We start from the raw sequence: 57,671 nt of genomic DNA on the forward strand, positions 1-57,671 counted from the left end.
CCTATTAATCCAGGAATTAAAGGAATAAATATGCTTGCAATCCTTCTTAAGAGAAGTTTAAACGGCGTTCTATTTTTTTCACTGATTGCAGCCTTAATTTCCTTTGCATCTCCAAGTTTTACGCCAATTTTTTTAGATGCTTCACCTGCAACTTTAGATACAAGTCCAGGCCCTAAAATAACCTGTAGTTCTCCTCCTTCTTCGTTAACTTTAATAACACCGTCAATTTTCCTAAGTGATTCCATATTAATCTTATCATAATCCTTTACAAGCACTCTTAACCTCGTCATGCAATTTGTAATTGATATGATGTTTTCTTTACCGCCTAATTCCCTGATGATGCTTTCAGCTATGTCTTTTTCTCTTGACATTTTCCATCCTCCTTTTCTATATTTTGTAAAAAATTGATTGTTGATCAGCTATCCCCCTTTCATGTTATATTATTTCATAAATATATCATATTTATGAAAATTTATTTCAAGTTTAAGTAATTAAATAACTGCCTCAATAATATCTGTTTTTCCAGCAGTTGCTTTGCCAATAATTTTTTTGTATTCTTTAATTTTTCCCATGTTCGTTATAATTATAGGCGATATAAGTGATTTGGCTTTTGACTTAACAATCGTCATATTTATCTGTAACAATTTATCTCCGATTTTTACTTTATCACCTTCATTTATAAATGTAGTAAATCCTTCGCCATTTAGCTTTACTGTATCTACACCAACATGAATCATTATCTCTATTCCATCTAAAGTTTTAATACCTATTGCATGTTTAGTCGGAAACACAGTTGTTATAACGCCATTAACAGGAGATACAAAAATATCTGATTTAGGATTTACTGCCACACCATCACCCACAAGCTTTTGGGCAAATACTTCATCTGGAACTTCTACTATATCTACTATGTCACCATCAACTGGAGCCTTTATTAATAGTTTCTTGCAATTCTTTTTGAATATATTAAACATATGGTCCTCCTTCAATATTTTCTTGATGAAACGGCTTCGCTTGTATTTTCTAAATATTTTATTATATCTTCATATTTTCTACATGCTATTATAGAAAATAATATATCTATAACATTTAATTGTGCTATCCGTGATGCCATCGCACCACTTCTAAAAATTGCTTCTGTAGAATATACAAAGAGCTTTATATCCGAAACCTCTGTTATAGGCGAATTGCCGAATCTTGTTATACAAATTGTTGTAGCTCCCGAATTTTTTGCTATCCTTAGAGCATCGACAGTATCAGCTGTTTGTCCGGAATATGAAATACCTATTGCGACATCACCATCACTAATGTTGGCTGCAGATGCAAGCTGCATATGCGAATCACTGTATGCTGTACATGATTTATTTATCCTCATAAATTTCTGTAGCATATCTTGTGCTACAATTGCAGATGCCCCAACACCATAAATATCTATTTTATTCGCATTTAATATAGCATTAGCAGCTTTTTCCATTTCATTTCTATCAAGCATATCCATTGTTTTTTCTATCGATTGCATATTGTTTTTGGATATTTTCACTATTATTGTATTTGCATCATCTTCTATATTTACAAAGCCTTGAATGCTTTTCGTCTTATAAGTGTAATCTGCAGAAACTTTTATTTTTAAATCTTGATATCCTCTGTATCCGAGACTTTTGCAGAACCTTACAACACTGGCCTCACTTGTATTGCTCTTTTTTGCAAGTTCTCCTATAGACAAATCAGAAATCTTATCAGCATTTTTAATTATATACCCTGCAACTTTTTTCTCGGATGGTTTTAAATTATTTATAACTGCTTTGATCTTTTCTATATCTCCCGGCATGTCAATGTTTTCACCCTCTCTATGTATTATTATATAACAGATGAAACTGTTTTTCAAGTATTTTGTGATGTTTTGTAATTTTATTTCACGGGATATTTAACAATATATGCTTTTCTTAAAAAAATGCATGGCTAAAAATGCAAAAGAGCCGGATGTCCGGCTCTTTAATTCATTTATATTGAGGCAAATATTCTTTGTTCTGATTAATTATATCATCGAGTATTTTTTTAGCTACGGTTGATGATGGAACTAAAGGATGTATTGTTAAAGCTTGAAGTGCTGTATAGTAATCGCCTCTTACACCTGCTTCTATTGTTAACTCCTCATATGCTTTAACAGATTGCATCAATCCTCTTATTTTTGTCGATACATGTCCTATATTTATTGGATGTGCACCATTTCTGTCTACTATTGCGTTTGTTTCTATTACCACATCATCCGGAAGGTCTGCAATCGTTCCATTGTTTTTTACATTAACAACATGCATATCTTTTTTATTATTGTATATCGAATTTATCAATGAACATGCAGCATCAGAATAGTGTGCACCGCCTCTTTTCTCAAGTTGTGGTGGTTTTATATTGAGAATTGGGTCTTTATATAATTCGAATAATTCTTTTTCAAGTTTCTTTACCTGCTCACCTCTTGTACCCACTGTTGCCGCTTCTTTCTTTTCTTCCTCAAGCATTTTATCGGTAAGATAATAATACCTGTGATATGGACACGGAAACATACCAAGTGATTTGATAAACTCAGGCTCCCATGGTAAGTCAGGCACGTTTTTCATTGACATAGATTTGCCACCTGCGAAACTGTCTATTAGCCTTTCTGTTATGTCTTCACCATCTAAATATATATGTGTTCCCCATACAAGATGATTAAGCCCTGCAAAATCTATCGATACTCTTTCTACATCTACATCTAACATTTCTGCAACGCCATATACCATACCTATTGGAACATTGCAAAGTCCAATTGTTTTTACATTTGTATGTTTTAAAACCGTTTCTGTTATTATGCCTGATGGATTTGTAAAGTTTATAAGCCACGCATTCGGAGATAATTCTTCTATGTCTTTACATATATCGAGTATCACAGGTATTGTCCTTTGAGCCTTTGCAAATCCTCCAGGTCCTGTCGTCTCCTGTCCTATTACATCATATTTCAAAGGTATTTTCTCATCCCTGATTCGTGCATCCAAGAGTCCTACTCTAAACTGTGTAGTTACAAAATCTGCATCTTTTATCGCTTCACGTCTATCTAGAGTTAAATGAATATTTATACCCACACCTGCTTTTTCAACCATTCGCTTTGCAAGATTTCCTACTATCTCTAGCTTCTCTTTTCCTTCTTCTATATCAACAAGATATAAATCTTTTACAGGCAGCTCATCATACCTTTTTATAAAGCCTTCCACCAATTCAGGTGTATAGCTGGAGCCACCTCCTATTGTAGCTATTTTTAAACCTCTTTTAGACATTCAAAGAGTCTCCTTCCCGTATTATGTATATTCGACAAGAATGCTTATTTTCCTTTGATGAATTAATAAAACTTCAACCATAGAGAAAACTTGAAATGATTTTGTCGCAGCTTGGTTTCTTAAATTTTCAAAGTTCATAAGTTATCCACAGGCATTGATATGCTTAACTTTGCTATTGTCTTTTTAGTTTCAAAAATTAAAGTTTAATTGTGCAATTTCCTCATTTAAAAAAGGCTGCTGACATGATCAGTAAAAATATGTTTATCAACAGCCTAATGTATTAAACTATCTTACAGTATCAAATTTTTTTACCACCAAGTTGCTGTAGTAAAATCGAAATATAATATTATCGTAATTATTATATTATCTATTTTTAATTACTGTAATTGCCAGAGTGCTGGAACATTTGGCGGTTCCCAGCCTACAAGAGAAGTATGAGCCTGAATACATTTATATGTTATTCCATTATAAGTTACAAGATCACCTATTTTATAGTAAGTATTTGAAGCCCATTCAGGGATAGTGCCACTGCTAATCGTATAAGTTGCACTTGCTATTTCAGAATTGGTCATACCAGGAGCCACTGCTAAAGCCTTTATTGTTGTCGTTGTTGATATATTAATTGGTCCACTGTAAACCAATGAGTTAGTTGTTGGATCTGTTCCATCAGTAGTATAATAAATTGTTGCACCACTAGTTGCACATGATATTGTTACATTCTGAGCTGATGTATATGTCCCTCCAGTAGGGCTAAAAACTGGCGTTGCTACCTGACTAGCTGTTCCCCCTCCAATTCCAAACTTATTAGCAATTGTTGTAGTTAAAGGAAATCCATTAGGATCATCGTTTGAAATTTCCCAAGCAACTATTCCGCCAAACCCATTGTTAATAACATAATCACATCTTGCGGCAGCTGATATCGTATCCTCATAAGTATACATAGTTCCTTCCGAAACATTGTATAACCATGGAACAAGTGAATATTCATCTCTATATTTAACATATCCAGATGTTTTCTCTAAAATTTCCATTCGAGAATATGAGTTTTGTCCTCCTGGAGATTGTTGATTATCAAGATTACCTATAGGTGCACCATTTGCATTAGCAAACAAACCATTAATACCAGTAGTCACATCAACATTTTTCCATCCACGCGAATAAAAAGGTGAACCTACATTAAGTTTATTAGAAGGTACATTGTATCTATCTCTGTAATATTTCATAATAAAATCGGTATTATATTTATTTTTTATATCTATTGGTGAAGTAGGCGAAGGATCTAATGGATTTAAATAAATTGGAGATTGGTGATTTGTAATCGAATCCCATGCACCATGCATATCATATGTCATAACATTTAACCAATCTACATACTGACTGTATATATCAGGTTGTGTCAAATCAACTTTATCATATCCTCCAGGAGCAGCGACTGTTAAAAGCTTATTTGACATACCATTTGCATTATAAGCTTCACGTATTTCTTTCAATAATAATGTAAAATTCTCTTTATCTTCTGACCCGCCAGGACAACCACGATCATATTGATCATTTGGATCCGGAGCTCTATTTATGCCAGGATACTCCCAATCAATGTCAATACCATCTATAAATGGATATTCTTTTAAAAAAGAAATGACACTATCTATAAATATCTTCCTATTATCATAGCTGCTTGCCATCGCATGAAAGTTTTCGCCCCTTGTCCATCCTCCAACAGATACGAGCACTTTTACATTAGGATAGATCGTTTTATAGTACTTGTATTCACCGAAATGTCCCCTAATCATTCCAGGATCCCAACCTTCCGAATGAGGAAACGATGCCTGAAAATCTGCATAATCATCTGTAGATACTAGCTTGTAATTACTATCAACAGTGAAAAATGCATGATTTATAACCGTCACTTTATCCCACGGAATCATATCTACAGACATATTATTATGTGCCGCATTATACATACCCCAATTAGGAAAATACACAACAAAGTTTTTCACAGACGTTGCAGCTAATACAGGACTCCATGATAGAAGAGACACTAAAATAACCAACGTTAAAATAATAAGTAAATGCTTCTTAGAAATTTTTCTCATAAATATTCTCCTTTCTTTTTTATATTTTTAGATTTTTGTAAAACCCAAAAATTGTTAAATCTATTTGCTTTTACATATATATTCAAGTAGGATTTCTTCCACTTTTAATGAATTTTATAATGTTAAATTTAAATTTTAAAACTATTGGAATCACCCTACATGAATGAACATTTCTAATTTTTTGTTAAATTTTAACATTTAATTGCTTTTTCACTTTTTGTGAAGTCGAGATTTTACTACCATAAATTGTAACCAATATCTTTTCTGCCAGATTCAATATACAATAGAAAAATATTGAATTCTCTATTTACTTGTTAACACTATTTACCTATCTATTGCAAACTTAGGTGTTTTTTTGAGAAATTCGTTATAGACATCATAAATTTATATAGTTAATTACAAAATTAAATATTTATTAAAGAAAACAATTTCAAATTCTCATCTCCTTATTAAATTAGCTTGATACCTAAAAAAAGATAATACTAAAAAAACATATACGATTATTAATAGTTAAAAACTTTAAGCATATAAAGTAAATAATTTTATGACGATTTTTCTAACTCACTAATTTCACAAAAGATGAAATGCAACGTTACACTCTCTTTATACTTATGTATTTTCCTCTACTTTTTAATATGTTCTGAATTGAAAGCTCAGTATTGACATTTACTTTCGACATAAATCACACAGATTTCTGTTTTTATTTCATCTACTTCTATTTTACGTTTTGATAGTATACCAAAAAGAACTTTGTAATAAGTACTTCTAAATTTTAAGGTTTTGTATATAAATTTGACTATATATTTCGCTTTATACCTTTAAATGAAAGCAAAAATTTCATCTGTCATTTTCTTGTGAATATGGCAGTAGCTTATTAAGATTTTACACTCCATCTCAAGTTTGCAATACGTTTCTTCATAGGCATGATACTCCTTAGTACTTTCTGATACCTTAACTATAGTCGAACTTCATTCTATTTATATATAGTTACACTTGCTATGCCATATTCACGACTGAGATTTAATACTTTAATACTAACTGGCCAAAGTAATATGGATCAATAATCTGTTGTTTAAATTCATCTGAATATCGAATACCATTTTTGGACATTGTTTAACACATTTTTTATAAATAAATATATTTTAATGTGCTAAATTTTAGTTTCCACACTTATATACTAACACCAAGGTAAAACGACTCTAGTATCCTTTATTAATTCAACATTATACCTTTAGTTTGATAAATAAATTTATATAATTCAATCATCTCAGTAATTAAATCTCTGGCCAAAATTGCAGACATCATATGATCTTCAGCATGCATCAATAAAAGTGTCACATTTTGATGGTCACCATTGGCCTCTTTTTGTAACATACTGGATTGTATATTATGTGCTTTAATAATTTCTTCTTCAGCATTATTTAAATACTTTTCTGCTGATTTAAAATCGCCTTCTTTTGCATTTTTTAGCGCCTCAAAACAACTGCTTTTAGCATTACCTGCATTTAATATTATTTGAAATACAATCTCTTCTAGATCCATTGTTTAGCCTCCCTGTATAGTTAATGCCTATTTATTTTCTACAAAACCAAACTTTGTCCAAGGTTTTAAATAATCTAATAAAAATATTTCCTTTTCATCAATTCTACCCACAACATTTGTCTTGCCTGTATTCTTCATATCTTTTAAAGCTATTTGTAATTCTCCCGCATAATTTTGATATAAATAAGTATCTATTAAGATATCCCCTCTTTTTATATCAATAACATTATATGGCAAAAATTTATAATCTTTGTATTTAATTCTGCTCTGTGTAGATCTTAATAAATATTCTGAAACATCTCCTCTTACATAGTGAAACTCTTCCAAAACTATTTTCTTATCAATATCCGTTATATTATCTACTAAATTAACTTTAAATTCTAACTTATATTTATTTAAAAGGCTTAGTTTTTTCAATTCATCTTCAGATGCATATGCATTAGCAATAATTACATCATCTATAAGTTCCGTTGCAAATAAATGTTTGGCTTGAGTTTCTATGGGAAGGTCTCTATGCATTTCTAAAGTACATAAACCTTCTGAAACAGGCCAAGGTCCAAACATCGCCTCACTAGAACTAATAAAAGCGGCCGTTCTTATACCAAAATCTTTGAATTGGCGACTGCATTTACTAAAGTGTTCATAACTCAACCCTGTATATTTATGGGGATAAAAATTGTGACATCCAATAATGTTGTCGATATTTGGTTTATAAGACAAAATATTCTCTATATATTTCGATCCATTGCTCATATTTACAACAATCTTTAAACCAAAATCATTAAACGACATAATTGATTCCTCTATACCACTATAACCCAAGTCAAGTCTTATCCCATAGAGTCCGATATCAGATAGTTTATATAAATTATCATAAGATATATTAAGTTTGCTAAGTATATGAGGTTCCACGTCCACAATTACTTTCATACCAATATTATTAGCATGTTTTACTAAATAAACAAAATTATCGAAATATTTATCAAAATTTAAATCTTTTATAGAAATTAAAGTCGTAAATACTATCTCAAATCCATATCTTGATGCCAAATTGATATATTCTAAATTTTTTTCTAGATCATTATTATTTAGATATACTGATATTCCTAATCTTTTCAACTTAAAACACCCCAAAATCTTTAGAATTTGCAATACATATAATATATATCAATAGCTGGCATGATAAACAACCGTAAAATTCCGATACTCCTCATTATTGCTTATAATTGCTTATCACGCCATTTAAATTTTCTAATACTTTTCATAAACACATTTCTTCATTTATTTTACTTTTTCTTTTGCTAATATTCTATCATCATCAGCATTTGCATCAGATTTTTGTTCAATTTTTTCTGCAACTAATACAAACGGTAAATAAATAATAATGCTGATGATCAAATTAAGCAATGCAAGTAATGCCCCTCTTATAGAGCCCGTAACCAAAAATCCTCCTATTATCGGCGGTGTTGTCCATGGCATCATCGCAATAGTTCTCGGTACAATACCCAATGCAATCGCAAAATAGCTTATAATTGTTAAAACAATTGGCGTCAATATAAATGGAATAAAAAATACAGGATTCAAAACCAAAGGCATACCAAATATCATAGGTTCATTTATATTAAATATTCCAGGGGCAATAGCCAAATTTGCAATATTTTGCAACTCGCTTCTCTTCTTTTTCCTTCTTGAAGCTATATAAATGGCTATAATTAATCCAATCGTTGTTCCAGCTCCGCCAAGATGAACAAATGCATCAAAAAATGGCATAGTAACAATATGTGGAATAGCTTTTCCAGCTTTTAACGCCGCTATATTATCATTTATAGCAGGTAAATATACTGCATTTAAAACTGGCCCTAATATGTTTGTGCCATGTAATCCAAAAAACCATAAAAAATGTATAAGAAACGCAACTACAATTGCGGAACCTAAAGTATCAGCTAATCCAGTCAGTGGAGCCTGAATTGCGTTGAATATCGCCTGATGTATATCTGACAGCCCTAGAGCTACAGTTATTGATTTAAATAATGCCCATAGTGATAATACTATTAATGATGGCAATAATGCTGCAAAAGACTTCGCAACAGCAGGTGGAACACCTTCAGGCATTTTTATTATTAATTTTGGATTCCCTAATAGCCGCACGAATAATTCAGTTGAAATAAGAGCTACTATTATTGATACAAATAAACCTTGTGCTCCCAAAAAAGTATAAGGAATTGCCCAATCCTTTGCTGACGGCGTATATAGCATCAATAGCGAAGCAAAGGACACTAATCCAGCACCAATCCCATTAGAGTTATAAGATAATGCCAAATTATAGCTGATTGACACAACTAGTATAATAGACATAACTGCAAAAGTACCATTCCATAGATTGCCTCCAAAGCTAGTCCATGATTTTCCAAATATCCCAACCATAAAATTTTGATACACTTGAATTGGTAAATTATTTATCAAAACTGCAAATGCACCAGCTAGTATAAGAGGCATTATCATAGCGAATCCATCACGAATAGCAACTAAATGCCTTTCTGAACCAAATTTTGCTGCAACAGGCACGAAATACTTTTCCAAAAAACTCATTATTTTTTTCATAACATATCCCTCCTACCAATAAAATCCTATTAAATCTTTATTTTTTTAACATGTCTAGTGCCTTATTTAAAACACCTTCTCCGTCAACTTTCCCATAAAGCCTTGACTCAATTACGTCTACAGCAATTCCTCTTGGTTCGGCAATCTGTTTAATTTTGCTTAATAAATACCTAACCTGAGGTCCAATCAAAATTGCATCTACATTTTCTAAATTCCTTTTTAAATCAGCTTCAGCGAATGCTTCAATTTCTACTTTAAGTCCTTTTTTAATGGCAGCATCATTCATTTTTTTAACTAATAAGCTCGTAGACATTCCAGCCGAACATACCAAAACAATTTTCATCTACTTTAATTTCACCTCCATTTTTAATAATTTAATAATTTATCTATGCAAATCTCATGCCACTTAAATGAGTATTTTCATATTGCTGATTTATTTTGTATATGAACTATGATTAATTTAACAGTATCAATCTGTATCGCTTGTAACCGTAATCAATACACATATGTGTATTAAAGTGAATAGATTATCATCATTATGCTGACATATTCGTCATCTGATAAAGTCACATTAAAGGCTTCGTTTACTGGTTTTACGGCGGTTTTTATCATTTCGTATTTTGATGTGTTTTTTTCTATGATGGATTTGCAATTTTTAATCCGTATTAATTCTCCACCTTTTAATACACGTTCTATTGCACAAGCCAGATGCAGTATTAGCCCGATTATTTTGTCGTTGTCGAGGCTTACTTTGTTTTCCGCGATGTTTAGGTAAAATTCTTTAAAAGCTTTGATGTATTTATCTGCATCAATATCTACGTTTTCTGCGATTATCTCTTTCATGTTGTTTATGGTGTCCAGTGCGTCTCTTGAATCAATCATAGCCTTTAAAGAGCTTAATTTTCGATTGTCAAATATATCAGTAGTTGAAATGTATTTAAGTGTATCATCGCCTGGGTCAAAAGCGCTTACTACAGCTAATATGTTTTTCTCTGTTTTTATATTTTGCAGCTTTCTCTTAAATTCTCTTTTATCCTCTATATTTAGAGGTATGATATCAATTCCTGCTGATTTTAAATCAAGTTTTTTTTCTAAAATGGATTTTAATTTTAATGCCGTACCTTCACCTGTAATGCATGCAGTTATTATGACGTCATTTTTAAAACCATTTTGTATCTCAAAATTGTCTTTATATATTCTTCCAATATAAGGACTTAAATTCAATGCAGAATCGTACACTTCATCAAGTGATGCATTTAATAAGGCTTTTCTTCCAGCCTCTAATACCATAGGCGTAGATGCCATTTCAACTGTCTTAACTGGAATACCTGTTTCCTCGTAGATCATATCACCAAAGAATACCAATGAGCCCATGTCTACTAATAACAGCACGCCTTTTCCTTTATTTGTCTTCTTAATTAAATCACATAGGTTATTAAGTGCAATTTCAGGTTTCTGGTCAAGTGGCATATTGTACCCTACAACAAAATTTTCTCCCAACAATCTATTTGAAACATCTGCTATAGACGTAGCTGTCGATTCACCGTGCATTGCCACTATTACACTTACTTTTTCGTCGTCTTTCTCTTGTTTAATATCAAGACACAAGAACATGGTTATGAAGCCTACTTCATCTTCAGGAACATCTATATCAAATTCTCTCTCTATCAATTTTTTAAGCTCTTTAGAAACTTCAAACTCATCTTTGTATATCCTTTTTATATCATCTAATTGATGATTTTCTATTTTCTTTCCACTTAATATCCTCTCAATAGAGCTTGCAACATGCATAGAAAGTCCGTACAGTGTCTTTTCACTGAAATCCCTCTTTAATATTTTTCTTGCATGATTCAGAAAATTATCCACAATATCGACAATTCTCTTGTCGACAACTTTATAAAGCTCTTCCAAATTATATCTTTTGGCTTCGTTAATATATCTTTTTAAATATGTTTCAATATCGAGACTCATAATAAGTTTTATATCATTCTCACTTATGCCCTTTTCTTCTAAAGACCTTCTTTTCTCTTCCAACGCCTCATAAAAATTAAACGCCTTATTATCTTCTGATGGAATGATTGCTTTTTGTTCTGTAGAAAACCTTATTTTGTCGTCCTTTATAAATTTATCAATTTTATCTTTCTCTTCTTTATACTTAAAAAGTCCTCTTTTTATATACTGTGGAAGATCCTCTGTGTGTATTACAACTTCTTTATCCCTATTCATCATAAACCCTAGATATGCCTTCGCTGCGCAAAGCTTAATGTCGCTCTTCAGCTGACCGATGTTGTTGGGACAATCGTAAAGCAAAAATGCTTTTAATGCATTTGATGTGATAAAAATGTCATTTTTGATAACGGATGCTTCATCTATCATAAAATTTTTTATTATTTCGAATCTTTCTTCGTAAGTTCTTTCTTTTAAAGATGGTAAATTTATCATCATAGGAATGCGCCTGGTAAAAGTTTTAAGAAGTATTGATTCTACATTTTCGGTTGTAGCACATATTATAAGCACATCTACTTTATGCTGTATATCGGTTTCGCCTAAGCGTCTAAACATCCCTTTGTCGATTAAGTAAAACAACATTTCTTGCCCTTCTGGTGGCAGCCTATGGACTTCATCAAGAAATAATATCCCCTTATCCGCTTTTTCTACTATTCCTATCTTATCTTTATCTGCACCGGTGTACGCCCCTTTTTTCACTCCAAATAGCTGCGCCATGAGAAGCTGCGGATTGTTGGCATAATCAGCGCAATTAAACGTTATAAACGGTGCATTTGTCTTAAGCCTTCCTATCTCTTTAGCGTATTCATACATTGTCTCTGCAAGCATTGATTTGCCTGTCCCTGTTTCTCCTAATAAAAGAGTATGAAGGCCATGTGGCGGATACATAATTGCTGCTTTTGCCTGTTGTACTGCATTTTTTAAGCTTAAATTTGAGCCTATGACTCTACTAAAAGCATCTGTCTCAATTGGATTAATATTTTTATTTAACTCATCTGATTTTATGCAGTATAAGACAGGTTTCCCTTCAATTTTACTGACTTTCCCGTCTTTAAATAATTTGTTTAAATCGCTGGAAGCATTTGACCTGTGAATGCTTAGTTCTTTTGCTAAATCTATTGCCGAGCATCCTGATATCTTACCGTCATTTTTTAACTGTTTTAAGCAGATATCCCTTAGTTTCTCGTAAACTTTATCAATCCTTTTCATAAAAAATACCTCCTACGAGGTTATTATATCATATTACAATACACATCAAAACACTTTAATTTTTATATTCTTCAAATAATGCATTTTGTACGCCACTTATATCCCTCCAGTTTAAAGTATGGATTCATTCTGATTGAATATTTCATATTCCTTTGGATATCATTGTATTTCTAATCTAAACATTACCTTAACTGAAGTACAAATTAAAATTTTAAATATGTTGATTTTATAAAATTCTTTTTTATGCAAAACATATACATAGATGCTTTTGTATGATAAAATAATTTTGCTAATTAAAAAATTTTAAGGAGGCAAATCTGTGGAAAAACAAAAGATACTTAAAGTGCGTGATATTGTCCTTATGAATGTAGTCGCAATTATCGGTTTGAGATGGCTTCCACTTGCTGCGAAATACGGTCCATCATCGATAATATTATGGCTTTTAGCTTCAATTTTATTTTTCATACCGCAAGGTCTCACAGTTTCAGAGTTGTCTACAGGATGGCCTTATGAAGGCGGTTTATATGTCTGGGCAAAAGAAGCGTTTGGTGAAAAATACGGCTTTTTAACATCATGGTCCTATTGGCTTACTAACGTAGTATACTATCCATCTATGCTAATTTATATAGCCAGCACCGCTGCATATATGGTTAATCCAAAGCTTGCAGAAAATGACCGTTTTGTTTCGATATTTATATTCATACTTTTCTGGATAATTACATTGATAAATGTAAATGGCCTTAATATAAGTAAATGGCTCTCAAATGCCGGCGGTCTTTTCGGGACAATAATACCCGGTATACTGCTTATTGGTTTTTCAATATACTGGGTTACAGGATTGCATCAAAAAATTCAGACAGTTTATACTGCTCCATCGCTGCTTCCTAACCTATCAAGTCTAAGCAATATTGTCTTTTTCTCATCCATGATATTTGCGTTCGCTGGACTTGAACTGGCGCCGACATTAGCTGAGAGGACAGAAAATCCTGAAAGGGCGTTTCCTCGCGCTATACTTTTGTCTGCAATGATCATACCAGCCCTTTACATCCTTGGCACTATTTCAATAACTTTTATAGTTCCTCCAAAGGAAATAGGTTTAGCCACAGGAATCATGCAAGCAATACAAATAATATTTAATAAGATGGGTTTAAAATACATGATTGGCATTGCAGCATTTTTGATATTTATAGGAGGGATAGGCGGAATAAATGCATGGATAATAGGACCGATAAACATGATTTTCACTAGTTCAAAAGGCATAATGCCGCCATTTTTTACGAAATCTCATGATAAATACGGCACACCTGTAAATGCCATGATAACACAAGCCGTCATTGTAAGTTTACTGATACTGATGGCTTTTTCAACACCGACTGTAGAATCTGCTTACTGGCTGCTGTCTGCCATGACATCAATACTATATTTTATACCATACCTTGTAATGTTTTCTGCATTAATTGTTCTAAGATACAAAAGACCGGATGTAAAAAGATTGTATAAAATACCTTTTGGAAATTTTGGTGCATGGCTAGTAGGAGGCATTGGATTGTTAGTCGTATCATTTTCAATCGTCTTAGCAATAATTCCTCCTGCAGGGATGGAATTAGGAAATCTCTTGTGGTACGAAGTTAAATTAGTTGGCGGAACGCTTTTGTTTTTGATAATAGGCTATCTAATATATAGAAATTATGAAAAAAGAAACGTAAACATTAAAGGCATTCCATAATATGGAATGCCTTTAATGCTTTAATGATTTTCTATATAGGTCCACTTCCAATCGCTGTCAACACCGACAGAATGCCTTACCCATCCTTTTACATAGTCTCTCTGAACATAAGCTGTTGCAGAATAGAATAAAGGTCCAACAGGCATATCATCCATCAAAATTTTCTCAGCTTCTTTCATTTTCTCCATGCGGACCGCATTATCATTTGTAGATTTTGCCTCTTTTATCAGCTCATCGTATTTCGGATTTGAGTACTTTACATTGTTATTGCCTGCATTTGTAGTCCATAAATCTAAAAATGTCATAGGATCGTTGTAGTCAGCGCCCCATCTTGTCAAGCAGACATCGTACTGCTGTTTAGAAAACATCTGAAGCCTTATCTTGTATGACACGTTCTGGATAGTTACATCTACGCCAAGATTATTTTTCCAAAATTGCTGAATTGCCTGGGCTTCCTTCTTTGCAACATCTGTATCATCTGCCAGTAAAGTTATCTTAGGAAGTTTTGTTATGTTGAGCTCTTTCATTCCCTTTTTAAGAAGGCTTTTCGCCTCATTTACATCTTCTTTAAATAAAGCTTCACCGGCTTCCTTCCTAAAGTCTCCATTCAATCCTGTGATGCCATTAGGCACAAAAGCATATGCAGGGATAGAACCATCCTTCAAAACATTCTCCGTAAAAGACTTCCTATCTATAGCAAGTGTAAATGCCTTCCTGATATTTGCATTTTTGAAAACCGGATTCAAAGTGTTAAACCCAAGAAAATACGTAAAACCGTTTGGATGCACTTTAACCTGATCTTTGTACTTTGGCACGAAATCACCACTTATATTGATTTCATCATATTGGCCTGAATCATAACCCTGTGCTACTGTATTCAAATCTTTTACCATGCCAAAATCGATCTCACTTAATTTCACATTATTTTTATCCCAGTAATTGTCATTTTTGACAAGAACTATATTTTGCTCATGATTCCATGTTTTAAGAACAAACGGACCACTGTACACTAAATCAGAAGGGCTTGATGCTAATTTATCTCCTTCCTTTTCTACAAATGATTTTTCAAGCGGTAAATAGGTAATAAACGAAGTCAAACTCAAAAAATACGGCGTCGGCTCCTGAAGCTCAACCTTAAGAGTCTTATCATCTAATGCCTTTACACCAACTGAGTCGGCACTTGCCTTACCTGAATTATACGCTTCTGCATTCTTTATAGGATACATTATGTATGCATATTGAGATGCAGTTTTAGGATCCAATGCCCTCTTCCATGAATATTCAAAATCATATGCTGTTATAGGATTTCCATCGCTCCATTTTATATTGTCCTTCAAATGAAAAATATAAGTCAATCCATCATTAGATACTTCCCAGCTTTTAGCAAGACCTGAACCCTCCTTAGGCTTTTCATCAGCTCCAAGCCTCACCAGACCTTCTAACACTGAATTTAGTATCTGAAAAGACACACCATCAGTTGATTTTGCAGGATCAAGCAACGGTGGCTCATCACCAAGATTTAGATGCAAAACCTGCTTAGTTGAATTTGACTTACTCTGGGCAGTTGATGAATTGCTTCCATTGTTGCCGCAGCCAGTCAAAACGCTTGCCGCTAAAAAAGTAAGCACAAGAAAATAAATCAAAAATTTCCTCACATGTATTCCCCCCATTTAAAATTTATAAAAATTATACCATCACATGAATAATAATTTAAAATAAATTATTAATATTATTAATTTATTTTAATAATTAAACATTTATTGCACTTAACGCATTAGTACGCTGAATTGAACTAAAAATGCAGTTATAAATGAACTTTTAATACTCATAGATTATATTGCGCTTAAGTGAAGCATAATGCTAATGTAGCATTGACTACTGAATATATTTAAAAAATACCATAAATATTATTCCATAGACGCACTTATGCTAAATACAGTTTTTAGATCCTCACCAGGCTTTAAAATTTTAATATCTTCTTTTGTGTTCATGGAGTCGGGCTTAGCCATCCAAGGCTCAATGCATATAAACTCCTTATCATGTAATGACCATACAACTACGTATTTAAACACTTCATCGTATTTAAGAGTAATCTTCATATTCCTTTTTTTATCAACTGCATGACACTCATTTGATTTCGACTCAAAAATAAGATTTACTTCAGGCTTTTTAGAGTCAATCTTACCATTGAAAATAAGCTGTTTTTTATCTATTGCATCGTAGCATACATCTGAATCAACAAATATTAAAGCATCGTCCTTATTCTCAATATAAAAATACGGGTGAAATCCAGAGTAAAATATCATATTCTTCTCTGACATATTTATATATTGTTGTTCTATTGTCAGCATTCCGTTTTTGAGAATATATGTAAAAATAAGCTCAAAATCGAAAGGATATATTTCCCTTGTCTCGCTGCTGCTTGTAAACTTTAATGTTATTGACGCAGAATCATCAACACTTGTCTTAACTACGCACCATTTATAAAGCCTTGCAATACCATGCTGTTTCATATTGTACTCTCTGCCATCTATTGTATATTTCTCATCTTTTAGGTACCCACAAATAGGAAAAAGGATTGGTATTCCTCCTCTTAAATTTTTCGTCGTATCATACAGTGTTTCTTTGTCAAGATATAAAATCTCATTTCCACTATATACAAATCTAGTTATAACTCCTCCACGATCTGGCACGACTTCAAAAAACGAATTGTTTTTTAAATCGTAAAGCCTATACGTTTCAAATTTATCCATATACTTCTCCACTCTATACATTTTCAGCACCTCTTTTATCATTTTGTCTATAACTTATTATACTATAATCGTCATCATCTTTTCTAATTATTTCAATACATATAATCAACATAAAAGTTAAAAATAATTTTGAAAAATACTTTTTAGGAGTGTGATAATAATGGCAGATGAAAAAGATCGTTACAAAAATCCTCCAAAGCCGGACGATCGTTCTGATAATGTCGGTAAATTACAGGATATGATTCATGATACAATAGAAAATTATAGAGAAGCAGAAGACTACTTAAAACTGCATGCTGAAGAGCTTTCATCGGAAGAAATAGCGAGAATTAAAGAAAAAAATCGCCACAGGCTTGAAAGCATCCACGGCATGAGAGATGAAATTATAGATGAAGTTGACGCTGGAAACGGTGTGGACAAAAAAGACTAAAAAATAGGCAGTTCTTTACTGCCTATTTTACAACTATATTCACAAGCCTGTTTTTTACAACAACCACCTTTTTAATCTCTTTACCTTCTATAAATTGCTTAATGCTTTCAACTACTAGAGCTTTATCTTGAATTTCTTTTTCAGTTGCACCTGACGGAATTTCAAGGCGCCCTCTTACTTTGCCGTTAACCTGAATTGCAATCTCAATAGTATCCTTTACCAAAGCCTTATCATCATACTCTGGCCACTTTTGATTGAACACTGAGTAGCTGTATCCCATTCTCTCCCACATTTCTTCTGAGAAATGAGGAGCAAATGGTGCTAAAACCCTTATAAGATCTGCAATGGTTTCTTCATATAGTTTCATATTCTTATTCTCAACTTCTCCATCGTATTTATAAAGGGCATTTACAAGTTCCATTATCCTTGCTATAGCAGTATTAAACTGAAACTTCTCAGCATCGTCTGTCACGCTTTTTATTGTATAATTTCTTACATAATTAAGTTCTTTTTCATCTTTAGAAATTTCATTCTTACCTGATTTACCTTTGTCTTCTGTGAATTTATCTATAAGCCTTTCAATTCTCGATATGAAACGCGACATCGCCTTTATACCGTCATCATTCCATGGACCACCTTCCGTAAAGGCAAATCCAAACATCAAGTACATTCTAAATACATCTGAGCCGTATTCATTGATGTATTCATCAGGGGATATTGTATTGCCTCTTGATTTGCTCATTTTATTTCCATCAGGCCCTAAAATTATTCCCTGATGTATCAGCGATTTAAAAGGCTCATCAAAATCAAGATACCCTAAGTCTCTCAACGCCTTAGTAACAAATCTGGCGTATAAAAGATGCATGCATGCGTGCTCGGCACCGCCGATATACTTATCTACAGGCAACATTTTGTCTATTAATTCTTTATTGAAAGGCTCTTTGTCATTTTTGTTGTCAGGATACCTTAGGAAATACCACGATGAATCAACAAATGTGTCAAGTGTATCAGGATCTCTCAATGCCTTGCCGCCGCATTTAGGGCATGTGGTATTCATAAATTCCTCAGATTTTTTAAGCGGCGACTCACCGTCTGGAGAAAATTCAACATTATACGGCAAAAGAACCGGAAGGTCTTCTTCAGGCACAGGTACCAAACCGCATTTCTCGCAATGAATTATTGGAATTGGAGCACCCCAATACCTTTGTCTTGATACAAGCCAGTCCCTAAGCCTGTAATTTACTTTAAGGCTTCCCTTGCCTTCCTTCTCTAGCATCTTCACTATTTCTATCCTTGCATCTTCAGATTTGCTTCCTGTAAAATCTCCGCTATCTACGAGAATGCCGTATTCAACAAATGGCAAAGAATCGTCTACTCCATCTCTTCCCTTTATAACCCTCTTCATCGGTAAATCGTACTTTTTTGCAAACATGTAGTCCCTCTCGTCATGGGCTGGAACCGCCATAACACAGCCTGTCCCGTATGTAGCAAGTACGTAATCAGATATCCATATAGGAAGTTTTTCTCCAGTTATAGGATGAATAGCATACGCTCCCGTAAATACGCCTGTCTTCTCTTTTTCCGTCGAAAGCCTCTCTATCTCGCTTTGCTTTCTTGCATACTCCTTATATTCCTCTACATTTCTTCTGTACTTATCAGTTGTAATTTGATCTACAATTTCATTCTCTGGAGCCAAAACAACATACGTAACACCATAAAGGGTATCTGCCCTTGTTGTAAAAACTTTAAACGATATGTCTTTGCCGTCAACTTTAAACTCTATTTCAGCGCCGTCTGATTTTCCTATCCAATTTCTCTGCATCATCTTTGTCTTTTCAGGCCAATCAAGCTCGTCAAGCTTCTCTAAAAGCTCCTCTGCATAATCAGTTATCTTTAAAAACCACTGCGTCAAGTCTTTCTTAGTTACTTCACTCCCGCATCTTTCACAAGTTCCTTCCACAACCTGCTCATTTGCAAGGACTGTCTTGCAACTGGGGCACCAATTTACAGGCGCTTTCTTTCTATATGCAAGTCCTTTTTTGTACAGTTGGAGAAATACCCACTGTGTCCACTTGTAGTAGTCTGGCAAACAAGTTATAACCTCATAATCCCAGTCAAATGTGGCACCCATCTCTTTAAGCTGTCTTTCCATCGTCTTTATGTTTTGAAGCGTCGAATCTTGAGGATGTATGCCTGTCTTTATGGCATAGTTTTCTGCAGGTAGTCCAAATGCATCAAATCCCATAGGGTGAAAAACTTCATAACCCTGCATCCTTTTCATCCTAGCCCATGAATCGGCAGGCCCGTAGTTATACCAGTGTCCTGCATGAAGCTTTGCACCAGATGGATACGAAAACATCTCAAGACAGTAAAGCTTTTTATCCATATTCTGAGGATTGAACTTGTATAACTCCGTCTCCTCCCACTTCTTTTGCCACTTTCTATCAATGTCTCTTGAATACGTCATTATCTCACTCCTATCAAATTTTTAAGTATTAAAAAAACCTTTCATCTAAAAGAGACGAAAGGCCATACCTTCCGTGGTACCACTCTTATTGACATAAGCCCACTTATACTATATAACGGTCTTCCCGTGCATACTTTTGATATGCATGCTCAATGGCGAGTTCAGAATCGATGGTACCTTTTCACACCTTACAAAGGCTCTCTTTTACACATCTTATCCTAATACTCCATATCATTGCATTTACTATATACACTTACATAGTATTTTATTACAAATATCGTATAAATGCAATAATCAATAAGCAATTTACCACTGGCGTACAGGGTCATCTGCCATAAGATTTGCTGTAGCCCGTGTATACAGCACATTTACATGATCTACAAGATTCATCTTATTTGATATTACAAACTCCAATTGATATTTGCTTAACAAAATTAATTTTCAATGGTAAAATATAGTTGATAAATGAATGATAGGAGGTGTTACAATGGCAAACAATGCTACATCATTTAAGTTTGATGCAAAATTCATAACACGGACAGCTATCTTGTTGGCAATTACAATCATAGTGCAGTTTATCAAGATGCCGCAGCTTATAACGGGCTCAATCGTAAATGCGATGCTTATAATCTCTGCATACTTTGTCGGAAATTGGTCAGGTGTATCAATAGGCCTTTTGACACCAATCATCGCTTTCCTAGTCGGACTCATGAATTTTCCTATACTTATACCTTTTATAATGATGGGAAATGCACTGTACGTAATACTATTCTCAGCCGTTAAAAACAACATAATAGGTATGATGATAGGTGCAGTTGTAAAATACTTGTGGCTGGCAGCTTCAGTAAAATATATTCTGACTTGGTTTAATGTCAACGTACCGCAAAAGATCGTTGCAGCTTTTACACTTCCGCAGCTTATAACAGCTATATTAGGCGGTATTATAGGCATATTACTCATATTCATACTGAAAAACTACTTTAATAAAGCAAAGGAGTAGGAGTGAATTCTCCTACTCTACTTTTAATGCTTCCTCCTTGATTTGGCTGCTTATCCTCTTTGAAACTCTTAAAACATATTCTATCAAAAAGCTCTCTTCATATCTCAATAATTTAGAATCTATGTTGTCTATAGTATCTGTGAACCAGTGATAATTTTTTATCCTGCCATTGTCATCCATAGATATAAACGTTATACCGCAAAAACCATTAGCCAGTACAGGCAGTGCGTCAGTGGGCAAAAGGAGATTTTTCATCTTCTGCACTACTCCATTAGGATATTCTTTCCTCATCTCATCAGCTACATCTATGAGCATTTCACCTGCTTTTTTATAGAATATCATTCCTTCTCCCTCAAGGTACGTCAACTTGCCAGCTCCAAGATTATCCAACACAATAAACTGTGTATCTTTGTTTAGTAACTTCTTATATCTTTTTAAGAAATATTTCATCCCCCTTTCTCCTGTCTCCTCGCTTCCAGTAAAGAGAAAAATCACTTCAACATCATCTGGAAAATTTTCTTTATTATTGATGTAATAATCTGCTATTGCCAAAGCCAGGGATGTTCCTGAACCATTGTCATTGGCACCATTTGTGTATTTCCCACCTATTTCGCATGTCAGCAAAAATACGATCATGGCAAACGTTATTAAAAGGCCAATTCCAAGAACGATATATGAAATTAGATAAAGATGAAGCAGCCCAAAGACTATGCCGACAGGTATCAGTGCAAATCCCAAATAGCCGATATTATATATCATTTTCAGTTTGTCAACGATTTTAGGGCTAAACATCAAGCTTCCTTTTTGAGTATCTATATGTGCAGATACAATTATCTTCTTTTTATCGCTTTTTTCAAATTTAGTGATGACGTTTTTTGAGCTATGTTTAGGCATTATGCTTGTCTCAAAAGATTTTCCACTTAGTTCTAAAATCAAGAATCCTATCGAAATTAAGGAGATAATCAATTCTAATGCGTTTAGAAATTTATCATAGAAAAATGATGCAGCGCCCATTATAAATAGGAGGATACCAAACTGAAGAGGCAAAATATACAGATTGTCACGAGTTGTTTTAAATTCCTGCTTAACCACCTCGTATCCCATACCTTCAAGCTCATTAGCAATGTAGTCAGCAGCCTTTCTCTCATTTTTTGTTGCCGAGCCACGATGCTCAAATTTTGAAAGCTTTTTTAGATAATCAATACTTTTCATTATTAACGCCCCCTGCTTATATATTTCTACAAGAATGCCAATATTCCTTCAATAATTTTTCCCTCATTTCATATCTATATGCATGTCTGGATGAATTTAAACATATACACAAGATAAAATTAAAAAAAGACGGCTACATCTTAGTTATAGCCATCTTTTTTTAATCCTAATTGCCAATTATTGAGTTTATTATATTTCCTATTCCCTTTTGGCTAGGGGTGGAATTGGTTTGCCCACTAATGCTCTTTTGATTTCCATTCATTCCGCTGTTTGTACTTTGTCCATCGGTGCTGCTAGAACCGTTGCTTTGTCCTCCATTATCAGTTGTCGTTCCGGGCTCTGTACCATTTGCTGGTGCAGTATTGCTGCTGTCACTATTTGTTGTATCGCCGTTTTGATCAGTATTTCCACTCTGATTATCCCCTGGCTGAATTTGATTTTCTGTATCTACTTCTGTCGGCAAAACATATTTTCCATCAGCAGCGTACGCATTTTGCCTTGCTGTTCTGCCTGGAGGATCTATAAACACTTTTTCTTTTACAAGGAATGGCAGTGTCCATTCAGATGCCAATTTGCCAGTCAGAGTATTTATCTTTGCAGACACATGTACAGTGCAATAATTCGTTGGCTGTGTACCGACAGCAAACATTTCTGTATAAGTTCTGTCTCCTCTTGGATCTTGTCTGCATAAATTTGTCGGTAAATCGCCAGAGTCTTTGCATACTGTCTCATACACTATACCAGATGGTTTATCAGTAAAGCGCTTGGCTGGAAGATTCTGATGTATCTCAGTCATTACTGTTTTCCACATCTTTGCCGGAAATGTTCCGCCAACCTGTGGCACACCATAATTTTTTACAGCTCTATTTGATGATGGATACCCCATCCAAACTGTTCCAACATAATATGGTGTGAAACCTGAGAACCATATATTACCTGAATTTTCAGATGTACCAGTCTTTCCAGCCACGTCCATGTTTGACAACCTTGCTGCTGTACCTGTACCGTGATTTACTACATCCATCATCATACTTCTCAATATATATGCATTCTGCTCACTCAGCACCACATGTTCCTCAGGTTTATTGTTAACCAATATTTTCCCAGTTGAATCTTCAATCTTTGTAAATGTGATAGGGCTTATATACATGCCTTTGTTTGCAATAGCACCATAAGCAGCAGCTTCCTGAATAGGTGTTATCCCCTGGCTTAAACCACCTAACGCCAGTGCCGGAAGGTACATATCATTTTTCGTTATGTCAAGTCCGAATTTCTTTCCATAGCTTGCTGAAACATTAATGCCTATTTTATTGACAACCTGTACGGCAGGCACATTCAAAGAATCTGTTATTGCTTCTCTAAGCGTAACTAAACCGTGATAATAGTTGCTTTCATAATTGTGAGGTGTATACGGCTTTGCACCTGGAAGTGTAAATGTCGTAGGAACATCGTCTACAACTGTCGCAGCAGTAAGACCACTTTGTAAAGCAGGCCCATAAACCGTCAAGGGCTTTATAGATGAGCCAGGCTGCCTTTTTGAATCAGCGAAACTTATGCCACGGGTCACGTACTTAAAATCATTTGTATTTCTGCCACCTACAATGCCCTTTATTTCACCTGTCTTCCAGTCTATTACCACCATTGCTCCCTGCACAGCCTCTTTTGTAGTTGGATCAACAGGGAACAACTTAGGATTTTTAAATGCATTTTCCATTATTGTCTGAATGTTTGGATCCATTGTAGAATATATCCTAAGCCCACCATTGTATATTTTATTCAAGGCTTCAGACTTAGTTATGCCAAGTTTCTTGACAAGAGCGTCAGTAGCATCATTTATGACCTGATCTATAAAGTAGCCATGGCTATACGTCGACAAATTGAGGTTTTTGAAAACGAAATTAAGCTTTTCATTAATGGCACTATTATATTGCTCTTGTGTGATAAATCCCTGTTTTAGCATCTCACTTAAGACAAGATGCTGCCTCTCTGTAGCTTTTTCCACATTTGAATCAGGTGAATACATGGATGGATTATTAGTAATGCCGGCAATCATAGCCGATTCAGCAAGGTCCAGTTGGCTTACATCTTTGCCAAAATACTGTAGTGCTGCCGCTTGAACACCATATGCATTTATATGCGGTCCACCTAAATATATTGTATTAAGGTATGCTTCAAGTATCTGTTTTTTAGTATACTTCTGTTCAAGTTGCCAAGCCAGTACGGCTTCTTGTATTTTTCTTGTCAATGTCTTCTCATCTGTCAGCATCGTATTTTTTACAAGCTGCTGTGTTATAGTACTTGCACCTTCTATTGGCTTGCCTCCTGCTTTTAAGTCAACCAAAAGTGCACCTATTATCCTCTTAGGATCAATGCCTAAATTATTTTTGTAGAATCTCTGATCTTCTATTGCAACAACAGCATTTTGCAAATTCTCTGGTATTTTATCTATCGATACCCAAAGTCTATTGTCAGAGCCATGTAAAATAGCTGCTTGGCTCCAACTTCCATCACTGTTTTTCACGTATACTATTGATGACTGTTTTATCTTTGTCAATGCATCTTGCGATAATGGCGGCGTATTTTTAATTATTGCTAAAACCTTGCCACCTGCAGCGCCAATACCTGCCAGAATTAATATCAATACACCCCACAACACAACATTGAGAGTCTTCCTTAAAGCGCTCTTATTTTTTTTCTTTTTATTTCTATCACTTCGCCTAAGTTGTGTATTATTCTCCATAACATATCCCCTCAAAAAATAGTTATACTAATATTATACCACATCATATTATACCATAAATGAAATGCAGGCAAATGACGAAATTAGTGAAAAATAATTAAAATATATTAAAAAAACATGGAACTTATGTTTAATGTTCCATGTTCGCCAACTATTTAAAATTTCGCAAAAATTTTTCTATCCTTTTTACTGCCTCTTTCAGATTGTCCAATGATGTGGCATATGCCATCCTTACATGACCTTCTCCATGCTCTCCAAAGGCGCTGCCAGGAACAACTGCAACTTTTGCCTCGTATAAAAGCCGTTTTGCAAATTCTGCCGATGTAAGTCCTGTCTTCTTGATTGATGGAAATATGTAAAATGCGCCTTTAGGTTCGAAACATTCAAACCCCATATCAATTAAGCTATCGTATAAAAACTTCCTTCTTTCATCATATTTTTCCCTCATAAATTTGATGTCATTCTCACCATTTTTCATGGCTTCTAATCCTGCATACTGTGACTGTGTCGATGCCGATGTCACATCGTACTGATGTATCTTCGTCATGTGCTTTACAAAATACTCTGGTGCCGCGATATAACCAAGCCTCCAGCCTGTCATAGCATATGATTTAGAAAAGCCGTTTATTAAAACAGTTCTCTCCCACATATTTGGCAACGATGCGAAGCTGACATGCTTAAAACCATCGTATACAAGTTCTGAATATATCTCATCTGTTACAACAAGTAAATCATATTTTTTCACTATATCTGCTAATTTAACCATTTCTTCATATGGCAACACCGCTCCTGTTGGATTGTTTGGATACGGCAATACCAAGACCTTTGACTTATCAGTAATATATTTTTCCAGTGTCTCAGCTTTTAAGACAAAATTATCTTCTTCATACGTAGGCACAAAAACTGACTTGCCGCCTGCCAGTTTTGTACACGGATCGTATGCCACAAATGAAGGCTCCGGTATTAATACTTCGTCGCCATCTTCTACAAGCGTGTTTAATGCAATGTAAATAGCTTCTGTTGCACCTATTGTTACAAGTATCTCTCCATCAGGCTTGTAACCTACATTGTAATTCCTTTTCAAGTACTTCGATATCTCTTCTCTAAGCTCTATAAGTCCCGCATTCACCGTATAGCCTGTCTTGCCTTCCAAAAGGGATTCATACGCTGCATCGATTATGTGCCTTGGAGTGACGAAATCAGGCTCTCCGATAGTCAGCGATATGGCACCAGGCACATCCTTTACCATATTAAAAAAATACCTTATGGTTGATATCTCTATAGATTTTGCACGCTTTGCCACTCTATCCTCGTAGTTCACCTTGCTCCCCCATTTCTTTTTATTCGTGTAAATCTTGCAAAAATCAACTGTGCGATTGCAACATCTACATTAAACTGTTAACTTTATTATAATATAATATTCTGACAGATTAAAGCAGCAAAATGCAGGTATTTTATAAACTCCTCATTAAAAGAAATTGGTAAAAGTAAAAAGCGGGATGAACCCGCTTAATACATATATTGTTTTATCCTCTTTTCTTTGTAGATATATCAACCCATACAGCAATAACAAGAACTAATCCTTTTACTATTGTAAGTATTGAATAGTCAATGTTCATAAGGCTCATACCATTGTCAATACTGGCCATGATGAGAGCACCAAGTATTGCCCCCGGAACTGTACCTTCTCCTCCTAAAGTGCTTGCACCACCAATTATAGCAGAAGCAATTGCATCCAGCTCAAACAAATTGCCGGCACTAGTTGTTGCTGCATTCAATCTTGACGTCAAAACAATACCAGCGATAGCTGACAATATTCCCATTATCAAGAATATAGTCATATTTGTCTTCACAACATTTATTCCTGAATATATTGCTGCCTCTTTATTGCCACCAATTGCGTAAACATACCTTCCAAAAGTGGTGTTGTTTGCCACAAAAGTCAAAACTAATACCAGCACAAGGACAATAAGGACTGGAACAGGTATACCTTCGTATGAAATCATAACGCCAGTAAATAGAGCAATCAATGCAATCACGCCAATAATTTTAGAAATCTCTATGCTTAAACTTGGGACGCTTAGACCGTATTTTATGCGCGATTTGCGATTATTTATGTCTATTATTATATACGCCAAAGATGCAATTACTCCTAAAGCTATGCTTAGGGATGGCGGAATATATCCCTGTCCAATAATACCAAAATCTTGATGTAGTGGAGAAATAGTCACACCTTTTGTAATTAGCAATATGCCGCCTCTAAAGACTAACATAGAACTCAGTGTTACAATAAAAGCCGGTACTTTCCTATATGCTATCCAGAAGCCCTGCCATGTTCCAATGATAAATCCTACCAAAAGTGTAATTATAATGGTTGGTACCGTATTCCAATGGTATATTACCTGCAGTATAGCAGCCACAGCACCTGTAAATCCCGCAACGGAACCAACCGAAAGATCTATATGCCCTGCTACTATTACCAGAACCATACCTGTCGCAAGTATTGCTGTTATCGACATTTGCCTTGCCAGCATGGATAAATTCCTAGATGACAAAAAGTCACCATGCATAAGTACTGTAAATATGACCCATATACCCAGAAGAGCCAATATCATCGTATACGCTCTTATATCAATATTTAAACTTCTTTTTTCAATTGCTTCACTTTTTGCTTTGCTTTGTATCATAATTAATTACCTCCAGTTGCACAGTGCATAATTTTTTCTTGGTCAGCTTCTTCAATCAAAAATTCACCGTTTATCTTGCCTTCATGTATGACAAGTATCCTGTCGCACATGCCAAGTATTTCCGGAAGCTCTGATGAAATAAATACTACACAGACCCCCATCTCAACAAGCTCATTCATGATATTGTATATCTCAAACTTCGCTCCAACATCAATGCCTCGTGTTGGCTCATCAAGAAATAAAACTTTAGGATCTGACATGAGCCACTTGCCCAAAACGACTTTCTGCTGGTTTCCACCACTTAAATTTCCAACTCTCTGAGCAAGAGATGGCGTTTTTATCTTTAGTTCATTTACATACTTTTCTGCATACTTCACTTTTGCATTGTTGTTTATAACGCTAAACTTGGAAATGCGGTCGTAATTTGAAAGTGCAATATTTTCCTGCACATCCATAAGAGTAACTAGTCCGTACCTTTTTCTATCCTCAGAAAGGTATGCTATGCCATTTTTTATGGCTTCATTAGGATTATTTATCGTTAACTCCTTGCCCTCTAAAAATACTTTGCCTTCTTTTCTTCCTTTGTAAGCACCAAAAATGCTTGAGAAAAGCTCCGTCCTGCCTGCCCCCATAAGACCTGCTATGCCTAAAATTTCCCCTCTTTTGACATAAAAATTCACATTATCTATTATTTTTTTATTAGGAATTTCAGGATCGTACACAGTGTAATCCTTGACTTCAAGGACTACTTCACCTGCATTATGCTGTACTTTAGGAAAGCGCTGCGTAAGTTCGCGGCCTACCATTAACGATATAACTTTATTCATAGTAAAATTTTCTTTTTTATTAGATGTGATGGTCTTGCCATCTCTTAGCACAGTTATACTATCTGCTATATCAAAAACTTCTTCAAGTTTATGTGATATATAGATGCATGTAACACCTTTTGACTTTAATTCCCTTAATATATCTAGTAAATGCTCTGCTTCACTTTCTGTAAGAGCTGATGTCGGTTCATCAAGAATCAATATTTTAGCTTTTTTTGAAATAGCCTTAGCTATCTCAACCATCTGCTGATGTCCTATACCTAAATTCATTACCTTTATATATGGATTTATATCTATCTTCAACTCATTCAATATTTTGCTTGATTCTGAATAAACCTCCAACCAGTCAATTACTCCATTTTTTACTGGTTCTTCGCCAAGGAAAATATTCTGCCCAACTGTCATGTATTTTACAAGTGTTAGCTCCTGATATATAATAGCTATTCCATTTTTCTCACTATCTTTAATATTGCTGAAATGTTTTTCTTCACCATCAATAATAATCTTTCCTGAATATGTTCCATATGGATAAACACCGCTCAATATTTTCATTAGTGTCGACTTTCCAGCGCCGTTTTCACCACACAATGCATGAATCTCGCCCTTTTTAACCTTTAGATTGACATTATTAAGAGCGATAACCCCTGGAAACTCTTTTGTTATATTTTGCATCTCCAATATATATTCACTCATAATATACCTCCAAGGCACTATGTCGTAAAGGGGAAGGCGCAAGGCCTACCCCCAATAATGATTTTTAATTACCGTACAAGTCTGATTTTTTGAACCATCCACTGTCAACAAGCTCTTTATCAATGTTATCTTTTGTAATTACAACAGGAGTCAAGAGAAGTGACGGAACATCAATTTTCTTGTTATTTACCGTCTTATTAACCTGTGCCAAATCTTTTACTTCTTTCCCCTGTGCTAATTGTACTGCGATATCTGCCGCATTTTTAGCAAGTACGCGTACGTCTTTAAATATTGTCATGGACTGTGTTCCTGCAATTATTCTCTTTGCTGCTGCTAATTCAGCATCTTGCCCTGTAACTGGAACTTTACCGTCTAGTTTTTGCTCTGCTAATGCTTGAATTATGCCACCTGCTGTACCGTCATTTGGAGCAAGTATAGCATCAACCTTGTTTTTATTAGCTGTTAATGCATTTTCGGCTAATTTAAGCGCTTCATTTGGATCCCAGTCCTTTATTGCTTGGTCAAATACTATCTTTATGTCGCCTTTATCTGCTAATGGTTGAATATATTTCATGGCACCTTGCTTAAACAGTGTTGCGTTGTTGTCTGTAGGAGCACCTGCGAATACAAAATAGTTGCCTTTTGGAACTAATTTTGTTAAATACTCTCCCTGAAGCTCTCCCACTTTTTCATTATCAAAAGATATATACACATCTGGATCAGAATTTAAAATAAGTCTGTCGTATGATATAACCTTAATTCCAGCCTGATGCGCTTTATCAACTAATGTAGCTGCAGATTCAGCATTCTGCGGGTCTAAAACTAGCACATCAATTCCTTGTGTGATAAGGTTTTCTACCTGGCTGTTTTGAAGATTTTCATCATTGTTTGCGCCCTGTGTCAAAACTTCTGCGCCTAATTTCTTTGCTTCTTCCTCAAATGCAGCTTTATCCTTTTGATATCTTTCTTCCCTCATTGTCGGTAGAGAAAAGCCTATCTTGACTTTTTTTGTTGTATCTGTTGATTTGTTTGAACTAGAAGAATTAGATGAATTTGAAGAAGTTGTAGTGCTGCTGCCGTTGTCCTTTGTACTCTGGCATCCAGCAAATACTATCGATGCTGCTAATACAAAGACAAGCAGAAATGCTAATAGCTTCTTTGATTTTAACATTGTACATCCTCCTCTTATTTATTTTCGCATTATATATTCTACAAACATTTTCATTTCGCCTCTAAACCAATTTTTCTTTTTATGTATTTTTTTGCTTTAAGTTGCTTCATTCAAAATTTTATCTGGATTATTTTGAAGCAAAAAATTAAAGGCCTGAGGCCTTAAGAAGTTCAAATCATAGTTTTTAATTTACTTTACATATCTATATACATCATCACGGCTGTGAAAACCATCTTTTATGACTGTGTCATCAATATTGCTTTTGTCAGCAGCAATTGGCTCCAGCTTGTAATACGGTACAGTAAATTTCCCATCGTAAATTGTATTGCTGACGTTTAACTTTTCTCCTTTTGCCAATTTTACTGCCAATTTAGCTGCATCTCCCGCAAGCTTGTCAAGAGGCTTGTATACAGTCATAAGCTGAGTGCCTTCTATTATCCTCTGGCAAGCAGCAAGATCTGCATCTTGAGCTACAACGGCGACTTTCCCGGCCAATCTATGTTCAGACAATGATTCGATTATACCATTAGCCAGTCCATCATCGCCGGCAATGATTGCATCTATACCATAATTCTTTTGTATATATTTTTCTGTTGCTTCAAAGGCATATTCAGACATCCAATTAGGGGACCACTCTTCACCTATAATCTTTATATCACCGCTTTTAACCTTGGGAAGCAATACACTGTCATAGCCCTCTTTAATCATCTTTGTATTATTGTCATTTGTTGCGCCATTTATAATAAGGTAGTTGCCTTTTGGATACCTTTTTACCAGATATTCTGCCATAAGCTTTCCGACTTTTACGTTATCAAATGAAATGTACAAATCCACATTTGAATTCAAAACAAGCCTGTCATAAGATATTACCTTAACGCCTGCCTTTTTGGCCATGTCCACCCCGGCTGAAGCTTTTTTAAGATCATTTGGCACGATAACAAGCACATCAATTTTCTTATCCAGCAGGTATTTCACTTGCTTTAACTGATCTTCATCATCATTATTGGCATTTTGAACAAATACTTCTGCCCCAAGCTCTTTCGCTTTTGCCATAAATATGTCCAATCCTGACGCTTGATTCTTTGCCATGTGTCTCTTTTAAAATCTTTTCAGCAAAATCTATTGAAGTATTTTTAATTGTAAATAAATCTTCATCACTTTCAACTGGAACAAATACAATTATCCTATCAAGCAAGATACCTGCTAAGCAAGGCCTTAAGTTTTTTATAAATTCTTTAAGATACATAAATGTCTCATGCATCTTGACATTTCCAGCTAAATTGTCTAAGTGACTCTCATTATCATCCTTTTCAAATAAAACCACTAAAGCATATCCAATATTTAAATTCATATCGAAGATACTTCCGTAGAAATCAATATTTTCCTGCCTAAATGTGGCTGATGCCAGTGAATATATCATTTCACTTTCAAGATGCGGCAGTATCGTTATCATTTTCTCCTTCATCTCAAGCTCCCTAATCATGTTTTCCCGCTTTGATTCTACGATCTTTTTTACTTTTAGAACCGTATCTATAACCTTATTTTTATTCATCGGTTTCAATAGATAATCAACTACATCCAGTTTTATAGCTTCTTTTGCATAGTTAAAATAGTCATAAGCCGTTATTATTACAAACTCAATGTCATTATGGATTTCCTTAATCCTTTTGATGGCTTCTATACCATCTATGCCTGGCATCCTTATATCCATAAAAATCACATCAGGCCTCAATGCATCAGCTTTTTCAATTGCTTCTCTTCCCGATTTTGCAAAACCAATCACATCTACATCGTGGCAGTTATTCTCAATGATAAATTTTAAGGAGTCAAGGACTATATGCTCATCATCAGCAATCAACAACTTTATCACGTTGCACTACCCCTTCCCATAGGAATCTTCAATGTAACTTTGGTACCATTTCCAATGCGGCTTTCAATCTCAATAACGTCATCGATATCAGCTATATTGTAATATAACCTTAAACGATTTATTACATTGTGCATTCCAATACCTGTTACATGCTTATTTTCATCGTTGTCAGGATCATCCGCAGAAAGAATTTTATTGATGCTTTCCTGATTCATGCCCATTCCATCATCTATGACATCAATGTGTATACTGCCGTCGACTTCTTTTATTTCAATGCGAATAACACCTTTCCCTTCTATCTCCTCTATGCCGTGTATAAAGGCATTTTCAACAACAGGCTGTATGATCGTGCAAGGAACTTTGACATTTAAAAGGCTTTCATCTATGCTTGTTTGAAACTCCACTTTTTCGCCAAATCTTGTTTTCAATATATACATGTAGTTAAATACATTATCAACTTCCTCTTTCAAAGTCACCGGCTTGTCTAGCTTTCTCAAGTTGTATCGGAATAGTTCTGCTACTTTTTCTATAAACTCTGATGATTTTTCCGCACCTTCCATCATTGCAATCTGTGATGCTGCATTTAAAGTATTAAATAAAAAATGTGGATTTATCTGTGACTGAAGTGCTTTTAACTCGGACTCTCTTAATATATTTTTCATCTTTAGATTCTGCATCTCTTGCTCTTTAAGCCTTTTTTCCACTTTTGCCTGCATCTTTATTTCATCAATATAGTTTTTAATGTTTGTAACCATTTTATTAAACGCATCAGCCAATATATTGACCTCATCATCTGTCTTGATTCTTATAGGCTCGATGTCAAAATCTCCTTTTGAAATCCTTTCGGCTGTATCAGAAAGCTCAGATATTGGTCTGGTTATCCTGTAAGTATATATAATAGCAAGAACGATATTTACTATAACAGATGTTAAAATTAGGAGTATATTTAAAAAACTGATAAAAATCATGTTCTTGGATATTTTATTGTACTTTATTGAGCCTTCTTGAAGCTTGTTATATATGAGATTATTAATATACATCTTTATATAGTCATTTATCTTATTTGCTCTAGTAAAGTACTCTATATATTCGCTGCTTATTCTGCCTCTTTTCGCATTTACTGCTTTGTCAGTTTCTGATAGTAAGCTCATTATCATGTTACCAATATCTTTTTGCATCAGACTATCATTATCATAGGTTATTATATTTATCATGTCTTCTGCATTATTACTTAATTTATTGCTAATGGTATAGTAATTAAGCAGTGAATCGGATGATTTCGTCGAAAGGTATTTTTCCACTTCTGTCTCTAGAGAATTTATATCGTTATTGAGATTGTTTAAGTAGACGTAATCTGTAAATATTGATTTTAACCTGTCAATTACAATCTTGGCATTGTAATAAGAGTAAATGCTGGTTATACCCATTATCAACGTAGTTATTAAAAGATGTGCAAATATTTTTCTCCTTATGCCTTTAAATTCAAATAAACTTTTATTCACGATAACACCTACTAATCTTTTTGTTTTATCTTATCCTCATACTCTTTTACATTGCTTTTTGTAATAATATTTACGCCTGTATCTATGAATGTAGAAACATCATTATTTTTTTTGATTTCCATCATTGCTTTAATGCTCTCATACCCCATCTTATATGGGTCACTCATAACTGTACCGTAAATAATGCCTTTATCAACATATCTCAAAATATCCGGTGTATCGCCGTATCCAACAATCGCTATCTCGCCAACCTTGCTAAAATCCACAACAACTTGAGCCGCACCTATCGTATCAACCGAATCCGTTATATACAGTGCGTTTATTCCTTCACCGCCGTTTATTATTGACTGAGTTATTTCTTCAGCGCTTAGGGCTCCTAACTGTGACGTATATACTTTTGATACCTTCATTCCTGGAGTGCTATTAATAACACCTAAAAAGCCATTCAGCTTTAGATTTTGGCTTGCCGTATCTTTTCCCACATCGTTGCTCATAATAACTGCTATATTAGCTTTACCGCCTGTTGCCAACTTCATAAGTTTTCCCGCTTCTTCTCCCAATATAAAGCTGTTTGCACCAACAAATGATTTCCTTTTGCTGTCTTTTAAATCATTTTCAATTGTGACAACAGGTATTTTGTTTTCGTATGCTTCATTTATTAATGTAGTGAACCTACTCCATCCTATAGAGGCTGGAGCTTCCTACTTCATAGACCATTGCCTGCTGTTATTCACAGCAGGTCTTACACAATCTCCATAGGCGTAACTTCGGGAGGAACCTTCCCTACAAAAATATTACTCTTAGGCTGTTATGCCTAATTGTCTTAATCCTTCATACAACACATTTATCGCTGCATTTACATCTCTGTCTATCTCTAATCCACACTCACATTTGTGTACTCTTACTGATAAGTCTTTTTCTACTATTCTTCCACATCCTGAGCATCTTTGCGATGTATATGCTGGATTTACTTTTATGAATATTTTTCCTTCTCTCTCCGCTTTATACTGTAGATATTTGTCTAACATTCCCCATCCTGCATTTGCTATTGATTTTGCAAGTTTATGATTTTTCATCATATTTTTTACTTGCAAATCTTCAACGCATATAATGTCATTATGTTTTACTATGTTATAGCTTATTTTGTGGAGATAGTCTCTTCTCTGATTTGCTACTTTTTCATGAAGCTTCGCTAATCTTTTCTTTTGCTTTTCTCTGTTTTTGCTTCCTTTCTTTTTTCTTGATAATTGTCTCTGTGCTTTTTTTAGTTTCTTCTCTGATTTTTGTAGCCATCTAGGATTTGAGTATAATTCTCCATCTGATGTTGCAGCTATTGAGTTTATTCCTTTGTCTATTCCTATTGCTTTTTCTCTTATGACTGTTTTTTCTTTTTCTATTTCAACTGACAGATTTATATACCATTTTCCTGCATGGTATTTTATGTTTATTGTTTTGACTTTTGTCGGATCAAAATTTCTGTGTGCTTTTATTTTTATATGTCCTATATTTTTTATATATACATATCCTTCTTTGCCAAAGTTTCTTTTTGCTTCGCATTGTGGAAGTGTTATAGATGTGTAGTGGTATCTGTCTTTGAATTTAGGATATTTTGCTCTTTTGTCAAAGAAGTTTTTATATGCTCTATCTAATCTTCTCAACACATCCTGTAATATCTGCGATTGTACTGTCTTGTATTCTGGATGTTCTTTTTTGTATTTTGGGAGCATATTTTGCTGTTCTTCGTATGTAAGTCCTTTGCCATATTCTTTATAATGTTTTATTCTTTGGTCTAGTGAGTAATTATATAATTTGCGGCACAAATATAATGTATAAAAGAGTTTTTCTTCTTGTTCTTTTGTTGGTTCTATGAGAAAATGCTGACATATCATCATCTTTTCTCACCTTGGCTTTCTACGATAAAATTTTCTGCATCTATTATGACATATTATTCTATGGCAGACAATAGAAATTCATCTCCCACCTATAGAGGATGGGAGACTTCTTTCAAGCCTTTTGTTAAAATCTCCATCATAAGAAACATGCGTTATGATGCCATCAACTTTCGACAGAACTGCAATATCGAGAAATTCTAACTCTTCATCTAAATTATTAAATTTAGGAGCATTAAATTCAACAGCAACGTTGTAATACTTTGCGGCATCTTCTGCACCTTTTTGCACTTCTTTCCAGAAAGGATCGACAGAATTTTGCGCGACCAGATAGAAATGATAAGACGGTTTTCCTGCTAAAACTGGTTCTTCAATTTGCTGAAATTTATATAGAAAAATGCTGAGTACCGCAATCAAAGACATCAATATCAAAATTATATTTCTTTTCAAAAAAGCGGAAACTTTCTGTAACGTTTTCACAATAGCCCCTCCATAACTTACTTCTCGAATAAAATATTACGATATTGCTAAAACTTTTTCAATAGAAAGATATTAAATAGATGTCACACAGCATTTTAATTCTACACAAAAATAAAAAATCCTCTTGCGAGGATTTGCATTGGCAAAATAAAATTTTTATTTATTGACAACTAAAGTAGATTTTGAAACCTTCTTTATAATATAATATCCAATCACAGTAACTACTGTATTTACAATTGACGTCGGTAAAACTACTGTTAACATGAGAAGATAGAAAGGACCCGGCAATCCAGCTATAATTGATACAACGCCTAAAAATACAGAACCTGATATGATCGTTCCAATGATACCTACAATTCCAGCGATTATTCCTTCGTTTACTCTATTTCTTAGAAGCTTAAGCATTAAAATTATAATGGTTGATGTAACAAGTTTGTCTATAGGATTAGCAATCTGACCGCCAGGCATCGATCCTGTTAGAGCTGTCAGTATACCTGCTATAATCGCTGTAACATAATTTATCTTTAAATCATCAACAAGCATTAAAGATATAAAAAGCATAGATAGCATAAAATCTGGTCTCATATTAAGCATAAATGCAGGAGTAATAAAGTGCAGAACAACGCCAATCGCCATAAGAAGCGCGCAAAGTATAAACTCTCTCAATGTCTTTCTTGAATTCACTCCCTTCACCTCCTTTCCACCCAATCAAGTAATCTGTCAAATTAAACTTAAAGATAAATTTGAGTAATAAAAAAACCTTTCACCCCAAATGTAGGGGCGAAAGGCTACGCTTCCACGGTGCCACCCTTCTTAAGACTATATGTCTTATCTCTAAGCACACTATCATGTGCATCACATATAACGGTGCTTACCGGCTCGGCTACTAAACTTCACCTCGCATCTCACAGGCCCATTCACAAAAGCTATAATAATCAGGCTCCCACCATCCCTGACTCGCTTGTATTAATCGCTAATGCTACTATTCCTGATCATCGAAAAATCTTTTATTTTTTTATTATTATACAGCGATAAAATAGCTCTGTCAATAGTTTTTTCAATTTTGGGACAATACATGTAATTGAAATTTTATCGCAATAAAAAAATCCCCTCAGTAAATACTGAGGAGATATTGTGCTATGCTATCTCTGTACTGTTGGTCTAAACATATCTAAAACGCCAAGGACAACATGAGCTAAGCCAAAACCAGTAATTCCAGCTCCAATCATACCACCAGTCATAAGTCCTGCAGCTGTTACAGCTGCACCAACTCCGGTAACAACCCAGCTTGTAGTTCTTCCATTCATAGTAAACGCCTCCCCAAATAATATTATTCACAAAAAATTAAATATTATAATAGGAATAACGTTTTTAACTGGTTATTTTTTTTGTTTTAAATGAAAGTTATATATAAATTTTTTCATTAATATAAAAAATTATACCTTTAATTAAAAAGCTCTCTTTTTAAATTTTAAAAAGAGAACTTTTTGTTATTTTATTTTTTAGCTAAGTATTTTCTGATGTCAACTGCCACGGCAGAAACTATTATTAAACCTTTTATGATTAACTGCCAATATGGATTCATGCCTATAAATGTTAATCCATAATTTATAACTGTAAATATAAACACACCTACAATTATACCTGGAATTGTTCCCACACCGCCAGATACTGACCAGCCACCAACAACGCAAGCCGCTATCGCGTCCATCTCATACATATTACCGTACTCGCTTGTAGCTCCTCCAGTTCTAGCTGCTTCTAAAAATCCTGCCATAGCATAAAGCATACCTGCAATAGCAAACATCAACAAAATGCGGCGCTTTACATTAACTCCAGATACAATAGCTGCTTCTCTATTTCCTCCAATAGCGTACAAGTCTTTGCCAAAACTTGTCTTATTTAAAATAATCCACATGATTAGGGTAATAACAGCAGCAATGATTATCAAATATGGTATACCGAATATACTTCCTGTACCAATGTTTGTAAAATCACTCCTTAATCCAGCTATAGGCTGGGAATTATTCGGTGGTTGACTAAAATAAATATTGTCAACACCATAAATTATAACCATTGAAGCAAGAGTAGCTATAAAAGGTGGTACACTAAATTTAGATATAGCAAAGCCATTTAATAAGCCAAAAAGAAATCCAATAACTAATGTTATCAAAAGTGGTACTATTATAGGTAACTGCGGTAGTCCAGGGAAAAATCTGTTTGGATAACTAGCTGTTTGCAGCAGTGAAGCAGAAATTACAGCCGCAAAGCCTACCATACGTCCGGCAGATAAGTCTGCGCCACCTATTAATATAGCAAATGAAGCACCAAGTGCAACAATTATTCTAGTAGAACTTTGTGATAATATATCTCTAAAAACTCTTAATGATAAAAAAGAAGGATTCTTTATAGCAATAGCTATAATCAATAATAACAAAGCAAAATATATTGCATATTGCGATAAATAATCTTTGATTTTATTATGCATCTATATCTCCTCCGTATCAATTTGTATATTTACTAGCTAACCTCATAATTTTTTCTTCTGTCGCATCTTTTTTATCAAGTATTCCTGATAAATGTCCTTCGCACATAACCATAATTCTATCAGCCATCCCAAGAAGTTCTGGCATTTCAGAAGAAATCATGATTATGCTTTTTCCTTCCTTTGTAAGTTCATTCATGATTGTGTAAATTTCGTACTTCGCTCCAACGTCAATGCCACGGGTTGGCTCATCAAGTATCAATATCTCAGGTACAGTAAGAAGCCATCTCGCTATTAATACTTTCTGCTGATTTCCACCAGACAAATTTTTAATCAAAGTTCTCAGCGATGGAGTCTTAACTTTTAAAGTGTCTACCATCTTATTAGTATCTTCTTTTCTCTTCTTGTCATTTAAAAGCATAAAACTGCCTCTATACTTTTTTATATTAGCAATAGTAGAATTTTCTAATATATTTAAATCAGGAAATATTCCCGTAGATCTCCTTTCCTCCGTTAACAAAGCCATCCCATTTTCTTTTGCATCTATAGGTGACTTTATAGTTACCTCTTTACCATGTATAAAAATTTTACCTGACTCAATTGATCGTAATCCAAATAAAGCTTCTACCAGTTCTGTCCTCTGAGAACCTACTAGACCACCTATGCCTAATATCTCACCTTTTCTAAGTTCAAATGAAACATTTTTAAAAGACTTAGGCATTGGAGAAGACAAATTCTCTACTTTTAATATAACGCCATCAGGTTCATTTTCTCTAGCAGGAAACCGATTAGTTAATTCACGTCCCACCATCTTTGATATTATCATGTCTTCAGTTAAGTCATCAACATTCCAAGTGCCTACCATCTTTCCATCACGCATAATAGACACTTCATCTGCTATTTGGAATATTTCATCTATTTTATGAGAAATATATATTATAGCAACCCCATTCTCTTTCAAATTTCTTATCAATTTAAATAAATGATCAACCTCATTTTCTGTAAGAGATGATGTAGGTTCATCCATAATTATTATCTTAGCATTATATGAAATAGCTTTAGAAATCTCTATATATTGAATTCTTGATGCTGACAGATTTCTCACAATTTCAGTCGGTTTAATATCTACATCAATGCTAGATAAGAGCTTTTCTGTATCTTCATACATTTTCTTCTCATCAACTAATTTTACAAACCCGTAATTTTTCATAGGGAATCGCCCTAGCCAAATATTTTCCATTACGTTTCTAAATCTTACAGGATGCAACTCTTGATGAATCATAGAAATGCCATAGTCTAATGCCTCTTTCGAATCTCTAATATTTATTTTATTGCCATTTAATATGATTTCACCTGCATCAGGTTTATATATACCAAAAAGGCATTTCATCAATGTTGACTTTCCAGCACCATTTTCACCCATGATTGCATGAACAGTTCCTGCCCGCACTTTAAGAGTTACATCGTCAAGAGCCTTTACGCCTGGAAATTCTTTGGATATGTTATTCATTTCAAGAATAAATTCATTAGCATTCATTGTCAATGCCTCCTGACATTTGCCATTATATAATTAATAAAATTTTGTAAAGCAAGGATATTTCAAATCCCTGCTTTACAAAGTGCTAATTTAAACCTATTATTGCTCAGCGTCACTTATGTTGTCTTTTGTAATCTTTTTATAAGGTATCCACACATACTTGCCATCAGTGATGTCATAGCCGATGTTATCTTTTGTCGGTGTTATGCCTTGTGCAAGCTCATAAGCTATATTAAATGTAGCCTTTGCCTGATTTTTTGCATCGTTTAAAACGGTTCCAAGAAGAGTTCCATCTTTAATAGCTTGTATACCTGGTGCTGTAGCATCAACACCTACAACTGGTATATATTTATTACCTGTGAAGTATCCTGCTGACTTAAGTGCTTCAATAGCACCCAGTGCCATATCGTCATTATTGCAGAACACTGCTTCTATCTTATCGCCAAATGATGACAACCACGCAGCCATTTTATCATGTGCTGTTACTCTGTCCCAGTTTGCATAATCTTTCGCTAATTCTTGAACTTTAATTCCTGCATCTTTTACGGTCTGTATTGAATACTGAGTACGAAGTATTGCATCCTGATGGCCTGGCTGTCCCATCAACATAACATATTGCATTACACCATCATGGTTTTTATCCGCTTCAGGATGCGCTTTCCAGTAATCTGCCATGATTTGTCCCTGCAAAATGCCTGATTGTTCTGCTTTTGCACCAACATAATAAACTTTATCCCACTTTTTCATATCTTCTGGTAAAGGTTCTCTATTGAAAAATACAACTGGAATATTAGCTTGTTTAGCTTTATCAATAATTGTACCTGCCGCAGTTCTATCAACTGGATTTATAGCAAGTGCGTTCATCTTCTTCGTTATAAAAAGATCCACTTGATCATTTTGCGTTGGCTGTGAATTTTGGCTATCAACCATGTTCAATTTAGCCTTGCCTTGTGCTTCAGCAGTCATTGCATTACGAACGCCTGTCATGAATGTATCATCAAATTTATATATAGCAACACCTATATTGAGCTGTTTACCGCTATCTGAAGAAGCTGTTTTATCAGACTGCTGTGAACTGCTAGAAGAGCTATTAGATGAAGTAGTATTTGAATTTCCACAACCCGTAAGTAATGCTGATAATACAAGAACAACTAAAACGAGATAAGTTAAAATCTTTTTCATAAATAAATCTCCCTTCTTTTAATGGTAATAGATTACAATCAATTAATTTAGTAAACATTTAAATTGTATTTCTATTACTATCACCTTCTTTCAAAAAAATTCATTGTATTGCATACCTTTACTGTCCTTATATTAAAATTTTTAAAACCTTTTTAACATTGAATAATTAAGATTAAATCTTTATATTTCTCAACGTTTCCATAAAAGTTAAAATTGCAAATTATATTTTTTACAATTGACACTGTCTTTAGAATTCTATAAGCTGTTTTCTAAAATAGAATATTACCTTATTTTTTAAACTTTTTCAACAAAAAGATATTAATCTCTTGTCACATATCATTTTAATATCTAATTAAAAATATTAATTTAAAATACATCACTTTTACTATATATATTAAATATATCAGCCTCCTACTTTGTTAAATATTCTAATTAATTTTATATAAAAAGAATTTTTTACTAATTATAATCTTCGTCTATTATCAACAAAAATAATTACCTTTCTTAAGACAAATTGTATCATTTTTATTTATCTACGTCAAGTACATAATTATATATTCGACGTCAAATTAAAAATTCCTTCTTGAGTGTAACTGATTTTATTAAAAATTTTTATAAACTATCGTAATTGTTTTTGTAGTAAAATAAATGCGTAGCGATTAAGCCACGCATTTATTTTAACTAACAAATTTATCCTACCTAACAAGCCAACCGCCATCCACAGCTAGTATGTGTCCATTTACATAGTCTGAAGCTTTACTTGCCAAAAATACTAAAGCGCCCATCACATCAAATGGATGCCCCCACCTTCCTGCAGGTATCCTTGAAAGTATTTCTGCGTTTCTATTTTCATCAGCCCTTATTGGAGCTGTATTGTTTGTCTCAATATATCCCGGTGCTATTGCATTTACTTGTATATTTTTGTCAGCCAATTCATTAGCAAAAGCTTTTGTTATACCCGCTACGCCGTGTTTTGATGCTGTATATGGTGGAACAAATTTTCCACCTTGAAATGAAAGCATTGAAGCTATATTTATAATTTTGCCACTGCCTTGCTTTACCATAACTTTTGCTACCTCGTGGCTTAAATAATACACTGCATTTAAGTTTATGTCGAGAACTGCCTTCCAATCTTCATCTTTGTACTCAAGAAGCGGTGCCCTCCTTATTGTCCCTGCATTATTGACAAGCACGTCTATCTTGCCGAAAGATTCGAGACACTTGTCTACAACTTCATTTATATTCTCTCTAACCGATAAATCTGTCTGGAAGAATTCTACCTTTCGGCCTTCTTTTTCAATAAGTTCCCTCGTTTCATCAAAGCGGTCATTATGAGTAACGATGAATAAGTCAGCACCTGCCTTCGCAAGTGCAACGGCATATCCTTGTCCTAATCCGGTATTGCCACCTGTAACTATGGCAACTTTGCCATCTAGTCTAAAAAAGTCCATTGAAAAGTCTGTAATATTGTACATGTTTTACCTCCTTCTCTTACCTCAGATCTTTTGTAGGTATTTCATCCATATCAGTAAACGTCTGATTTTCTCCAACCATTCCCCAAATAAATGTGTAATTCTTTGTACCTACGCCTGAGTGAATTGACCAGCTTGGCGATATAACTGCTTGCTCATTTTTAACAACAATATGCCTCGTTTCGTTTGGTGTACCCATGAAATGGAATACTACATTATCTTCGTCCATATTGAAATACAGATAAACTTCCATTCTTCTGTCATGTGTATGACACGGCATCGTATTCCATATGCTACCAGGCTCTAATATCGTCATACCCATGACTAATTGACAGCTTTGACATACTGCAGGATGTACATATTGATTTATTGTCCTTTTATTGCATTCTTCATCTGTACCGGCTTTTACTTTGTTAGCCTCACTTAAGCCTATTTTTACAGTAGGATAACTCTTGTGTGCAGTCGCACTATTTATATAGAATTTTGCTGGATTATTTGCGTCCAAGCTTTCAAAGCTGACTTCTTTTATGCCCATGCCCACGTACAATCCATCGCTGTTATTTAATTCATATCTTTCACCGTCCAAATTCACAATGCCTGTTCCACCTATATTAATTATTCCCATCTCTCTTCTTTCTAAAAAATAATTAGAGCCCAATTCTTTGCTTGCCTCTAAGTATAGTGGCTTATCTGTCGGAACAGCACCTGCTACGATTATCCTGTCTACATGACTGTACACCATATAAAGCTTACCTGGTGTAAATAAATTTTCAATTAGAAAATGCTTTCTTAACTCAGTTGTGTCATAATGCTTAACGTCTTCATAATGACTTGCATACCTTACTTCCATATTAAAAGCCTCCTCTTAATTCATCATTTCATAGTGTTACCGTTAACGAAATGTTCCAAATTAAGTATACCCCTTATTTAGAGAATAGTCAATAACGCTAAATATTTTCTCCTAAAGATTTTCTGATCACCAATTTAGGTTTAAGTATGATCTTTTTTGGTACCGTACTTTCATCTGCTAATAGATTTAATAAAGTTTCAGCTGCAACTTTCCCCAGTTGATTGCCATTTTGATCTACCGTCGTCAATGGCACAGGCAGCATTGATGATTGCTCAATATTGTCATATCCGGCAACTCCTATGTCCTCAGGTATCCTGATATTGTTTAAATAACAATATTTTACAACTCCTAAAGCCACCGTATCATTTATTGCAAAAATGCTATCAACGCCTTTCTCAATAAGCACTTTTGTCAAATTGAAGCCATCTTCAAATGTAGCATTGCTATTTAAAACAATTTCATTATCGAGCTCTATATTATTTTTCTTCAAAACATCTTTATACGCTTTAAATCTTTCATTAGATGCACTAGAACTGCTATGACCCAGTATAACTCCAATCCTTTTAAATCCTTGTTTTATCATGTGACTTATAATTTCTGATGCTCCATGATAGTTGTCATTGCCAACAAAGCTTACATCAAGCCCTTCCGCGTAATTATCTGCCATCACTAATGGTATTTCCTTCGCTATACCTTCGTAGTCTTCTTTCCTTGGCTGCACAGGCAAAATAATTATTCCATCAACTCTTCCTTCCGCAAGGAAATTCAAATATCTTATCTCATCATCTTTTCTTCTATCGCTGTTGCACAGCAAAAGTCCATAACCTTGCAAACTCAGATATGAGCTTACACCTTTGCTTACATGTGAATAATATTGATTTGTTATATCTGGTATAATAAGGCCTACCATGTTAGTCTTTTTTGTCACCAAGCTTCTAGCTGCAAAATTAGGCCTGTATCCTAGTTCTTCACAAGCTTTCAGAATTTTTTCTTTTGTAGCTTGTGATATCTGATTGCTATTATTCAATGCTCTTGATACAGTCATGGCTGACACACCGCAGTATCTAGCCACATCTCTTATGTTGACCAAAATAATCACCTTTTTTTTCTAAATAATATAACTAATCACTTTAATATTTTTTATAAACATCACCACGATTCCCTACTGTAACCACTATAACTAATGCTTTTTCCTCTTTGATCGTATAAATAATTCTTATATCGCCTAATCTGTACCTGTATAATTGACAAGACATGCCTTTAAGTTTCTTTATGTTTTTTCCACCATATGGTGAAAGTGATATTCTCTCTATACAATTCTTAATTCTTTCCTTTGTTTTTTTATTATATTTTTCAATACATTTAACGGCTTCTTTTGAAAGTTGAATCTTATACATCTTTAAACACGTCCTCAAAGTCATATATATTGCCGTTCTCTATATCTTTTAATCCTCTTTCTATAGATTCCATCAATTCTTTATCATTAAGTATTTCATCATCTTCTGCTTCATCTTTTAATTTTAAAAATTCCATAAAATCAATTACTTCTACGATCTTATCCTCAGGTAACTCTTCAATAATGTCCAGTACTTTCTTTTTTAAAGTATTATCCATTTTTCAACACCACCGTTGTTATTATTTTTTTCTTTTATTATAATTTATTTTTATAAAAATAAAAAGTGCAGAAGAAATTTTCCTCTGCACTCACGAATTTCATTTTATATTTAGCATTCAAGATATTTTTTAAGGGTATTTCTTACTGCACCAGTACCAGAAATCAGTTCTTTAAAGTAGCTTTCTACCTTTTCTCCCAAGCCAACCTCATATAAGTCAAGTCCAAATATTTCTTTGTTTGAAAGAATGGGCCTTAAGTTGTCTTTTACGGAGTCAACATCGCCAAGCCTAATATTTGATACGTGAGATTTTAAATCATTTAAAAGCGGATCTGGACTTAAATCCATATGATTTCCTTCATCATCAATCCCCATCAGATATCTGCACCAACCTGCTATGACTAATGGTATAAATTTTAAGTCATTTACTTCAAGATCGCTTCTATGAATATACGATTTAATCGTCTCCCCAAACCTGATTCCCATCTTTTGTGATGTATCTGTTGCGATTCTCTGTGGCGTATCCGGCATGTACGGGTTCGGAAGCCTTACTTCGATTACTTCTTTTATAAATTCTTCCGGATCAAGTACTTTTGGATTTATGACAACAGGCATTCCTTCTACATAGCCAATTTTTTCAACTAGCTTTCTTAAACAATCATCCTTCATTTCATCTGCTATTGTTTTATAATCTAATAAGCATCCGTATATAGCTAATGCTGTATGAAGCGGATTTAAGCATGTTGTGACTTTCATTCTCTCGACTTTTTCAACTGTCTCTTTGTCGGTCAAAAGGACTCCTGCCTCTTCAAGTTTCATGCGCCCATTGGGAAATTTATCTTCTATAACCAAGTATTGAGCTTTTTCAGCATTTACAAATGGAGCAATCACTGTATTTTTAGATGTCGTGATTATGTTCATATCTTCTAAGCCTTTTTCCTCTAATGATTTTTTTACTAATTCATGTGGCCTTGGAACTATCTTGTCTATCATCGTAAGCGGGAAAGAAATCTTTGACGGATCATTTAAATATTGAGTAAATCCCTTGTCTACAAATCCTTTATTTGCCCATTCCTCGGCAATTGTCATTACAGCACTGTAAAGCCTTTCACCATTGCCGGAGAAATTGTCTAGGCTGACAAGTGCGAGAGGATACTCTCCCTTTTTATACCTAGAGTAAACAAGAGATACAAGCTTTGACACGACATTCTTAGGATTCTCCGGTCCTGCTTCAATGTCTTCCATGACTTCTTTTATAAAATTACCTGCAAAATCTTTTAAATTGTAGCCTTTTTCTGTTATTGTCATACTTGCTATTTGAAGCGAAGGATTAGAGAATACCTCATTTAATCTATCCCAATTTTCTTTATTTGACGGATCTGCAAGCAAAATATCGCTTATGCTGCCTACTACTTCTTTTTCCAATGTTCCATCGGAATTCATTATAACTAGTAGCCCTAAATTATCATAAGGCACGTATATCTTGTCGTGCACTTCAAAATCGTACGATTCAACTGCGATTATACCTGAATCTGCCAAGCCTTTATTCAGAAGTGTTTGCTGCAGCATTGCTATAAATCCTCTAAATATATTGCCCGCTCCAAAGTGAACCCATCTTGGATTCTTCTTTGTTTCGTCTATTACCTTATCTATATCAAACTGCGGAAGCTTTATCCCCATCTCTTCCCATTTCTTAGGATCTTTTAATTCATGTCTTTTTAATTTCATCCCAAATCTCTCCCTACTCAAAATTTTATATTGTTAATCTTGCTCCCACTCTGTATGGAAAATGCCTTCCATATCAATTCTTCTATAAGTATGTGCACCGAAGAAGTCCCTCTGTCCTTGTATTAAGTTTGCAGGAAGATTTGCTTCTGACATGCTAAAGAAATAATCTAGCGAAGAATTAATCGTAAGCGTCGGGATGTAGAAATCTTTAGCCAGTTTTGTCACTTTCTTTATAGATTCTAATTTTTCTGCCAAATAGCTTATAGACTTTTGACTGTTTAACAAGTTGATATTTGTTTTGTCATCAGAGAGGATTTCTCTTAAGAAATCTAAAATTCTGGCCCTTATAATGCATCCACCTTTCCAAATTCTTAAGACTTCAGAAAGATCTATATTGTAGTTGTACACCTTTGATGCTTCAGATATAAGCCAAAGCCCTTGTGAAAAGGAGGCAAATACAGCAAAAAGCAGCGAATTCTTTAAATCCTCAATTATTTCATCTCTGTTTAAATTGCCTGTAGGATAATTTCTCTGTACTCTCTTTGAAATCTTAGTTCTTTCTTCTTTAAAGAAAGACAATGCCCTTCCAACAACTGCAAGATTTAATGATGGTGTAGGAATTCCCAAGTCAAGAGACGTCTCTGCCGTCCACTTACCTGTACCCTTTTGTTCTGCTTCATCTAGAATAAGCTCTACAAGTGGCCTTCCCGTCTTTTCGTCTTTATGCTTCATGATTTTATACGATATTTCCATCAAATATGAATTAAGCTCACCTTTATTCCATTCTTCAAATATATTGCCAATTTCTTCACTGGAAAGCTTCAAAACCTTCCTCATCACGTCGTATACTTCTGATATTGACTGCATTATAGCATATTCTATTCCATTGTGAACCATCTTTACAAAATGTCCAGCAGAATAATTGCCAACATATGTGCAGCATGGGCCAGATTCTGTTTGGGCAGCTATTTTAAGAAGCAATTCATTTACCATGTCATAAGCCTCTTTTGTTCCACCAGGCATCAACGACGGTCCATGCAGTGCACCGTATTCGCCGCCAGAAACACCCATGCCTAAATAATATATTCCCTTTGCATTCAGTTCTTCAATTCTCCTGTTTGTGTCTTTAAAGTATGAATTGCCACCATCTATTATTAAATCCCCTTTGTCTAGATACGGTAAAAGTTCTTGTATGACATCGTCAACAGGCTTACCAGCCTTAACCATGAGGATTATTTTTCTTGGCTTTTCCAAAGACTCTACGAATGATTTAATATCGTAGTATGGATAAATCTTTTCGTCTTTCACCTTTTCATTTATAAATTCATCAGTCTTTTGACGAGATCTATTGTAGCCTGACAGGCTATAGCCCTTTCTTGCAATATTTAAAGCTAGATTTTGTCCCATTACGGCTAGTCCAATTAATCCAATGTTGTTCATCTTATTTACCTCCATCTTTTATAATTTACTGTGAACCTCAAATAGGTTCTTTAAATCCTTTGTCATCAACTTAAAAAATTGAAATCCCTTGTCATATTGCCTTATTTTTTCATCTTGAGGCACATAAACATTTTTTATTTTTACCATTTTCTTTGTCGCCTCATCAAGGTCTTTATATATCCCTAGTGAATAGAAGCCAAGCAATGCTGAACCTAAAAGCTCAGGCTCTTCTACATTAGATACCTTTATAGGCAGGCCTAATACAGATGAAAATATGTCCATCCATAAATCAGAGTTCGTACCACCTCCTCCTGCCCTTATCTCTTTAACTTCAACGTTGTTGTCCTTGACTGCTTCATAAAGCATCCTTAAAGAGTACGCAACACCTTCCATTCCAGCCTTGATCATATGCCCTTTATTGTGATTGTTTTTCAGCCCAAAATATACACCTGATGCAATATTCCCAATTTCCTTATCTCTCTCTCCTGTGATATACGGCAAGAAAAAGAGATTTGATGTATCTACCTTTAAAGCCTCATTTGTCAGTTCATCATAACTTACATTAAAAATATTGTCTCTTAACCACCTTAAAATTATCCCTGCATTGTTTATGGCTGCACCGACAAACCATTTTCCTGATGAAAGGTAATACGTTTGAAGCCTCATTGAGTCTTCCTTATCCAGTATAGCTTCAGGATAAGCTACTCTAAACATTCCAGTAGTGCCTATATTTATCGCGCCAACACCTTCTTCAAATGCTCCGATGCCTATACCTACTGCCCCACCATCATAAACACCAGGAAGAAGTTTTACATCTCCTTCCAAACCCAAAAGCTCTTTTGATTTTTGTGGCAACTCAGCCAAAATTTCATCTGACGGTACTATCTCAGGCAGCCTGCTTTCATCTAATCCCAATATGTTTAAAGAATAGCTATCCCATTTAAGCGTATTTATATTCATAAGGCCTGTAGCAGATGATATGCTTGGCTCTGTATACGGCTTATTTAGAAGCCTTGATATTATATAATCTTTTGAGCTTAAAAAATACTTGGCTTTATCAAATACTTCTTTTCTCCTTTGTTTTAACCAAAAAATCTTAAATAAAGGTGCATGAAATGTAGGTGCAAAGCCTGTCCTTTTGTACGCTTCATTTACATCAATTGTGCTTAACAGGTCTTCATAAGTTTCCTTTGCCCTTAAGTCAAGAAGCGTCATTATCCCCATCAATGGGTTTAAACCATCATCAACCGGAACTAATCCAAACATGTAAGACGATGGTATTATCAGCGAAATTTTCCCTTCAAATCCCTTTGATGCTTCCTTTGCCGCCTTAACAAACGCTGCAAAAAGCACTTCTGGATTATGTTCAGCCTTTCCATCATTATCCCTCTCTAGCGGAATCTCAGACCTAGAAAGGCTTAATACATTTCCGTCTTTATCTACAACGCCTGCTTTTAAATTTGTCGTACCTATATCAACACAAAGAGCTAACCTATCTTCCATATTAATCCTCCACGATTCTTATTTTATCACGCCATCAGGAACTTCGCCATTTAAAACTTTCTCCACATCTGAAACGACTTTGTCTCCCATTCCTTTTAAACATTCTCTAGTGTATGCAGAAATATGTGGCGTGATAATGACATTTTCATACGCTAAAAGCGGATGATTCTCATCAATAGGTTCATTTTCAACAACATCCATGCCTACACCGGCAACAATTCCATCATCAAGAGCTTTTATTAAGGCATCCTGGTCTATAAGCTCTCCTCTAGCAGTATCAACAATATAAACGCCTTTTTTCATTATTGAAAATTCTTTTTTAGATAGCATATGGTAATTTCCTGCATTTAACGATGCATTTAAAGATATCATGTCTGCCGTCTTGAGAAGCTCTTCTAAAGTCTTTACCGGTTCTGCTCCTCTTTCCCTTATTAAACCCGGTGCCAGATACGGATCGTATGCGATAACTTTAGCATTAAATCCATATTTCAATATTTCACAAACCCTGCTGCCTATATTGCCAATGCCTATTATGCCTATTACCTTATCTCTAAGCTCTGCACCCATGAAGCTGGCTCTTTCACTCCACTTGCCATCCTTCACTTTAAGAGATGCTCCTCTTACCTTTCTTACAACGTCTAGTAAAAGTGTAACTGCAGATTCAGCTACAGCTTCTCTTTCAACATATCCATCAACTTTTGTGACGTAAGTCCCTTTTTCTTGAGCGCTTTTTATATCAATGTTGTCGTATCCTATGCCATGCCTTGTAATAAGAAGCGTCTTGTCTTTATACTGGAAAAACTCCTTGTCATAGTACGGCTTCACACTGGCTATGATGATTGAGTATCCCATAAGTTCGTGAGCCAATTCTTTGCCTCTCATATCGTAAGGAAATTGAAATCTGTCCACTTCCCCAAACTTTTTTAGCTTCTCTAAATGCTCAGGAAAATTCCTGCCAAAACTGCTGGAATTGACAATTGCTATCTTTACACTCATTTTTTCTCCTCCTAAAATTTATTTTTCATAGTATATTTCTTTCAAATGATTTTCTATGTTATCAGAAACCATTTTATAATGCTCTTCTTCATAATCATTAAGCATATCTTTAATCTCTTTTCCTTTTAAGTCAAGCAAAACGCCAAAAGATATGTGGAAAAGCTGCTTTATCTCTGGTCTCAATGTAAATTCAGGATTGTCAAGTTCCGGCTCATCTTTAAAATCATCTTTTTTAATCAAAACCTTGTAAGATTTCTTGCTTTCTTCCAGATTTGATAAAGCGATTTTATACAGTTTTCTGTAGAATTCTTTGTCAAACTTGTAAATCAGATTTACAGCCTGCAGCCAGCTTGTACCTGATGTCTTTATATGAAAATTTTTCTCAGTAATATCGCTAAATATCCTGTAAATGCTGAACTTATCGCTTCCTGAATGAAGGCTTATCTTGTACCCGCCTATCATCCTTGACAACTGGTAATGTTTTTTGAGCTCTAACAAAAATTCATCCAAATCTCCAATGTAGTCAACAGCCTTTTCAAATTCCCCAGGAAATTTCGGTGCTATGCTGAAGAAATCTATGCCGTTTCTGTGGAGATATTCTGCTACATACAAATGGTCCTCCAAAGTCGTTACCTTTCCACCCTCATCTATAGATATCTCCATGTCAAAATCACTTAATTTTTCTTTTAAAATGTTATTTACTTTATCCACAAACTTCATAGCATTTTCATAAGCAACCGCCGATTTATAGAGTTCCTCTTCTGATACGACATATCCACTATCTGAAATTATGTCTAATTTTTTACCGCTAAAATCTTTAATTATGTCTTTGCTTACCTGAGATAATTCTTGAGCTTTGTTTCTCATCTCTGATGCATTTAAACTGCTGATATCAATTAGCTGTTCGCTTAAGTCCAATGTGTACATTGTATATCCTGCATTTATACCTTCCAATAAGTTATATTCGTCCTTGATATGATCTGCATCTGCACCAAAATGTCCTATATATCCTGTCTCTAATACCCCCAGCACCACCTTTAAAAGGACGTCTTTAAAATCTCTATTTGTCTTTATAAGCTCTCTTGGAGATTGCTGTGCTAATATTGGAAAAACATCGTATTTTTTTAATGCGGTTAATTGAGCTGCTGTAACAAGTCCGAGTCTATCACCAGTTCCAAATGAGGAATTTCCTCTGCAAACTGTAGGCCCTATATGAAATTTGCCATTTAATGTAACGTAATTTTCAAAAGTAAATGGATATATGTTTAAACGCAACTTATCACTGACGTTTTTATCTTCAGAAAAATATGCCCCATTAAGTTTTACATCGCTAGAAGACAGAATGCCGACCATTTTTTCATTTTGCCTTTTAACGACGAATATATATATATTTTCTCCTAGTTTCCTTAGAGAATCAGGGTAAACTTTAAATCCATTCTCTTCCAACGTGGACAAAACATTCCCTATCATTTCTCTTCTCTCCTTTCAAACACGAAAAACCATTATAGATCTATACCAATACTATATTGACATGACTCTTTAAATCTTCTATCACATCAAGATTTTGGTCTCCTGACGTTATCACCTTGTCAACATCCTTTATGTTGCAGAATGATACCATAGCATCCTTGCCAAATTTACTGCTGTCAACAACAACTATAGCCGTTTTTGCAGAGCCAAGCATGGACCTTTTAACTTCCGCTTCAAAAATATCTGACGTTGTAAAGCCTTTTTCTGCCGAAACGCCCGCTGCTGCAAGAAAAGCTGTATCGACATTGTACCGTCTTATATATTCCACAGTATCTGGTCCTACTAATGAATAATTAACGTTTTTTAAGTTCCCACCAGTCAAAAGTAAACTAATATCGGTATTGCTGGCAAGTTCTGCAGCAATATTTAATCCATTTGTTATAACGGTAATATTTTTTATACCTTTAAAATTGATAGCACGGGCTACCTGATAAGTTGTGGACCCTGCATCTAAAAATATGCTCATGCCTTCTTTTATTTCATCCAAAGCCTTATTCGCTATTTTCTCCTTCTCTTCGATATTTTCTTCCATCCTAAATAGTAGTGGTGGAACAATTACATTCTTTTTCAGTACCCCGCCGCCATAGTTTCTCTCAATTAGTCCTTCTTTTTCTAATTCTTCAAGATCTCTTCTTATTGTCTCATCAGATACCTGGAACATCTCGCAAAGCTCAGATACTTTCACAGACTTTTTCTTCATAAGTATTTCTTTTATCTTACCTCTTCTTGTCGCAGCTAACATATAACACCATCCTAAATATACACAAATTCACATCACAACTATATCAAACATGACAAATCATAATTCAAAAGTAAATGATTTATATTATTATTTAAAAATTTATCAACGATCACAAATTTCGGTTTTGAAAAAATTTTTATATTATAAATCTATATTTGGCTTTTTCTCTTCTTTAATTTAATATATTCTACATAAATCCAAAAATTCCTTCTTAAAATCAAAAATTTTTATGTGGTTTTTGTGGATTTTGCATTACACAATTTCGTATTTTTGCCTTAAATATAAAATGCCTTCATCAATAAAAGGTTCTTTCGTGTTTTCCATCAAAATATTGATATACGGCTTGTTATATTTTATAAATTTAAATATGGTATTATAATCCAGCAAACCTTTTCCAACAGGCACAAATTCTAATTTTCCATTCTTTATTGTGAAGTCCTTTGCATGAACAGCCACAATTCTATCACCGTAAAGTTCAAACGCTTCATTAAATATGTTATCTTGATTCATGTAATTTTCTTCTGTCAATAAGTTTGTCGGGTCAAATATAGCCTGCAAGTTGCTTGACCTTATTTCATCCATAAGCCTTTTCATCATTTTAGGAGAATAAACCGGATGATTTACACCAGCCTCAATTCCAACAAAAACTCCAAATCTCTCTGCTTCTTCTACTAATTCACTGACGCTTTTTACAACTTCAAGAAAAGGTTCTTCGCGGAAGTTATCAGTAGTAAAGCCCATCTTAGCATGTACATTTCCTGTCTCTGTCCCCACGATGCTACATCCAAAATCCCTTGCAAACCTGATGTGCTCTTTAAAAAACTCTAATGATCTCCTCCTTTCATCTAAGTCTGGATGAATTATGTTTACATAGCATCCAAGTACTGCAATCTGGATGTTATGACTTTTAAAAGAATCCCCAATATAGCGGGCTAACCCGGAAGATAAACTTCCATTTTTCAAATTTAATTCTGGAAAAGATTTATTAATGGCCAATTGAACAGAAGAAAGCCCTTTTTTAAAAACTTCTTCCGGGAGTTTCTCTATTGAAAGATGCTCTAAATCATGTGCTCTAATACCTAAATTCACAAATACCACCTCTATACCACAGCTTTCTGCCACTTCGTGCCCCTTAACCTTGTCAGGTAAAGTATGCCTCTCACAGCCCAGTCTGTAAACATGCCTATCCAAACACCAACAAGCCCAAAATTTAAAATTACTCCTAAAACATAACCTAATATTATTCTGAATACCCACATGCCAATAATAGACGTCATAAGAGTATATTTTGCATCGCCAGCGCCTTTTAATCCTGCAGGCAAGACAAATGACAATGCCCACAAAACCATACAAAGCAAATTAAGCCTTACAACCTTCACAGCTATATTTATGACGTCCTGATTTGTGGTATATATTGAGACTAAAAATCTTGAAAATGGATATGAAACAAGCCCTAGTATACCCATGCATGTGCTAGCAAGAGCTGTCATGTAGTACAGTGATTTTCTCGCTGCATTTGGATCACCCCTGCCCATGTCCTGACCAACAACTATCGTTGAAGCTATGCTTAATGCATTCCCAGGTATATTGAATATCTGCTGTATTGAAAAACCTATAGAATTGGCAGCTATTGATGCAGTTCCAAAGTAGACAACAAAGACCTGCGTTATAAGTTTGCCACCGCTGAATAAAAGCGACTCGATTCCTGCCGGAAGCCCAATATTAAATATAGATCTAAGCATTTTGTAATCCGGCTTGAAATAACGCAAATTGCTTAATTTTATCACGCTAGTTCCCTTTATTAAAACATATAAAGCAATTATAGCTCCCACAAGCCTTGACAATCCAATACCTATTGCTGCTCCTTTCACACCCATGCCATGAAATCTTAAAATCTTTAACCCGTATATAAATAAATAACTTAAAATGACATTCAATACGTTTATGAATATATTTATATACATAGGTGTCTTGGTATCTCCAGCACCTCTTAAAACTCCAAATGCCACCAACTGGGCAGTTATGAACGGGTATGTCACAAGACTTATCCCTAAGTATAAAATTGCATTTTCAAAAACTATTTTCTCTGCCTTACCAAATAGCAAATAAACAAGATGATACCTCAAAAACCATATTAAAATAGTTATCAAAATCGTAATGAATTCTCCAGAGTACATTATCTGCTTGCTGGCTTCGTTAGCAGCCTTTTGATTCTTTTGACCAATGTAAGTAGCTACCACAACTGTACCGCCAACTGCCAGTGAAGAAAAAAATCCAATCAAAATGTTATTTATTGAGTCAGCCATTCCTATAGATGATATAGCTTCTTTTCCAAGTCTACTGGCTAATATTGTATTTATTATGCCCATGGAGCTTATAAATGTCTGCTCCGTTATTATAGGCCCAATCAACTTTAATATGTCTTTATTAATAAACATTGCTTTCCTCGATCCCTTTAAAGCTTTAATAGTAATCATCTAATGTATAGGAAAGATGCCCCTTGAAAAGTATATAACTAAAGTCAGTATTACAAAGCTTAATAAAGTACTATTTGTGATACAAACTCCTTGCAATAGCTGTCATTTTACCATGTCTACAGTGTTACACCATTCTTAAAAATAGCAATCTCCTTAAAATTGTTCTTCTCGTTATTAACAAGCTCCCCACTAGCCACCCTAATTACATATCTAACCAATTCTTCTAAAACTTCATCGATATTTTTATCTTCAACAAGAGTTCCAGCATTGAAATCAATCCAATTTTGTTTTAATTGGTATAATTGAGTATTTGTAGATATCTTTATTGTTGGAACAAATGTGCCGTACGGCGTACCTCTTCCTGTCGTAAACAATATTAAGTGGCATCCAGAAGCCGCTAATGCAGTAGATGAAACAAGGTCATTTCCAGGCGCATTTAAGAGGTTTAACCCTTTCTTCTTAACCGTATCACCATACTTTAAGACATCAACCACCTCTGATTTACCACCTTTTTGAACGCACCCTAGAGATTTTTCTTCCAGAGTTGTTATCCCGCCAGCTTTATTTCCTGGAGAAGGATTTTCATATATAGGCTGATCGTATTTCATGAAGTACTGCTTAAAATCATTTATCAGGTTAACAGTCTTTTTAAATACATCTTCGTCATGTGCTCTTTCCATAAGCATTTGCTCTGCGCCAAACATCTCAGGGACTTCTGTCAGTACAGCACTTCCACCCTGCGATATAATAAAGTCTGCAAAAGCACCAACTAAAGGATTTGCTGTAATACCTGAAAATCCGTCAGAGCCACCGCATTTAAGTCCTACTGTCAATTCGCTTAAGTCTACGTCTTCCCTCTTATCTTCTTTCATATTGTAATAAAGTTCTTTTAATAATTTTACACCTTCATATATCTCATCTTCAGCATCCTGTGCAACCAAGAATCTGACTCTATCTTCATCGTATTCACTAAGATTTTCTTTAAATGCAGGTATATTGTTGTTCTCGCATCCAAGCCCTAAAACCAAGACACCGCCGGCATTGGGATGCTTTACTATATCCATTAGAATTGTTCTTGTATTGGCATGATCATCTCCAAGCTGTGAACACCCATAGCTATGTTTAAATATCTCTATTCCGTCAATACCGTCTATCTTGACTTCATCTTTGAATCTGTTTATAATTTTTTCTCCTAAACCATTTACACAACCTACAGTCGGTACAATCCACAGCTCATTTCTTATACCTACTTTGCCGTATTTCCTTCTATATCCCTTAAAAGTAATGTTTCTATTTTTTTGTTTATTACCTTCTATTTGTTTTTTATTGTAAACATAGTTTAAAATACCACTTAAATTAGTACTCATGTTGTGGGTATGAACCCATGCACCTTCAGATATATTTGAAAGTGCATGGCCTATAGGATACCCATACTTTATTACGTTCTGTCCTTCTTTAATATTTCTTAAAGCGATTTTATGGCCCCTCGGCACATCATCAAGAAGTGTTATTTTTCTACCATCTTCTACAATTTCTTCACCTTTTTTTATATTCCTTAATACGACTGCCACATTGTCGCTGGAATTTATTTTAATGACATCCTTCATATTATTTTAGCACCTCTTTTAAGGATTCCTTGATTCCATTTTTCTCAATTGAGTAGAGATACTCTGTAACAGCAGTATTCAAACCTTCCACATCGTTTAGATTTATTTTCCAAATTTTATCATATGCAAGTATTTCTGTGACAATATAGTTTAATCTGTCATAGCTACCGTCATATTGTTTCCACAAATTCTTATAAAGCTCCAGTATTTCTGGCTCATCACTTAATGGTATTGTCTCACTACCTCTATTTCCTTTATAAAATTCCATGTAAGAAGCAAGTGAAAAGACAAGTTTTTTAGGA

The 57,671-nt window shown here is 34.5% G+C and carries 47 protein-coding genes, 2 pseudogenes and 2 other annotated features (2 of these 51 running past the window's edge); of the genes and pseudogenes, 3 read left to right on the forward strand and 46 right to left on the reverse strand.

Annotated features, from left to right (window positions below; all coding sequences use genetic code 11):
• The 10 genes from TTHE_RS11690 to TTHE_RS11735 all read right to left on the reverse strand — a co-directional run.
• Window positions 1-371, reverse strand: partial view of a PTS transporter subunit EIIC gene (locus TTHE_RS11690; RefSeq protein ID WP_013298773.1) — the 5' portion only. 1,003 nt of this gene lie to the left of the window's left edge; 371 of the gene's 1,374 nt are visible here — the first part of the coding sequence; its start codon is at window positions 369-371; the stop codon falls past the left edge of the window.
• 120 nt (window positions 372-491) lie between these two features.
• A complete protein-coding gene (locus TTHE_RS11695) occupies window positions 492-974 on the reverse strand; it encodes a PTS sugar transporter subunit IIA (RefSeq protein ID WP_013298774.1) in 483 nt (160 codons plus the stop codon).
• Window positions 975-985: 11 nt separating this feature from the next.
• Window positions 986-1,828, reverse strand: coding sequence for a MurR/RpiR family transcriptional regulator (locus TTHE_RS11700; protein WP_013298775.1), 843 nt, complete (start codon window positions 1,826-1,828; stop codon window positions 986-988).
• Window positions 1,829-1,997: 169 nt separating this feature from the next.
• Window positions 1,998-3,308 carry a 6-phospho-beta-glucosidase gene (locus TTHE_RS11705; protein ID WP_013298776.1) on the reverse strand — a complete coding sequence of 437 codons (1,311 nt, stop codon included), beginning with the start codon at window positions 3,306-3,308 and terminating at the stop codon, window positions 1,998-2,000.
• A 377-nt stretch (window positions 3,309-3,685) separates the two neighbouring features.
• Window positions 3,686-5,401, reverse strand: coding sequence for a glycosyl hydrolase family 18 protein (locus TTHE_RS11710; protein WP_013298777.1), 1,716 nt, complete (start codon window positions 5,399-5,401; stop codon window positions 3,686-3,688).
• Window positions 5,402-6,613: 1,212 nt separating this feature from the next.
• A complete protein-coding gene (locus TTHE_RS11715; RefSeq protein WP_013298778.1) occupies window positions 6,614-6,943 on the reverse strand; it encodes a PTS sugar transporter subunit IIA in 330 nt (109 codons plus the stop codon).
• Window positions 6,944-6,970: 27 nt separating this feature from the next.
• Window positions 6,971-8,062, reverse strand: a complete 1,092-nt coding sequence (locus tag TTHE_RS11720) for a DUF871 domain-containing protein (RefSeq protein WP_013298779.1) — start codon at window positions 8,060-8,062, stop codon at window positions 6,971-6,973.
• Between the two features lie 162 nt (window positions 8,063-8,224).
• Entirely contained in the window at window positions 8,225-9,544 is a 1,320-nt protein-coding gene (locus TTHE_RS11725) for a PTS sugar transporter subunit IIC (RefSeq protein WP_013298780.1), read from the reverse strand.
• Between the two features lie 37 nt (window positions 9,545-9,581).
• Window positions 9,582-9,887: a PTS sugar transporter subunit IIB gene (locus tag TTHE_RS11730; protein WP_013298781.1), complete on the reverse strand. Its 306-nt coding sequence runs from the start codon at window positions 9,885-9,887 to the stop codon at window positions 9,582-9,584.
• 170 nt (window positions 9,888-10,057) lie between these two features.
• On the reverse strand, window positions 10,058-12,760 hold the full coding sequence (locus tag TTHE_RS11735; RefSeq protein WP_013298782.1) for a sigma-54-dependent transcriptional regulator: 2,703 nt from the start codon (window positions 12,758-12,760) through the stop codon (window positions 10,058-10,060).
• A 319-nt stretch (window positions 12,761-13,079) separates the two neighbouring features.
• On the opposite strand from TTHE_RS11735, the gene TTHE_RS11740 reads away from it, so the two are divergent.
• Window positions 13,080-14,486: an APC family permease gene (locus TTHE_RS11740; RefSeq protein WP_013298783.1), complete on the forward strand. Its 1,407-nt coding sequence runs from the start codon at window positions 13,080-13,082 to the stop codon at window positions 14,484-14,486.
• A 20-nt stretch (window positions 14,487-14,506) separates the two neighbouring features.
• Here TTHE_RS11740 and TTHE_RS11745 read toward each other — a convergent pair whose 3' ends face one another.
• A complete protein-coding gene (locus tag TTHE_RS11745) occupies window positions 14,507-16,141 on the reverse strand; it encodes a peptide ABC transporter substrate-binding protein (protein WP_013298784.1) in 1,635 nt (544 codons plus the stop codon).
• Window positions 16,142-16,393: 252 nt separating this feature from the next.
• The gene (locus tag TTHE_RS11750; RefSeq protein WP_231292657.1) at window positions 16,394-17,239 is read right to left on the reverse strand and encodes an aldose epimerase family protein; all 846 of its coding nucleotides are present in this window, start codon (window positions 17,237-17,239) and stop codon (window positions 16,394-16,396) included.
• Between the two features lie 160 nt (window positions 17,240-17,399).
• On the opposite strand from TTHE_RS11750, the gene tlp reads away from it, so the two are divergent.
• Window positions 17,400-17,669 (forward strand): small acid-soluble spore protein Tlp, encoded by a 270-nt coding sequence (gene tlp, locus TTHE_RS11755; protein ID WP_013298786.1) that lies wholly within the window; start codon window positions 17,400-17,402, stop codon window positions 17,667-17,669.
• A 22-nt stretch (window positions 17,670-17,691) separates the two neighbouring features.
• On the opposite strand, the gene leuS is transcribed toward tlp, so the two are convergent.
• Window positions 17,692-20,136 carry a leucine--tRNA ligase gene (gene leuS / locus TTHE_RS11760; RefSeq protein ID WP_013298787.1) on the reverse strand — a complete coding sequence of 815 codons (2,445 nt, stop codon included), beginning with the start codon at window positions 20,134-20,136 and terminating at the stop codon, window positions 17,692-17,694.
• A 47-nt stretch (window positions 20,137-20,183) separates the two neighbouring features.
• Window positions 20,184-20,380, reverse strand: a binding site (T-box leader).
• A gap of 62 nt (window positions 20,381-20,442) precedes the next feature.
• Window positions 20,443-20,568 (reverse strand): YjgB family protein, encoded by a 126-nt coding sequence (locus tag TTHE_RS14695; RefSeq protein WP_225624638.1) that lies wholly within the window; start codon window positions 20,566-20,568, stop codon window positions 20,443-20,445.
• 55 nt (window positions 20,569-20,623) lie between these two features.
• Here TTHE_RS14695 and TTHE_RS11765 point away from each other — a divergent pair, with 55 nt between their 5' ends.
• Window positions 20,624-21,136, forward strand: coding sequence for an ECF transporter S component (locus TTHE_RS11765; protein WP_013298788.1), 513 nt, complete (start codon window positions 20,624-20,626; stop codon window positions 21,134-21,136).
• A 12-nt stretch (window positions 21,137-21,148) separates the two neighbouring features.
• On the opposite strand, the gene TTHE_RS11770 is transcribed toward TTHE_RS11765, so the two are convergent.
• The 32 genes and pseudogenes from TTHE_RS11770 to TTHE_RS11920 all read right to left on the reverse strand — a co-directional run.
• Window positions 21,149-22,348 carry a M28 family peptidase gene (locus TTHE_RS11770; RefSeq protein WP_013298789.1) on the reverse strand — a complete coding sequence of 400 codons (1,200 nt, stop codon included), beginning with the start codon at window positions 22,346-22,348 and terminating at the stop codon, window positions 21,149-21,151.
• A gap of 166 nt (window positions 22,349-22,514) precedes the next feature.
• The gene (locus tag TTHE_RS11775) at window positions 22,515-25,088 is read right to left on the reverse strand and encodes a transglycosylase domain-containing protein (protein ID WP_013298790.1); all 2,574 of its coding nucleotides are present in this window, start codon (window positions 25,086-25,088) and stop codon (window positions 22,515-22,517) included.
• Between the two features lie 151 nt (window positions 25,089-25,239).
• Window positions 25,240-26,409, reverse strand: a complete 1,170-nt coding sequence (locus TTHE_RS11780) for a pyridoxal phosphate-dependent aminotransferase (RefSeq protein WP_013298791.1) — start codon at window positions 26,407-26,409, stop codon at window positions 25,240-25,242.
• 205 nt (window positions 26,410-26,614) lie between these two features.
• Window positions 26,615-27,775, reverse strand: a complete 1,161-nt coding sequence (locus TTHE_RS11785; RefSeq protein ID WP_013298792.1) for a sugar ABC transporter permease — start codon at window positions 27,773-27,775, stop codon at window positions 26,615-26,617.
• A gap of 2 nt (window positions 27,776-27,777) precedes the next feature.
• Window positions 27,778-29,295, reverse strand: coding sequence for a xylose ABC transporter ATP-binding protein (locus TTHE_RS11790; protein ID WP_013298793.1), 1,518 nt, complete (start codon window positions 29,293-29,295; stop codon window positions 27,778-27,780).
• Window positions 29,296-29,359: 64 nt separating this feature from the next.
• Window positions 29,360-30,466, reverse strand: coding sequence for a sugar ABC transporter substrate-binding protein (locus tag TTHE_RS11795; RefSeq protein ID WP_013298794.1), 1,107 nt, complete (start codon window positions 30,464-30,466; stop codon window positions 29,360-29,362).
• Window positions 30,467-30,655: 189 nt separating this feature from the next.
• Window positions 30,656-31,555, reverse strand: coding sequence for a sugar ABC transporter substrate-binding protein (locus TTHE_RS11800; protein WP_081441853.1), 900 nt, complete (start codon window positions 31,553-31,555; stop codon window positions 30,656-30,658).
• A complete protein-coding gene (locus TTHE_RS11805; RefSeq protein WP_013298796.1) occupies window positions 31,467-32,336 on the reverse strand; it encodes a response regulator in 870 nt (289 codons plus the stop codon). The genes TTHE_RS11800 and TTHE_RS11805 overlap by 89 nt, the downstream gene beginning before the upstream one ends.
• Window positions 32,333-33,838, reverse strand: coding sequence for a sensor histidine kinase (locus tag TTHE_RS11810; RefSeq protein WP_013298797.1), 1,506 nt, complete (start codon window positions 33,836-33,838; stop codon window positions 32,333-32,335). The genes TTHE_RS11805 and TTHE_RS11810 overlap by 4 nt, the downstream gene beginning before the upstream one ends.
• Before the next feature lie 11 nt (window positions 33,839-33,849).
• Window positions 33,850-34,509 (reverse strand): annotated as a pseudogene (locus TTHE_RS11815) (substrate-binding domain-containing protein); the annotation flags it as partial.
• Window positions 34,510-34,638: 129 nt separating this feature from the next.
• Entirely contained in the window at window positions 34,639-35,730 is a 1,092-nt protein-coding gene (locus TTHE_RS11820) for an RNA-guided endonuclease InsQ/TnpB family protein (protein ID WP_013298798.1), read from the reverse strand.
• A 90-nt stretch (window positions 35,731-35,820) separates the two neighbouring features.
• Window positions 35,821-36,207: pseudogene (locus TTHE_RS11825) on the reverse strand (sugar ABC transporter substrate-binding protein); the annotation flags it as partial.
• A 156-nt stretch (window positions 36,208-36,363) separates the two neighbouring features.
• Window positions 36,364-36,891, reverse strand: a complete 528-nt coding sequence (locus TTHE_RS11830) for a tryptophan transporter (protein ID WP_013298799.1) — start codon at window positions 36,889-36,891, stop codon at window positions 36,364-36,366.
• 89 nt (window positions 36,892-36,980) lie between these two features.
• Window positions 36,981-37,212 (reverse strand) — a binding site (T-box leader).
• 137 nt (window positions 37,213-37,349) lie between these two features.
• Window positions 37,350-37,514, reverse strand: a complete 165-nt coding sequence (locus tag TTHE_RS14415) for a hypothetical protein (protein WP_013298800.1) — start codon at window positions 37,512-37,514, stop codon at window positions 37,350-37,352.
• Between the two features lie 188 nt (window positions 37,515-37,702).
• The gene (gene mglC / locus TTHE_RS11835) at window positions 37,703-38,695 is read right to left on the reverse strand and encodes a galactose/methyl galactoside ABC transporter permease MglC (protein WP_013298801.1); all 993 of its coding nucleotides are present in this window, start codon (window positions 38,693-38,695) and stop codon (window positions 37,703-37,705) included.
• A 16-nt stretch (window positions 38,696-38,711) separates the two neighbouring features.
• Window positions 38,712-40,229, reverse strand: coding sequence for a sugar ABC transporter ATP-binding protein (locus TTHE_RS11840; protein ID WP_013298802.1), 1,518 nt, complete (start codon window positions 40,227-40,229; stop codon window positions 38,712-38,714).
• Window positions 40,230-40,328: 99 nt separating this feature from the next.
• Window positions 40,329-41,411, reverse strand: coding sequence for a galactose ABC transporter substrate-binding protein (locus TTHE_RS11845; RefSeq protein WP_013298803.1), 1,083 nt, complete (start codon window positions 41,409-41,411; stop codon window positions 40,329-40,331).
• Window positions 41,412-42,106: 695 nt separating this feature from the next.
• Window positions 42,107-42,886 (reverse strand): 2-dehydro-3-deoxy-D-gluconate 5-dehydrogenase KduD, encoded by a 780-nt coding sequence (kduD, locus tag TTHE_RS11850; RefSeq protein WP_013298804.1) that lies wholly within the window; start codon window positions 42,884-42,886, stop codon window positions 42,107-42,109.
• Window positions 42,887-42,902: 16 nt separating this feature from the next.
• Entirely contained in the window at window positions 42,903-43,733 is an 831-nt protein-coding gene (gene kduI / locus TTHE_RS11855; RefSeq protein ID WP_013298805.1) for a 5-dehydro-4-deoxy-D-glucuronate isomerase, read from the reverse strand.
• Between the two features lie 97 nt (window positions 43,734-43,830).
• Window positions 43,831-44,823 carry a LacI family DNA-binding transcriptional regulator gene (locus tag TTHE_RS11860; protein WP_013298806.1) on the reverse strand — a complete coding sequence of 331 codons (993 nt, stop codon included), beginning with the start codon at window positions 44,821-44,823 and terminating at the stop codon, window positions 43,831-43,833.
• Between the two features lie 40 nt (window positions 44,824-44,863).
• Window positions 44,864-45,130, reverse strand: coding sequence for a type II toxin-antitoxin system RelE family toxin (locus tag TTHE_RS11865; protein WP_013298807.1), 267 nt, complete (start codon window positions 45,128-45,130; stop codon window positions 44,864-44,866).
• On the reverse strand, window positions 45,123-45,347 hold the full coding sequence (locus TTHE_RS11870) for a DUF2281 domain-containing protein (protein ID WP_013298808.1): 225 nt from the start codon (window positions 45,345-45,347) through the stop codon (window positions 45,123-45,125). Before TTHE_RS11870 ends, TTHE_RS11865 begins: the two co-directional genes overlap by 8 nt.
• 110 nt (window positions 45,348-45,457) lie before the next feature.
• Window positions 45,458-47,074 carry a mannitol dehydrogenase family protein gene (locus tag TTHE_RS11875; RefSeq protein WP_013298809.1) on the reverse strand — a complete coding sequence of 539 codons (1,617 nt, stop codon included), beginning with the start codon at window positions 47,072-47,074 and terminating at the stop codon, window positions 45,458-45,460.
• A 33-nt stretch (window positions 47,075-47,107) separates the two neighbouring features.
• Window positions 47,108-48,514 (reverse strand): NADP-dependent phosphogluconate dehydrogenase, encoded by a 1,407-nt coding sequence (gene gndA / locus TTHE_RS11880; protein ID WP_013298810.1) that lies wholly within the window; start codon window positions 48,512-48,514, stop codon window positions 47,108-47,110.
• Between the two features lie 18 nt (window positions 48,515-48,532).
• On the reverse strand, window positions 48,533-50,017 hold the full coding sequence (locus TTHE_RS11885) for a gluconokinase (RefSeq protein ID WP_013298811.1): 1,485 nt from the start codon (window positions 50,015-50,017) through the stop codon (window positions 48,533-48,535).
• A gap of 18 nt (window positions 50,018-50,035) precedes the next feature.
• Window positions 50,036-51,013, reverse strand: a complete 978-nt coding sequence (locus TTHE_RS14245; RefSeq protein WP_013298812.1) for a D-isomer specific 2-hydroxyacid dehydrogenase family protein — start codon at window positions 51,011-51,013, stop codon at window positions 50,036-50,038.
• Between the two features lie 18 nt (window positions 51,014-51,031).
• On the reverse strand, window positions 51,032-52,483 hold the full coding sequence (locus TTHE_RS14250; protein ID WP_013298813.1) for a tagaturonate epimerase family protein: 1,452 nt from the start codon (window positions 52,481-52,483) through the stop codon (window positions 51,032-51,034).
• A gap of 40 nt (window positions 52,484-52,523) precedes the next feature.
• Entirely contained in the window at window positions 52,524-53,285 is a 762-nt protein-coding gene (locus tag TTHE_RS11900; RefSeq protein WP_013298814.1) for a DeoR/GlpR family DNA-binding transcription regulator, read from the reverse strand.
• Between the two features lie 252 nt (window positions 53,286-53,537).
• Window positions 53,538-54,407, reverse strand: coding sequence for a sugar phosphate isomerase/epimerase family protein (locus tag TTHE_RS11905; protein ID WP_231292658.1), 870 nt, complete (start codon window positions 54,405-54,407; stop codon window positions 53,538-53,540).
• On the reverse strand, window positions 54,386-55,723 hold the full coding sequence (locus TTHE_RS11910; RefSeq protein ID WP_013298816.1) for an MATE family efflux transporter: 1,338 nt from the start codon (window positions 55,721-55,723) through the stop codon (window positions 54,386-54,388). The genes TTHE_RS11905 and TTHE_RS11910 overlap by 22 nt, the downstream gene beginning before the upstream one ends.
• Window positions 55,724-55,878: 155 nt before the next feature.
• Window positions 55,879-57,369: a UxaA family hydrolase gene (locus tag TTHE_RS11915; protein ID WP_013298817.1), complete on the reverse strand. Its 1,491-nt coding sequence runs from the start codon at window positions 57,367-57,369 to the stop codon at window positions 55,879-55,881.
• Between the two features lies 1 nt (window position 57,370).
• On the reverse strand, window positions 57,371-57,671 hold the end of the coding sequence (locus tag TTHE_RS11920; RefSeq protein WP_013298818.1) for a tagaturonate reductase. Its footprint extends 1,151 nt past the window's final position; only the last 301 of its 1,452 coding nucleotides appear in the window; its start codon lies beyond the right edge, outside the window — the gene reads right to left on this strand; it ends in the stop codon at window positions 57,371-57,373.

Origin of the sequence: Thermoanaerobacterium thermosaccharolyticum DSM 571 (assembly GCF_000145615.1) — a bacterium.
GTDB lineage: Bacteria > Bacillota > Thermoanaerobacteria > Thermoanaerobacterales > Thermoanaerobacteraceae > Thermoanaerobacterium > Thermoanaerobacterium thermosaccharolyticum.

Coding starts and splice junctions, on each gene's coding strand:
- TTHE_RS11695 (WP_013298774.1), bottom strand. CDS start 974: ATGTTTAATATATTCAAAAAGAATTGCAAGAAACTATTAATAAAGGCT.
- TTHE_RS11700 (WP_013298775.1), bottom strand. CDS start 1,828: ATGCCGGGAGATATAGAAAAGATCAAAGCAGTTATAAATAATTTAAAA.
- TTHE_RS11705 (WP_013298776.1), bottom strand. CDS start 3,308: ATGTCTAAAAGAGGTTTAAAAATAGCTACAATAGGAGGTGGCTCCAGC.
- TTHE_RS11710 (WP_013298777.1), bottom strand. CDS start 5,401: ATGAGAAAAATTTCTAAGAAGCATTTACTTATTATTTTAACGTTGGTT.
- TTHE_RS11715 (WP_013298778.1), bottom strand. CDS start 6,943: ATGGATCTAGAAGAGATTGTATTTCAAATAATATTAAATGCAGGTAAT.
- TTHE_RS11725 (WP_013298780.1), bottom strand. CDS start 9,544: ATGAAAAAAATAATGAGTTTTTTGGAAAAGTATTTCGTGCCTGTTGCA.
- TTHE_RS11730 (WP_013298781.1), bottom strand. CDS start 9,887: ATGAAAATTGTTTTGGTATGTTCGGCTGGAATGTCTACGAGCTTATTA.
- TTHE_RS11735 (WP_013298782.1), bottom strand. CDS start 12,760: ATGAAAAGGATTGATAAAGTTTACGAGAAACTAAGGGATATCTGCTTA.
- TTHE_RS11750 (WP_231292657.1), bottom strand. CDS start 17,239: ATGGATAAATTTGAAACGTATAGGCTTTACGATTTAAAAAACAATTCG.
- tlp (WP_013298786.1), top strand. CDS start 17,400: ATGGCAGATGAAAAAGATCGTTACAAAAATCCTCCAAAGCCGGACGAT.
- leuS (WP_013298787.1), bottom strand. CDS start 20,136: ATGACGTATTCAAGAGACATTGATAGAAAGTGGCAAAAGAAGTGGGAG.
- TTHE_RS11765 (WP_013298788.1), top strand. CDS start 20,624: ATGGCAAACAATGCTACATCATTTAAGTTTGATGCAAAATTCATAACA.
- TTHE_RS11770 (WP_013298789.1), bottom strand. CDS start 22,348: ATGAAAAGTATTGATTATCTAAAAAAGCTTTCAAAATTTGAGCATCGT.
- TTHE_RS11775 (WP_013298790.1), bottom strand. CDS start 25,088: ATGGAGAATAATACACAACTTAGGCGAAGTGATAGAAATAAAAAGAAA.
- TTHE_RS11785 (WP_013298792.1), bottom strand. CDS start 27,775: ATGATACAAAGCAAAGCAAAAAGTGAAGCAATTGAAAAAAGAAGTTTA.
- TTHE_RS11790 (WP_013298793.1), bottom strand. CDS start 29,295: ATGAGTGAATATATATTGGAGATGCAAAATATAACAAAAGAGTTTCCA.
- TTHE_RS11795 (WP_013298794.1), bottom strand. CDS start 30,466: ATGTTAAAATCAAAGAAGCTATTAGCATTTCTGCTTGTCTTTGTATTA.
- TTHE_RS11800 (WP_081441853.1), bottom strand. CDS start 31,555: ATGGCAAAGAATCAAGCGTCAGGATTGGACATATTTATGGCAAAAGCG.
- TTHE_RS11820 (WP_013298798.1), bottom strand. CDS start 35,730: ATGATGATATGTCAGCATTTTCTCATAGAACCAACAAAAGAACAAGAA.
- TTHE_RS14415 (WP_013298800.1), bottom strand. CDS start 37,514: ATGAATGGAAGAACTACAAGCTGGGTTGTTACCGGAGTTGGTGCAGCT.
- mglC (WP_013298801.1), bottom strand. CDS start 38,695: ATGCATAATAAAATCAAAGATTATTTATCGCAATATGCAATATATTTT.
- TTHE_RS11840 (WP_013298802.1), bottom strand. CDS start 40,229: ATGAATGCTAATGAATTTATTCTTGAAATGAATAACATATCCAAAGAA.
- TTHE_RS11845 (WP_013298803.1), bottom strand. CDS start 41,411: ATGAAAAAGATTTTAACTTATCTCGTTTTAGTTGTTCTTGTATTATCA.
- kduD (WP_013298804.1), bottom strand. CDS start 42,886: ATGTACAATATTACAGACTTTTCAATGGACTTTTTTAGACTAGATGGC.
- kduI (WP_013298805.1), bottom strand. CDS start 43,733: ATGGAAGTAAGGTATGCAAGTCATTATGAAGACGTTAAGCATTATGAC.
- TTHE_RS11865 (WP_013298807.1), bottom strand. CDS start 45,130: ATGTATAAGATTCAACTTTCAAAAGAAGCCGTTAAATGTATTGAAAAA.
- TTHE_RS11870 (WP_013298808.1), bottom strand. CDS start 45,347: ATGGATAATACTTTAAAAAAGAAAGTACTGGACATTATTGAAGAGTTA.
- TTHE_RS11875 (WP_013298809.1), bottom strand. CDS start 47,074: ATGAAATTAAAAAGACATGAATTAAAAGATCCTAAGAAATGGGAAGAG.
- gndA (WP_013298810.1), bottom strand. CDS start 48,514: ATGAACAACATTGGATTAATTGGACTAGCCGTAATGGGACAAAATCTA.
- TTHE_RS11885 (WP_013298811.1), bottom strand. CDS start 50,017: ATGGAAGATAGGTTAGCTCTTTGTGTTGATATAGGTACGACAAATTTA.
- TTHE_RS14245 (WP_013298812.1), bottom strand. CDS start 51,013: ATGAGTGTAAAGATAGCAATTGTCAATTCCAGCAGTTTTGGCAGGAAT.
- TTHE_RS14250 (WP_013298813.1), bottom strand. CDS start 52,483: ATGATAGGGAATGTTTTGTCCACGTTGGAAGAGAATGGATTTAAAGTT.
- TTHE_RS11900 (WP_013298814.1), bottom strand. CDS start 53,285: ATGTTAGCTGCGACAAGAAGAGGTAAGATAAAAGAAATACTTATGAAG.
- TTHE_RS11910 (WP_013298816.1), bottom strand. CDS start 55,723: ATGTTTATTAATAAAGACATATTAAAGTTGATTGGGCCTATAATAACG.
- TTHE_RS11915 (WP_013298817.1), bottom strand. CDS start 57,369: ATGAAGGATGTCATTAAAATAAATTCCAGCGACAATGTGGCAGTCGTA.